This window comes from Mesorhizobium sp. M1322 (assembly GCF_040318085.1).
Classification (GTDB): Bacteria; Pseudomonadota; Alphaproteobacteria; order Rhizobiales; family Rhizobiaceae; genus Mesorhizobium.
In genome coordinates this window covers 1-44,270 of the sequence record NZ_JAMYLP010000044.1, presented here as the reverse complement: position 1 = coordinate 44,270, position 44,270 = coordinate 1, and the positions used below count along the sequence as shown (strand labels likewise).

Genomic DNA, 44,270 nt, shown 5'->3' with positions numbered 1-44,270 from the left:
GCCGAAGCCTGGGTCTTCATCGCCCACATCCGCCTGCTCACGCGTCGCCTCGCAAGACCTTGAAATTGCACCAGTCGTTTTGATTCAGACACTTATCATCAATAATTCCTTTCACTTCAACCGACGATGGGAAGTGAATGTCTCCAATTTGCAAAATCCGTAAGCGTGGAAGCATGGTGCCTTAGGTGGCTCTATTTTCTGTTTCGACCAAGCAATACCTGTACATGCTATCTTATTCCGATTTGCTTGAGCCTTTGATCAGAGCGTGGGCTTTCCCCACAGAAATCCTGTATCTTTCTGCTAGCTTCCTAACAGTCAACCCATCGAGGTTGTCCTGTCTCAGTCCTTGTTGGTCAATTTCCACCCGCGGTCTTCCAAGCGTCTTTCCTTTGGCTCTCGCTCGAGCCAGGCCTGCCAGGACGCGTTCTCTTATCATTGATCGTTCAAATTCCGCAAAGACGCCAGTCATCTGAAACATGGCTTTTCCGGCGGGGGTTGTCGTGTCGATGGCTTGCTGGTGAAGATATAGGTCTATATTTTGGCTATGCAGTTCCTCAAGTGCCGCAACAAGCCCTGTGAGGCTTCGCCCGAGGCGTGATACATCCCACGACATCAGCACATCGAACTTCGCCCTAACCGCATCCTTCAGCATTTGGTCGTAAGCCGGTCGTCTGTCCCTTCCCTTGGTGCCGCTTATCCCTTCATCCAGGTAGACGCTCACTATCTTCCAGTTTTTGGCCTGAGCCACTCTCACCAATTCAAGGCGCTGGTTCTCGGTCGTTTGTTCCTTAGTGCTTACCCTCAGATATAGAACCGCTCGCTTCACAGGTATCCCTCCTGTTCAATAAACACTCCTTTAATGAACAGCAATTTTGACTCTTTGAAGGCCATGCAAGTCAAGGGCTCCGGAAGCCTGCATCACGAAGGGTTTTTTGAACGCGGCGCCAATGCAGTCATACATCGTGCCGCCAGTCTGTGCTCTGCGACGGAAAAGTTTTCAGGAAGCTTCAACGCGAAAAGCATACATGGCACCGCCACGCGTCCCGTTCCTCCCGCGTTGTAAACTTCCTCCATAGACCTGGCAGGAGTGAGTGAGCGGACGGGGGGCGAGAGGTGACAGGCCCGGGGGTGCCTATATCGTATATGCTGCCTCCCCGAGCGCCGGTTTGGGAATTTTTGTAAACTTTCACTTTGAAGCTCGATTAAGGGTACGCTTTGAGAGCAACAAGTGGAGAGTTTACAAAGCGTCCGTTGGTTCGGCTTTGGATTGACTACCTTCGGCCCGTAGAGTGGTCCCACGGGTGTTTCGCTGGTTTGAGGGACCTTCTTCTGCCAGAATGTGCTGTTGCCGCTCTAGGACCGGTTTCTTGGAGTCTGTCACCCAATATGTTGCCTATCTGATCAACCGACCTGATTTCTGTGCCTTCTCCCTGAAATCCAGATTTGGCATGACCAAGCAGCTTCTCCCTTAAACGATAGCCTTCGTATTCAGGCATCTCCTTCTTTGCCAGAAAGAGCTTCATGCCAAGGCTATGTCGTTCGTTGACGCTCAACAATCCCTGATCGGTCAACAGGTCGTCAAAGAGGCTTGGCGAGCTTTTAAGGGATATGGTCCTGCCTCTCATTCTCTGCTGATAGGCGTCCAGCATAGTTGCGGACAGATCGTCGCCATTGCCCTCGGCCACGATGAAACTGTCATGGATCGGGAGGACAGGAATCCCTTTGTCCATCATCCTCATGATCACGTCTTCCGCAATGTCAGAATCCAGCCGTTGAAGCAGAATGCCTTCTCCAGAGCGGAAGAACTCTGCAATTGGCTTGTGCTTCGTCAGGATCGCCTCCTGAAGGTCCTTCCACGATACGCCTTCCGGTAGGGTTGACTTGAGAGGGGCCTGGATACGTCCTTGAGCGTTGATCATCGTCAGGGTGCTGGTTTTCACAAGTGGACGAAACTCCTGCCCGAAGCCATCGATATCGTACGCATCGCCTTCAAGCTGCTGTCCGATCTTTGCGTAGAGCATTGCCAACTGCATGTTGGAATAATCCATCTCCACGGTGGGCGCACCGTTGATCGTTATGAAGCGACGGTATTTCCTCGGGACGTTCTGCCACCATCCGCCATAGAAGCGTCCACCATGATCGAATCTCCCGTTGTTGAAGACACGATAGAGCCTGTTCGCGGAAACCAGATCGATAAGGGAGGACGCCGAGTTAGACTCACCGAACTCACTGTAATCTGGATCGTCTTGGTCAACTAAATCAGCCATCTCCTTATCGGAGACAAACAAATTCAAACAGGTATTTGATGATATGAATCAATTGTATCTGCCTAGGTGAGCTTCCATAGACTGAGTTTCAGCGGTATGTTCAAATTCTATGAATCCACTTTTGCTCTTTGATGAGCTTTCCCTAAGACAAATTATTGGAAGGTCTGACCTATCAAAAATCAACCTGTAATTCTCGATATATTTGTTAAGTTTAAATGCGTTCCTAGTAATGGAATGGTTATATAATATATGGTTATTATATGTATCTATTAGCTCATGTGTATGAAATAGAAGCAATTCTATGAGTAAGCCTGATGGAGAAATCTCTGTCGGATACCCAATACGTCTTCCTTTGTCAAAATTACCGCCCTGTTTATGGATCAGAGGTGGATTGGACCTACTCAGGTATCTCACAACTTTACCAACGGTTCGACTGCTTAATCGATTCGGATTGAACGTTCCCTTCGGATAGCCATCGTTGCTGAGATGAACCCGCACCCCATGGGAAGGATGCAAAACGTATGACCGAAGAAGGTTGGCCAAAATGACGCTAAGAGCCGTTTTGATGTTCTCCACGGCATCCCGCCTTCGTCGTTTCCCTCCCTTCTTGGCTATGTTCTCAGCGGTATGCGAAAGGAAAGGCGCACATAACGAAGATAGCTTCGGAGACAGCTTTAGAGAGCGATCAAGCCATGGGGAATTGTTGCTGTAGATCATGACTCAACCCAATCTGGTAGCTGAGCCAATTGGGCTTCGACCTCAGGGGAGATATTTCGAGCCTTCTCCCTGGTCGCACGAGACAGCCCTGTCCTTGACCTGCAAAAGCTCACCCCATTCCAGGCTGGCCTGCCGTCGAGACTGCCTTTTCGAACTTGAAGAATCCACTGAATCCCATCAGGGCAAACGATAACTCTCCACTTCTCATCGATGAGAAAAGCAATGTTGTAGTAGGTATCACTTCTTTCCCTGTTATCCGGGACAGATACCGGTCCTATGGCCTGATCAGGCGATTGGATGACTGATTGATAGTCGATAATTTTATTAAGCTCTATAACCTCTCTATTTCCTAAAAAAACTGCTTCTGAAATTTCGTTGCCGAACAGAGATTTTATGTTTGATAGTATATAATGAAACATTCCGGATAATTTTCCTTAAAAATTCTAAAAATAATCATTTGTTTAAATAGCCTTATTTGCCCAGCGCCTTAAGGCGACAGGTTTGATCCGACTCAATTGTCAGAAAATAAAACGCCCACCAAACGCAGGCGTACGGGTGTCGTGAAGGCAGATTCCACCTTCTACACTATAATTATATCAAAAGGATTTAACCTTGTCAATCAATAAGTTAGCTACGCGAGGGCCTGCTCCAGCTTGTTGGCTAACCGGGAAGCATCTGCATGTGCATATCGCATGAGCATCCGAACGTCTCTGTGGCCGCTGATCGATGCCACTTCGGGAACAGTCAGCCCGAGTTCAAAGAAACGACTGATCGCTTCGTGACGAAGATCGTGGAAATGCAGATCGTTTATCCCTGCTCGGCTCGTTAGCCGGTCCCACGACAGCCTCAGGGCATTTGCAGCTAGTGGGAATACAAAGGGTACGTTGTCGCGCTGTGGGACCACTCTGAGAAGCGATACGGCCTTGGGCGTCAAGGGAATGATCCGGGAACGACCATTCTTCGACTCAAGAATGATCACAAAGCGGTGACTAAGGTCCACATGCTCCCACCGCATGGCAAGAATCTCTCCTCGTCTCATTGCGGTCTCCAAAGCGAACAGGAACGGAAGGACCAGTGGGTTTCGGGTCTTCCTTGAGACTTTTATCAGCCGATCAAGTTCATGCTCTCTAAGCCGTCTGTCCCTTCTGTTATCCTGTACGGCCATCCGGAGATCAGAGAGTGGATTCTTGCCGAGAGGGATTCCCCATTCTCGTTTGGCGATGTTGAACATGTTGGAGAGAGGAGCCAGCTGGCGTGCCAAGGTCCTGGCCGAAATGCTCGTCAAGCGTCTATCCCGGTAAGTCGCAAAGTCTGCTGTTGAGAGAGCCGAGAGCTTTTTTTTACATAACGGGTCACGCAGGAATGCGTTGAGCACGACAGTTTCATCTTCCGCCCCTCGCTTCGTGACGACAACCTCATCTCGGTAGCGCTCGACCAGTTGCCCTAGCGAAATTGAATCCAGAACTTTTGCGTTGGCTGGGAGTTCGTTTCGATCTGCCTTGGCCTCCCAATGTCGAGCCCATTCGGCAGCGTCTCCCTTCTTCAGGAATGACCTTGAAATGGTGGGAAATCCCTGGCGTCGAATCTGGACCTGCCATTTGGTCCCGCGCTTTCGAATTGTAGCCATTGCGATCCGTCCGCTGTGACAGGAGTGTGACAGCAGCGAATTCGAACAGACATCGGGAAAGCGGACAGATCGATTTTCTTTTTGTTTTCAATCTGTTGGATGGTGGGCGTGACAGGGATTGAACCTGTGACCCCTGCAATGTCAATGCAGTGCTCTCCCGCTGAGCTACACGCCCATCCGAAGCCGCGCATACACCATTTTTGCCACGGCGCGTCAATAGCAGGAAAAGGGAAAGAAAGGTTCGCCTTGCCGCGCCGTTGAAGGCGCGCCGAAAGCCGGCGGCGGAAAGCGCGTCAGGCCGCCTGCAGCATCTTTTCGACCTCGTTGACGAGGTCGCGCAGATGGAACGGCTTCGACAGCACCTTGGCGTCTTTCGGCGCCTTGGAATCCGGATTGAGCGCAACGGCGGCGAAGCCGGTGATGAACATGACCTTGAGGTCGGGATCGATCTCGGTGGCGCGGCGGGCGAGTTCTATGCCGTCCATCTCCGGCATAACGATATCAGTCAAGAGCAGCGAGAAGGGCTCTTCGCGCAGCCGCTCATAGGCGCTGGCGCCATTGTCGAAATCGCTGACCTGGTAGCCGGCACGCTCCAGCGCCTTGACGAGGAACCGGCGCATGTCATCGTCGTCTTCCGCCAGTAGAATGCGTGCCATTTTATCCTGTCCGAATCACCCGCCCGAGACTGCCGTGGGCAGCCCGTTAACCATCCTGTATATGAGGAGGTGAGGGTAAACATCAAGTGAACGATAAAGGCCCGATCGGCCTTTAACAAAGCGGTCCGGACGCCGAAACGCTGGACATGGGGCCGGCGAGGTGGCACCTTTCCAATCATGATGCATTGGTGTTTCCGGATTCGTTCAAATTGAAAACGGCAGCCGAGGATTTTTCGGTCGTTCCCCCCTTCGAAATCCGGTCGGGCGCCGAACAGCGCGTCCCCTTCCTCTTCAACTCACCGCATAGCGGCCGTCACTATCCGGACCGGTTCCTGGCGATGGCAAGGCTGGATCGAAACGCCATCCGCCGCTCCGAAGATTGCTATGTCGACGAATTGTTCGGTGGCGCCGTTGCGATCGGCGCGCCGATGCTGGCGGCAAACTTCCCGCGCGCCTATCTCGACGTAAACCGGGAGCCGTGGGAACTCGATCCGCGCATGTTTGCCGAGCCCGTGCCGTCGTTCTGCAACATCCGCTCGGCGCGCGTGGCCGGCGGGCTTGGCACCGTGCCCAAGCTGGTGGGAGAAGGGCTCGACATCTATGCCGGCCGCTTGCCGCTGGCGGAAGCCGTTGCGCGTATCGAGGCTGTCTACAAGCCTTATCACGAGACGCTGAAACGGCTTTTGACCAGGACCCATGCGCGGTTCGGCTTTGCCGTGCTGATCGATTGCCACTCGATGCCGGCGAGCATCAGGGTCGGCGACAGCGGCGTCAGGCCCGACTTCATCGTCGGCGACCGTTTCGGCATGTCCGCCTCGGCAGCGTTGACCGAGACGGCGATCGGCCTGCTGATCGGCATGGGCTATACCGTCGCCCACAACAAGCCCTACGCCGGAGGCTTCATCACCGAGCACTATGGCCGCCCCGTGCGCCATCTCCATGCACTGCAGATCGAGGTGAATCGCGGGCTTTACATGAACGAGCGGACGTTCCAGAAATCCGCCGGCTTCGATGCCCTCGCCGACGATCTGGCACAATTCTCGGCCGACCTGATGGCGATGCCCGATCACGATTTTATCGATCTGCCGCTTGCAGCCGAATGATGCGCCAAAAATCGAAAATCGATTCTTACATGGGATTCTGCGTCAGATAAAGCGATATCGCGCCAGATAGGCCTCGGCCTGCGGGTCGGGGACGCGCGATCGGCTGGATGCTGGGCTGAAAAAAAGACCGCATCGTTTGCACGACACGGTCGAAGTCTAGGGAGGAAACGCCCAAGGAGGGCATGGACAGGAAAACCTGTCCAAGAACAAATCTATTGTGCGATGCACAAATGTCAAGCGGCCGACCAAGGTTTTTAATTCACGGAGATGTGGAAACTGAATTTCGAGGCCGCCAGCGTTGCATTCGAGCAACAGTTGTTGATGCGCGAGAGTTCCGCGAGCCCTTGTTTTGACGGAAAACCACAGGCAAACGATGATTCCAGCACGCTACACGCGGGAGAATCAGTTGGACATCAGCATCGATTTCATGCGGCGCATTTCGCATGCCGCCGCAGCCGAAACCTTGCCACGCTTCCGCAGCCAAGGCGCGGTCGCCAACAAGGAGCAAGGCAGCTTCGACCCGGTCACCGAGGCGGACCGCGAGGCCGAGCGGGTCATCCGGGCGCTTATATCAACGGAATATCCCGATCATGGCATCCTCGGGGAGGAGCATGGCAGCGAGAACATTTCCAGCAGGCATATCTGGGTGATCGATCCGATCGACGGCACGCGCGCCTTCATTTCAGGCCTGCCGGTGTGGGGAACGTTGGTCGGGCTGACGGTCGACGGCGATGCCGTCGCCGGCATGATGTCGCAGCCCTTCACCGGCGAGCTTTTCTACGCCAACGCTTCCGGTGCCCATTATGAAGGTCCGGGCGGGCCGCGAAGGCTGACGACACGCAAGACGACGAGCCTCGCCGAGGCGACGCTGTTCACCACCACGCCGGCACTGTTCAAGGGAGACGCACGCCTGCGCTACGACCTGTTCGAGCAGCAGGTCCAGCTCGCCCGCTACGGCACCGACTGCTATGCCTTCGCCATGGTCGCGGCGGGAAGCGTCGACATCGTCGCCGACCCCGGTTTGAAGCCCTACGATATCGTCGCGCTGATCCCGATCATCGAGAAGGCCGGCGGCGTCGTCACCACCTTCGAAGGCGGACCGGCGGAAAGGGGCGGCGACATCCTGGCTGCGGCAACGCCGGAGCTTCATGCCGCCGCGATGGCGGCGCTGCGTGGCTGAACCGGCTGGGCAGCTGGCGATTGCGGGACCAAGGTGCCCACCGGCGATGTAGCCCACGCTCCTGACAGGAAGATGTCAGCAGCTCTCTGCTATGGAGATCATGCCACGGGGAGGGATTCACATGTCGACGCAGTCAACAGCCAGCCGTTCCGAAAATGCTCCAGCAGACGGGCGGGCCGAATTCGATTTCTTCTTCGGACGCTGGAACGTCAGCCATCGAAGGTTGCGGAAGCGCCTGCAAGGCGACACGAACTGGGACGTGTTTGGCGGGACATGCGACGTGCGCTCGATCCTTGGCGGCCTCGGCAATGTCGACGACAATGTGATTGAATTGCCCGGCGGCGCCTATCGCGCCGCCACGCTTCGGACGTTCGATCCGGCGACGAGGCAATGGTCGATCTGGTGGATCGACGGCCGCAACCCGGCAACCATCGATGTTCCGATGCGCGGCACCTTCGAAGCAGGCGTCGGCACGTTCCTGTGCGAAGACGTCTTCGACGGACGCGATATCCAGGTTCGCTTCCTCTGGTCGCGGATCACTGAACAATCGGCGCGCTGGGAGCAGGCTTTTTCACCGGATTGCGGGAAGACCTGGGAGACCAACTGGACCATGGATTTCGCCCGGCAAGAATAGGCCGACGATCGAGTTGGCAGCATTTTTTCAAGCCAAGGCAGGGATTTCAATGATTTGGAGCGCTCTTTGCGCCTCCGGGAGTACGGCACTCAATCAGCCCGTGTCGTCGCTTCCCGGGATGAAGGCATCGAATGCGGCAAAGAACTGCTCGCGATAGAAGTCGGCTTCCTGCAATATTTCATGGCGTGCGCCATCGATCACCAGCAGCGAACCGAGGCGCAGACGTCTGGTGTAGGTTTCCACTGCCTTGGTCGAGACGACCTGGTCGGCGCCGGCGGCGACCACCAGCAGGGGAACCTGGATCCTGGCCATGAAGTCGGGATCGCTGATGGCCTCGGAAGCCTGCGCCGCCGCTTTCAGCCAGCGGATCGTCGGGCCGCCGAGCGCCAGTTGCGGGTAGGTTTCGTAGATCAGCGTGTTGCGCCGATACCGCTCCGGATCCGATGTCACCTTGTTGGCGGCAAAGGGTATGGTTTTCCTGGGCCGCGGACCCCAGGCGGCATAAAGCTTGCCAAGACCCAGCAGACAGAACAGCGAGCAGACGCGGCGAACGGTGGTCGTCGAGACCGGCAGGTCAGGCACGGCCAGGAATGGCGCGATCAGCACCATGCGCCGTACGCGGTTCACCATCGACGGCGCAGCAAGCAGCGCAATCACCGCCCCCGCCGAATGGGCCAATATATAATACGGTCCCCGACAGTCTGGCAGCACGATTTCCTCGAAGAACTGTTCCAGGTCGCCGGTGTAGTCGAAGAAGCTCCGGACATAGCCGCGCTCGCGGTCGCTGATCAGCCGGTCGGAACCGCCCTGGCCGCGCCAGTCGAGGGTGGCGACGCCGAAGCCGCGGTCGGCGAGGTTACGAATGGTCTCGAAATATTTTTCGATGCACTCGTTGCGGCCGGTCAGCACGACCACGGTGCCCCTCATCGGTCGGGCAACGGCCGGAAAGAGGCCGTAGCGGATCTTCTTGCCGTCGCGCGTGGTAAAGAAACCACCGGCCGCATTTTCCGGTAGCGGATTGCCCGGAATTTCGCGGAAGAGAGGAATTTCGTTGAGGAGGTCCGTCATTCGCGCTGCGTTTGTGTGTCGCTGCCTGCATGGCGCAAGCTTTGGTAGGCATAGACGCCCATGCAGCAAAAGCAAAGGAATTCCGGACGCGTTGGAAAGGCTGAACGAGGCGGCCGGCGAGTGAGGCCGAAAGCAGCTTGCGGCATGCTTCCGGCCCCCGTCGATCCGGGAGGAAGGGACGTTACACCCGGTCGGCCTCGTTGCGGCATCTCGCGCATAACCCCGAAAATCGCACCCGATTTTCGCTGTGAATCATGCGCAATCAAAGTGTTACAGCGTCCTTTGCGTGTCCGAGCGGACGCGCGACGCCGTAACCGCCGCCTGTTCCTTGATCCTGGAAGCAGTCTAGCTCTGCTTAGCTGAACGCCCGCCGAAGCCGCGGTTCATCTTCCGTTCATCGAGAAATCTTGAAATGCCGTCACGTGTTCCCCAAATGTCTGCTGCGGCCGCCAATGTCGGGGCCGCTGGCCTATCCGGAACGCCGTCACGGGTTTCGCACCGGCCATACGCAAACCTTGTTGCTCAACAGGAGAACACACTATGCGTCACGTTGATTTTTCCCCGCTCTACCGTTCGACCGTCGGTTTCGACCGGCTGTTCACCATGCTCGATTCGCTTGCGCAGCCGGAAGGTGCGCAGACCTACCCGCCCTATAACATCGAGCGCACCGGCGAGGATTCCTATCGCATCTCGATGGCGGTCGCCGGCTTCTCGGACGACGAGCTCTCGATCGAAGCTCACCGCAACGTTCTGACAGTCAAGGGTGAGCGCAAGGAAGACGGCAATGGCGAAGGCTCCGAACTGCTCTATCGCGGTATCGCCAGCAGGGCCTTTGAGCGCCGCTTCCAGCTTGCCGACCATGTTGAAGTCGTCGGCGCCTCGCTGAAGAACGGCCTGCTCTTTGTCGATCTCAAGCGCAATATTCCCGAGGAGCTGAAGCCCCGCAAAATCGCGATCACCGCGTCTTCGGCGAAGGCAAAGCAGATCGAGGCCAAGACCGCCGCGTAAGCTGCGTCACCAAGACGACCTCAGGGACGAAGGGCGGCGCCTGGCGCCGCCCTTTTTTATGGATAAGTGCCGCTATCCAGCAATTAGCTGGCCAAAGCGGTCGACCTCATCGGCCGTGGTCGCAAAGCTGGTGACGAAACGGTAGAGCGCCTCGTCCTCGCCGATACGGCCGTTGAAATGATGCGGCTTGTGCCAGTCGTAGAAGGCGGCACCCGCCAATTGCACCCGTTCAGCCTCGGCCTTTTTCATCACCGCAAACACTTCGTTCGCTTGCGGCAGCCAGGCCAGACGCGCCGACGGGGAATCCTCGATCAGCGCTGCAAGGCGTGCTGCCATGGCGTTGGCGTGCCGGGCCGTGTCGAGCCACAGCTTGTCCTTGAAATAGGCTTCGAACTGCGCAGCGACGAAGCGCGATTTCGAGAACAATTGCGCCGCGCGCTTGCGCAGGAAGGCCAGTTCCCTGGCGCGGTCGAGATCGAACAGCACGATAGCCTCGGCGCACCAGCAGCCGTTCTTGGTGCCGCCGAAAGAGAGGATGTCGACGCCGCGCTTCCAGGTCATTTCCGCCGGTGTTGTGTCGAGCGCGACCAGCGCATTGGCGAAGCGGGCGCCATCCATGTGCAGCGGCAGTTTGTGATGCTTGGCGATCGCTGAAATCCTGGCGATCTCGTTCAGCGTGTAGATGGTGCCGACCTCGGTCGACTGGGTGATCGACACCGCTATCGGGCGCCCGGAATGGACGATTTCAGGCGCGAACCGGCCCACCGCCGCTTCCAGGTTGTTCGGATCGATCTTGCCCAGCGCACCGTCGACGGCATAGAGCCGTGAGCCGCCGGTAAAGTATTCCGGCGCGCCGCATTCATCCTCAATGACATGCGATTCTCGATGGCAGAAGGAAATGCCGCCTGATTTGTTATAGGCGGTCAGCGACAGCGAATTGGCAGCGGTGCCGGTCGCCACGAAAAACACCGCGACCTCGCGCTCGAAAATTTCGTTGAAGCGCTGGTAGACGGACTGGTCGAGGGCGCCGTCGCCATAGGCGGTGGAAAAGCCGCCGGCATGGGCCGATAGCCCCGCGGCGATGCTGGGATGGGCGCCGGCCCAATTGTCGGAAGCGAAGTTCATGCGTTTGCCTGTGCTGGGAAAATCGACGCGATTTTGGCCGCTTTCGCCTGCCGCTCGCAAGTGCCAAGCGCCGGAAATGCGATAAAGTCAGCGGGAAGCTGGGATGCAGCGGACGACCGAAGGTTGCGTTTCGCCGCGGCCGCGCGTAATTTTCAGTCTCTAGATGCCAAGATTGTTGTGGATCGGTCTTGTGTGCATTCATAATTTCTGTCATAAAAATTTAGGACAGTAGTGCTGTCTTATTTTGTCGCACAAAACAGGCTGGATTGGCGTATCATTGAGCCTCTCCGGCCGTTGCCGCGAGCGACAGGTAGACAGCCTGGCTCTGGCCTGTACGATTGCCGGATGCGAACCAGGCCCGCCTGGTTCGGCAAGAATTTCGCAAGACGTGCCGCAAGGATGAGAGGGAAGCTCATGCGCTTCCCAACGGAAACCAGCGCCCTAAGGGCTGGGAATGGAGGATAGGACGATGACGGAAATGACGCCATCTGCGACGAACGGCCCGGCCGCGCAGACGAAAGCGCCAGCCGTCAAAAATCGGTCCATCGCCACTGGCCTGACCAATATCGGGCGAACCCATACCGGCTTCGCCGCCCAAGGCCTTTACGACCCCCGCAACGAGCACGATGCCTGCGGCGTCGGCTTCATCGTCAACATGAAGGGCGTGAAGTCGCATCAGATCGTCAAGGACGGCCTTGCGGTGCTCGAAAACCTGACGCATCGCGGCGCCGTCGGCGGCGACCCGCTGATGGGCGACGGCGCCGGCGTGCTGGTGCAGCTTCCCGATCGCTTCTTCCGCGAGGAGATGGCCAGCCAGGGCGTCGAACTGCCCAAGCCCGGCCACTACGCCGTCGGCCATATGTTCATGCCGCGCGATCCTGAGCTTCAGGCGCATATCGAAGGCATCATCGCCGAGGTGGCGCAGCTCGAAGGCCAGCCGCTGCTCGGCTTTCGCGATGTGCCGGTCGACAATTCGTTGCTGTCAAAGGCGCCTGATATCGCTGCTTCCGAACCGGTCCAGCGGCAGGTGTTTCTGGGTCGTGGCGCCGAAATCGAGAGCGACGACGATTACGAGCGGCGGCTCTACATCCTGCGCAAGGTCATTTCAGGTCGTATCCATGAAGAAACCAAGGGCGTCGACAATGGCTTCTACGTCGTGTCGATGTCATCGCGGACCATCGTCTACAAGGGCATGTTCCTGGCCTATCAGGTCGGCGCCTATTACAAGGACCTGACCGATCCGCGTTTCGAGACGGCGCTGATCCTCGTCCACCAGCGTTTTTCGACCAACACCTTCCCGTCGTGGAAGCTGGCGCATCCCTATCGCATGGTCGCCCACAATGGCGAAATCAACACGCTGCGCGGCAACGTCAACTGGATGGCGGCGCGGCAGGCCTCGGTCGATTCCGAACTGTTCGGCAACGACATCTCCAAGCTGTGGCCGATCTCCTATGAGGGGCAGTCGGACACCGCCTGCTTCGACAATGCGCTCGAATTCCTGACGCAAGGCGGCTACTCGCTCGCCCATGCGATGATGATGCTGATCCCGGAAGCCTGGGCCGGCAACAAGCTGATGGATCAAGATCGCAAGGCCTTTTACGAATATCACGCGGCCCTGATGGAGCCGTGGGACGGGCCGGCGGCAGTGGCCTTCACCGACGGCCGCCAGATCGGCGCTACACTCGACCGCAACGGCCTGCGGCCGGCGCGCTACATCGTCACCGACGACGATCGCGTCATCATGGCCTCGGAAGCCGGCGTGCTGCCGGTGCCGGAGGAAAGGATCGTCAAGAAGTGGCGGCTGCAGCCCGGCCGCATGCTGCTGATCGACCTGGACAAGGGCCGCATTGTTTCCGATGAGGAGATCAAGTCGGAGATCGCGACCAGGCATCCCTACAAGAGCTGGCTCGCCAACACCCAGCTCATCCTCGAAGACCTGAATCCGGTCGAGCCACGCGCATTGCGCAGGGACGTCAGCCTGCTCGATCGCCAGCAGGCGTTCGGCTACACCCAGGAAGACACCAAGCTGTTGATGTCGCCAATGGCAACCACCGGCCAGGAAGCGGTCGGCTCGATGGGCACCGACACGCCGATTTCGGCGATGTCGGACAGATCGAAGCTGCTCTACACCTATTTCAAGCAGAACTTCGCCCAAGTCACCAACCCGCCGATCGACCCGATCCGCGAGGAACTGGTGATGAGCCTGGTGTCCTTCATCGGGCCGAGGCCGAACATCTTCGACCTCGTCGGCAATTCGCGCCGCAAGCGGCTCGAAGTGCGCCAGCCGATCCTGACCAATGGCGATCTGGAGAAGATTCGCTCCATCGGCCATACCGAGGACCGTTTCGATACCAAGACGATTGACATCACCTATGCTTCGAACGAAAGCGCGGCCGGCATGCAGGGCGCCATCGACCGGCTGTGCGAGCGCGCCGAGGCGGCGGTCGCCGGCGGCTACAACATCATCATCCTATCCGACCGTCAGCTCGGGCCGGACCGCATCGCCATTCCGGCATTGCTGGCGACGGCGGCGGTCCACCATCATCTGATCCGCAAGGGCTTGCGCACGTCGGTGGGGCTCGTTGTCGAGTCCGGCGAACCGCGCGAGGTGCATCATTTCTGCTGCCTTGCCGGCTACGGCGCCGAGGCGATCAATCCCTATCTCGCCTTCGACACGCTGCTCGACATGCACAAGCGCGGCGAGCTGCCGGCCGAGGTCGACGCTTATGAGGTCGTCTCCCGCTATATCAAGTCGATCGGCAAGGGCATCCTCAAGGTGATGTCTAAGATGGGCATCTCGACCTATCAGTCCTATTGCGGCGCGCAGATCTTCGACGCGATCGGGCTGAAGACCGATTTCGTGCAGAAGTATTTCACCGGCACCGCGACGCTGATCGAAGGCGTCGGGCTGGAGGAGATCGCGGCCGAGACGGTCAGCCGCCACGCCGACGGCTTCGGCAACGACCCGGTGCTGCGCAACAGCCTCGAGGTCGGCGGCGAATACATGTTCCGCATGCGCGGTGAAGCGCATATCTGGTCGCCCGATGCGGTGGCCACACTGCAGCACGCCGTGCGCCAGGGGTCGTGGGAGACGTTCAAGGACTATTCCGCTCAGATCGACAGCGAGACGGCGCGGGCGCAGAGCATTCGCGGCCTGTTCAAGATCAGGCTCGCCGAAGAAACCGGGCGCAAGAAGGTCGCGCTCGACAAGGTTATGTCGGCGGCCGATATCGTCAAGCGGTTCTCAACCGGAGCGATGTCTTTCGGCTCGATTTCCAGGGAAGCGCATACCACGCTGGCGCGCGCCATGAACGCCATCGGCGGCAAGTCGAACACCGGCGAGGGCGGCGAAGAGGCCGACCGCTACCTGCCGCTGCCGGGCGGCGGCAAGAACCCCGAGCGTTCGGCGATCAAGCAGGTCGCTTCCGGGCGGTTCGGCGTGACGGCGGAATATCTGGTGAATTCCGATGTGATGCAGATCAAGGTCGCGCAAGGCGCAAAGCCGGGCGAGGGCGGTCAGCTGCCTGGCCACAAGGTCGATGCCACCATCGCCAAGGTCAGGCATTCGACGCCCGGCGTCGGCCTGATCTCGCCGCCGCCGCATCACGACATCTACTCGATCGAGGATCTGGCGCAGCTGATCTACGATCTCAAGAACGTCAATCCGGCGGCCGATGTCTCGGTCAAGCTGGTCTCCGAAGTCGGCGTCGGTACGGTTGCGGCCGGCGTTGCCAAGGCGCGTGCCGATCATATCACCATATCGGGCTATGACGGCGGCACCGGTGCATCGCCGCTGACCTCGCTCAAGCACGCCGGCAGCCCGTGGGAAATGGGCCTTGCCGAGACGCACCAGACGCTGGTGCTCAACGGCCTCAGGTCGCGCGTGGCGTTGCAGGTCGATGGCGGCCTGCGCACCGGCCGCGACGTCGTCATCGGTGCATTGCTTGGCGCCGACGAATTCGGCTTCTCGACCGCGCCGCTGATCGCGGCCGGCTGCATCATGATGCGCAAGTGCCATCTCAACACCTGCCCGGTCGGCGTCGCGACGCAGGATCCGGTGTTGCGCAAGCGCTTCAAAGGCACACCGGAACACGTCATCAACTTCTTCTTCTATGTGGCGGAAGAGGTGCGGGCGCTGCTCGCCGAGATGGGCTACACCCATCTCGACCAGATCATCGGCGACACCGACCTCTTGGAGAAGCGGGCGCTGATCCAGCACTGGAAGGCGCGCGGGCTCGATTTCAGCAAGATGTTCTTCAAGCCGGATGCCCCGCATGAGGCAGTGCACTGGACCGAGCGGCAGAAGCATCCCATCGACGATGTGCTCGACCGCAAGCTGATCGAGTTGGCCAAGCCGGCGCTGGAAGCCAGGCAGCCGGTCAGCATCGAGCTGCCTATCCGCAATGTCGACCGTTCGACCGGCGCCATGCTGTCTGGCGAAGTGGCAAAGCGCTTCAAGCACAAGGGCCTGCGCGAGGACACGATCTCGGTTAAGCTCACCGGCACCGCCGGCCAATCCTTCGGCGCCTTCCTGGCGCGTGGGGTTTCCTTCGAGCTGGTCGGAGCGGCCAATGACTATGTCGGCAAGGGCCTCTCGGGTGGACGCATCGTCATCCGCCCGCCGGAGAACACCAAGATCGTCGCCGCCGAGTCGATCATCGTTGGCAACACTGTGCTCTACGGCGCGACTGAGGGCGAGGCCTATTTCTGCGGCGTCGCCGGCGAGCGTTTTGCGGTTCGCAATTCGGGCGTGGCCGCCGTCGTCGAAGGCGTTGGTGACCACGGCTGCGAGTACATGACCGGCGGCATTGTCGCCGTCATCGGTCAGACCGGCCGCAACTTCGCCGCCGGCATGTCGGGCGGCGTCGCCTATGTTCTCGACGAGGAAGGTGATTTCGCCGAGCGCTGCAACATGGCGATGGTCGAACTGGAACCGGTTCCCGAAGAAGACGACCTGATGGAGAAACTACTCCATCATGGCGGCGACCTCGACCACAAAGGCCGCGTCGACGTGTCCGGCGACATGACCAGCCATGACGAGGAGCGGCTCTATCAGCTGATCTCGAACCACGTCCATTACACGGGTTCGGTGCGAGGCCGCGAGATCCTCGACAACTGGACGACTTTCCGGCCGAAGTTCCGCAAGATCATGCCGGTCGAATACCGCCGCGCGCTGATCGAAATGGAGCGCATGCGCATGGGCGTGGCGGCGGAATAGGCTTTGGGAGTTGCCGGGAGCCAGGCTTCCCGGTCGACGCCTTCATCAACAATCCTGGCCTCGGACTGAAGGTTGCCATGGCTGCCTTATGAGGTTAACGGGTGCGTCGTCGAGCGCGCCATCTGGACAGCAGGGACTGGACTATGGGCAAGGTAACAGGGTTTCTCGAGATCGACCGGCAGGTGCACAAGTACCAGCCGGCTTCCGACCGCATTAGGCATTTTCGCGAGTTCACGCTGCCGATGTCGGACAAGGAGGTCGAGAAACAGGCCGCGCGCTGTATGGATTGCGGCATTCCGTACTGCCACGGGCCGACCGGCTGCCCGGTCCACAACCAGATCCCGGACTGGAACGACCTCGTCTACAATGGAGACTGGGACAATGCGATCCGCAACCTGCATTCGACCAACAATTTCCCGGAATTCACCGGTCGCATCTGTCCGGCGCCTTGCGAGGAAGCCTGCACACTGAACCTCGAGGACATTCCGGTCGCCATCAAGACGATCGAGCAGGCGATCGCCGACAAGGCCTATGAAACCGGTCATATCCGGCCCTATCCGCCGGAAAGGAAGACCGGCAAGCGCGTGGCCGTCATTGGCTCGGGACCGGCCGGCATGGCCGCCGCCCAGCAGCTTGGCCGCGCCGGCCACGACGTTCACGTCTATGAGCGCGAGAGCCGGCCGGGTGGGCTGATGCGCTATGGCATCCCCGACTTCAAGATCGAGAAGCACTATATCGACCGGCGCATCGAGCAGATGCAGGGCGAGGGCGTCAGCTTCCATTGCGGCGTCAATGTCGGCGTCGACAAGCCAGTGGCGGAGCTGCTCGCCGAATTCGATGCGGTGCTCTATTGCGGCGGTTCGGAAACACCGCGCCCGGCCAACATTCCCGGCGACGATCTCGACGGCGTGCATGACGCGATGCCCTATCTGGTGCAGCAGAACAAGCGCATCGGCGGCGAGCCGATCCAGTCGGTGGCGTGGCCCTCCCCGCCGATCGTCGCTGGCGGCCAGCATGTCGTCGTCGTCGGCGGCGGGGACACCGCATCCGACTGCGTCGGTACCGCCTTCCGCCAGGGCGCCGTGCGCGTCACCCAACTCGACATCCGGCCGCAGCCGCCTGAAAAGGAAGACAAGCTTTCGGTCTGGCCCTACTGGGCGACGAAGATGCGCACCTCGTCCTCGCAGGCCGAAGGCGCCGAGCGCGAATTCCAGGTGGCGACGCTCGAATTCATCGGCGAGGACGGCGCGCTGACCGGCGTCAAATGCTGCGAGGTCGATGAAAAGCGCAAGCCGATCGCCGGCACGGAATTCGTCATCCGAGCGGATCTCGCCTTCATCGCCATCGGCTTTGCCGGGCCGGCCGCCGTCGGACCGGTATCGGAGCTGGTTGGCCAGATGAAGATCGCCATCGACAGCCGCCGTTCGAACAACGTCGAGGCCAATGACCGCGACTACAAGACCAGCGTCGAAAAGCTCTATGCGGCGGGCGATGTGCGCCGCGGTCAATCGCTGGTCGTCTGGGCGATCCGTGAAGGCCGGCAGGCAGCCCGCTCGATCGACGAGGCGCTGATGGGATCGAGCGTGCTGCCGCGCTGAGGCTGTCTCGAGACCCTACTGCGCGGCCCTCTGAAGACGTTTTCTGCTCTTCCCCCGGGGCAGGTTTACGGAGTGATCGCCGTGGTCGTTTCGGTTGTGGCCGCCGCAGGCTGTCCCCTGGGCGGCCAGGAAAAATCGTCGGCGCGGCCGGGTGAAGCAGCTGATGCCTTGCTCTCGACGACGAGTTTTTCGCCGGGGCCGTCCGCCTTTGCCGGCGCTGCGGCGCCGAGAAGTTCCGAACCGCCGTCGAGTGCCGGATCGTTGAGCAGCATCGGCACGGTGCGATCGACGGCCATGGGTGCCGGTGCCGGCGCCTCGACCGGGGCGCCCGCTGGCGCATAAGTTGCCGGTGTGCCCGTCGGCGCGGTCATTCCAAGGATCTTCAGCAAGGGTTTTTCGGCATAGAAGGCGAGCTTGCGTTTGCCGGCTTTCGCCACATAGATGCCGTCGTCGGTGCGCAGGCGCACCGGCTGGCCGTTGACATCAGGCCCGCTGGTGACAAAGGCGCCGTCCTCGTCGACGAACCCGTCCCAGATGTCGACGAATTCGCCGCCATGGCTTTCGGCCGTCGAGCGGTAAATGTCGTTGAAAGCCAGCATGTCGGAGGTCATCTTCGGCGCCTTGAATGCCGGCATGCCGACCCACAGATACGGCACCTTGGCCGATGCGATGGCCTTGCCGAACGCTTCGGTCCGGCGTTCGTATTCCTTGGTCCAGGCCTCGGATCGCGGCTGTTCGCGTTCACCGTTCACGCGCATTTGCTGCCGATCGTTGGAGCCCAGCATGACGATTACGGCCGCGGGCTTTTCGGTCTCGATCAGCGACTTGATCTGTTCGGGCCAGTTGTAGAAATCGTCACGCACGAAACCGGACGAACCGTTGCTGCGAACGACGATTCTGATCTTGGTGTTTTCGGCAAAGGCGGTATCCAGACCTTCGGCGAGGCCGCTCGCCATGAAATCGCCGACCACCAGAACGGTGCGGGCGTCCGGCGCCTTCTCGACAATTAGGGTTGCCGGCTCAGCCGGCCGGCGCGGCGCGGCGCGGGGCTTCCTTGCTTTTGACTTGCGTGGCCCGGCTCTCTGGATCTGTCGCGGTGGTTCCATCCACTCGGTTCGGCCCACCCGCTCGCTTCGGCGCAAAAACAACAAGTCGCGCAGCGACCAGCCACGCCTTTGTTCTTCCTGCGCCACGGCCGGCGTGTGAAAGACGGCGGCAGTGCTGACGGCCAGAACGGCAATAGCCAGAATCAGGATCGGCACGCGACGAAGGGTCACACGGATACGCGCAGCCGAAACCAATTACCCTCTCCATCCCTTAAGAGCGCCGGACCCTCAACCGTGCCGCCGCTCTGTCTTTTTTTGAGCATCGGAAACCGGTTTGGGTCCGATGCTCCAGGTCTAGTTCTGCCTGAGCCATTTGAGCACTTCCATGCTCGGATGTCCGTCCTGGGTCAAGCCAGCCTTTGCCTGGAGGGCCATGATGGCGGCTTTCGATCCCTCGCCGATCTTGCCGTCGAACTTGCCGTCATAGTAGCCGTACTGGGAAAGCCGCTGCTGAAGCTCTTGCCTCTCCTCGAAGGAGAGCTTCGTGAAAGGCCGTTTCCAGTCCTGCACAAGCCCACCATAGCCGGCGATTCCGTCGGCAAGAAGGCCAACGGCAACCGCGTATTTGTCGGCATTGTTGTAGCGCTTGATGACCGAAAAATTCTTGATCATCAGGAAAGCCGGGCCGCCGCGGCCGCCTGGCACCTTCAGCGTGGCCTTATCCGCACTGTTCTTGAACGGCTTGCCGTTGACACGCGTGACACCCAGCGCTTGCCATTGCGACAGCGATTTCGAACCGGCTGGGAACTTCTTGCCGTCGGGAAGGCTGACTTCATAGCCCCAGGTCTTGCCGGCCTGCCAGCCGTTCTTCCTGAGCAGATTGGCGGCCGTTGCCAATGCATCGGGAATAGAATTCCAGATGTCGCGCTTGCCATCGCCGTCCATATCGACCGCATAGGCCTGATAGCTGGTGGGAATGAATTGGGTATGTCCCATGGCGCCGGCCCATGAGCCGCTGAGGTGGCTTTTGTCGATGTCGCCCCTTTGCAGGATCTTCAGCGCCGCGATCAACTGGGTGCGGGCAAATTTCGACCGTCTCGGGTCGGCATAGCCCAGCGTTGCCAGCGAACGCACGACATTGCGCATGACCTCGTCGCGCTTGAGAATTTCGCCATAGTTCGATTCCATCGACCAGATGGCCAGCAGGATATGACGGTCGACGCCGTATTTTGCCTCGATCCTGTCCAGCCACGGCTTCCACTTCCTGGCCATCTGCCGGCCAACAGCAACCGACTGGTCATGGACGCGGTTGTCGAAATAGTCCCAGGCGGGCGCGGTGAATTCGGGTTGATAACGCGCTTTTTCCAGCACGACCGGGTCGGCATCGCTTATGCCCTCGAACGCTCGGTCGTAGACGGCGCCGGAAACGCCGCTCCGCACCGCGGTGGCGCGGAAACTCGCCACCCATTGCCGGAAACCGGCGTCGGCAAAAGCCGATCCGGTGGGCATCAGCAAGGCAAGCGACAGGCTGGCGGCCGCAACGATGCTTATGAAGCGCTTTGCGGCGTTGCGAACGGACATCTTTTCCTCCTTCTTCATCACAGGAAGATCATTCATCGCCGAACCCGGTTAGCATTTAGTTTACCATAGGTGCCGTTGGGAACGAAAAGGCGGGTTGATGCTTTAGGGACTACAAATTTTTTCTGACCAGCCGTTCCATAATCCTCGATTCCGGCACGAAAATGTCTTGAAGCGGGATTGCCGAACAGGCTTAGAAGCGGATAATTGACAGCATGAAGAGAGTTCGCAAGGCAGTTTTCCCGGTCGCCGGTCTCGGCACGCGTTTTCTCCCGGCCACCAAAGCCATACCCAAGGAAATGCTGACGGTCGTCGACAGGCCGGTCATCCAGTATGTGGTCGACGAGGCCCGCGAAGCCGGCATCGAGCATTTCATCTTCGTGACCGGCCGCAACAAGGCGGTCATTGAGGACCATTTCGACGTCCAGTTCGAACTCTATGACACGCTCGCCCAGCGCGGTAAGGACGACGAGCTCGCCCGTCTGCAGCGGCTGCAACCCTCGCCTGGGCAGACCAGCTTCACGCGCCAGCAGGTGCCGCTCGGCCTTGGCCATGCCGTCTGGTGCGCCCGCGAGCTCGTCGGCGACGAGCCCTTCGCGCTGCTTTTGCCTGACATGATCATGCAGTCGGAAAAAAGCTGCATGAAGGAGATGGTCGAGCTTTATGCCGAGACCGGCAACAACATCGTCGCGGTTCAGGAATGCGACCCCGCCGAGGCCCATAAGTACGGCATCGTCGGCCGTGGCGAGGATACACATCACGGTTTCCGCATCACCGGCATGGTGGAAAAGCCGAAGACCGGCACGGCACCCTCCAATCTCTACATCAACGGGCGCTACATCCTGCAGCCGGAGATATTTGCGATTCTCGAGGGCCAGGAGAAGGGCGCCGGCAACGAGATCCAACTCACCGATGCGATGCTGAAGCTGGAGAAGCAACAGCCCTTCTATGGCTGCCACTACCAGGGGCGCACCTTCGATTGCGGATCGCCGGAAGGCTTTGTCGAGGCCAATGTCGCCTTCGCGCTGTGGCGCAGCGACATAAACGGACGCATGGCGGGCGTTATCCGCCAGCTTCTCGACGAGATGAAACCGTCAGAGCAGCGGGGCGCGGCGTTCTAGGTATGTCGCCCAAAAGCATGCCCCCGGGCTTGAACCGAGGGTGCGCAGCGGTTTTGGGATAACAACATGCATAAGAACAAGGTTCTCGAAACCACCGTTCCCGCCACGGTCTGGCTTGAATCTCGACATGCCCAAACCTTCAACGGTTTGCTTTATGGCTGCAGCGTCATCCCGACGAAGATGCTGTGGGCGGTGTAGTCGCGGCCCTCCAGGTTGCTGGTCTGTTTTTCAGTTCTGGCGCGGGTGGTCAGTCCGGCATACCGGTTCAGCCACCATGTCAGTCCGGCCTCGGCGCTCAGCGTCAGATCATGGCCGTCGGACCCGATGTAGTCGCGCCAGTCCACGCCGAGAGCTGCGTTCCCGATCAGGTTGGCACGGATTTTCCGCTCGCCCGTAAGGCGGCCGGAGTAAAGGATGTCGCCGCTTTCGTTGGGGGTTGTCGTGCCCTCGACGATCGTCTGCCCGGTGAGGCCGATTGTGGTGCCGCGTTCCGGCGACCATCTGAGGTCGGCGTTCACCGTAGCGCCCGAAATAGCCGGCAGACGGTCGTCGTCGATCGCCTCCCGCAGCCAGCCGGCCGAGAATTCGCCGGCAAGCTTCTCGCCGAGGTCGAGTTCGGCGCCGGCCCGGACGCCGAGCCGCGTCGAAGATCGTTCGAAACCATTGGTGTCGACGCGCAAATCATAGACCCGGCGGCCGATTTCGACCTCGGTGAAAGGGGTGATGGCGGGGGAAATCTCGTAGCCGGTGCGCAAGGTGGCGGTATAGAGCGTCGAGTCGCGGTCTTTCTGCGACAGCGTTCCGCCCGTCGAAAGCTTGGCGTCGCCATAGATGTCGTGTTCGACTGCGCCGGTCAGGGCGAAGCGCATCTTGCCGGCATCCTTCTCGACCGCAAGGCTGCCGTCAATGGTCTGGCGCACCGGCTGCTCGACGGTGCCTTCGATGACGACCGGCGACGAAGCCGATTCCGGCGCCGCCTCGTAACCGAGCTTGGCGATAGCGCGCAGATCGTTGTCGAGGTCGACATTGAGCGTGCCATCGACACGGCCCCGCGCCTCCTGAACCTCGTCGCCCGATATCGTCCTGAGAAAGGTGCCATAGCCGTCGATGACAGCCGAATTCTCCCGCCAGTCGGAGATGGCATTGAAACGCAGCGTCGTTTCGGACAGCAGGGCCGGCTTGCCTTCGCTGCTTGAATCGGCATTTGATGACGCTGTCACGCCTTGCTCGAGCGTCGGCCTGATCACGAAGGAGCCGAGTTTGATGCCGGTGGCGGCGAACGGGTCGTCCTCGGCCCTCTTGTCCCGGCCTTCGATGGCTTCGGTGCGCTCGGCGCCCGGATCGAGCTGCTGCCTGTCGGCGGAATCAATGGTCACGGCACGGCGATTGGTGGCGTCCTGGTCAGTTTCGCCGGTGTCCGTGTCATCCGTCGTGGCTGCAGTCGCGGCGGTGGCTTGTGTCTCGGCGGCTTCGTCTTGATCGGCCGCGCCTTGCGTTGCGCTCGATGGCCGGCGCGGCGGTACGGGAGCGGGGGTGTCCGCAAACGCATCGTCGGTGGCCTCCGGCGGATCAAAAATGCGGCCAGTCGCGGGTGCCGTGTCGTCCTGTACGGCGCCCGGGCTGGCCGGCTGATAGGTGGGCGCCGGCGCAGTGCTCTGGGTGGCTGCGCCGGCCTGCGCCGTCTGATCCTGGGCGCTGGCCGGGGTCAATTGCCTGGTCTTGCGCTGCTGGTCGTCCAGAATTGCCGATTCCGAAACCTCGCCGCGCAGCTCGGTTACCTGGGCATAGGGCTGCGCAGGCCGCAGCAAGGCGAAGACGCTGGTCGCCAGCAGCAAGGCGCAGACCGCCTTGCCGTTTCGTCTTCTTTTCTTTTCAGGCTGGGCCCCGGACATCGCCACCACTGCTTGCGCGGCGCACGCGCGCCATACTTACCGAACCGTAAATGGGGATGGTTAACGGAGGGTTGAGGCAGCGGTGGATCAGGCCTCACTGGATGGCAATTCCGTTGGACAGGCGCGCGGCAAAGCGCTAATCGCATCAGCCATGCATGCGAGATCTCCAGACAAGAAGCGGCTCGACGGGCAAGCTTCGATCGCCTCGGCGCTTAGAACGGTAGCGACCGAACAGGCCGGTGTCGCGGCGCTGGCGGCCGCGCTCGAAAACGGGTTGACCGAACCGTTCGCGCGCGCCGTCGACATGGTGTCGCAAATCGAGGGCCGCGTCATCGTCACCGGCGTCGGCAAGAGCGGCCACATCGGCTCAAAGATCGCCGCAACGCTCGCCTCGACCGGCACGCCGGCTTTCTTCGTCCATCCTGCCGAAGCCAATCATGGCGACCTCGGCATGATCGCCAAGGACGATGCCATCATCGCCATGTCGTGGTCGGGCGAGAGCCGCGAGCTCAAGGGCATCATCGCCTATTCGAGGCGCTTCTCGATTCCGCTGATCGCGGTCACCGCCGGAGAGCGATCGGCGCTGGCGCGTGCGGCCGATGTGGTGCTCCTGCTGCCGCGTGCGCCGGAAGCCTGCCCGCACGGCCTGGCACCGACGACATCGACGCTGCTGCAGCTGGTGATCGGCGATGCGCTGGCCATCGCGTTGCTCGAAGCGCGCGGCTTCACGCCGGATCATTTCCGCACCTTCCATCCCGGCGGGCAACTTGGCGCCAATCTGACGCAGATCCGCGACATCATGCATGTCGGCGATAGGCTGCCGCTGGTGCCTTCGGGCACCGGAATGCGTGAAGCGATCCTCGAATTGTCGCGCAAGGGGTTTGGCTGCGTGGCGATAACCGCCGCGGATGGTGCGCTGATCGGCATCGTCACCGACGGCGATATCAGGCGCCACATCGGCAGCAATCTTCTGGCGATGAGTGTCGATGAGGTCATGACCAAGGAGCCGAAGACGGCCGGACCGGATACGCTGGTTGCGACGGCGCTGCAGACGATCAACAATTCGGCCATCTCCAGCCTGATGGTTGTCGAGGGCGGACGGCCGGTCGGACTTGTCCATCTGCACGATCTGCTGCGCATCGGCGCGGCCTGACAGACCTCAGGCCTGTTTGAAAAGTCGCCCGCCGAGATGGGTGGGATCGGTCCTAAACCGCCTCGACCGTCAGCTCCAGATCGGTGTCGGCCGCGCCCGTCACGCGCACCTGCGTGCCGACCGGCAGATCGGGACCTGAGACGCGCCATAGCGTGTCGCCCAGCTTTATGCGGCCCCGCCCGTCCTGGATCGGCTCTGCAAGTGTCGCCATCCTGCCGATCATTTGTTCGCCGCGGCGATTGAGCAGCGGCTGGTCGGTCGGGTCATGGCGTCCGCCCATCAGGCTCTTGCCGACATAGGCCGAGATCAGCGACAAAGCGAGGAAGGCGAGAACCTGGATCTGCCAGGTCCAGAATCCTGCGTCCCAGATGAGCAGGGAGACTGCACCGATCAGCAGCGCGGCAATGCCGATCCATAGCATGAAGATGCCCGGTGCGATGACCTCCATTACGAGGAGAACAAAGCCGAGAACCATCCAATTCCAGGGACCGAGTTCCGAAATGATGCGATCGAACATCGGATCGGCCTCAGCTCTCACTCGGACGAACTACCGGCGGGCGGGCGGCTTGCCACTGCGTGCCGGCAGTGCCCTCGCTCCCGAAGACTTCCTTGGCGATCGCGCCGATGCCGCCGAGCGTGCCGATCAGTGATGAAGCTTCCATCGGCATCAGCACGACCTTGCTGTTTGTGGCGGAGCCGATCCTGGTCAGCGCTTCGGTGTATTTCAGCGCAACGAAGTAGTTGAGCGCCTGCACGTCGCCTTTGGCGATCGCTTCCGACACCACCTGCGTGGCGCGGGCCTCGGCCTCGGCCGAGCGTTCGCGCGCCTCGGCATCGCGGAAGGCGGCTTCCTTGCGGCCCTCGGCTTCCAGGATCTGCGACTGCTTGAGGCCTTCGGCGTCGAGGATCTGCGCGCGCTTGTTACGTTCGGCCATCATCTGGCGACCCATCGATTCGACGAGATTGGCCGGTGGGTTGATGTCCTTGATCTCGACGCGGGTGATCTTGATGCCCCAGGGATGCGCCGCCTCGTCGACGACGCGCAGCAGGCGTTCGTTGATGGCGTCGCGGTTCGACAAAAGCTCGTCTAGGTCCATCGAGCCCATCACGGTACGGATGTTGGTCATCGTCAGGTTGAGGATGGCGTTCTCCAGCCCAGCGACCTGATAGGCGGCCTGCGCGGCGTTGAGCACCTGGTAAAAGGCGACGCCATCGACGGCGACGGTGGCATTGTCGCGGGTGATGATCTCCTGGGTCGGGACATCGAGCACCTGCTCCATCATGTTCAACTTGGCGCCGATGCGATCGACGAACGGCACGATGATGTTGAGGCCAGGGCTCAATGTCTTGGTATAGCGGCCAAAGCGTTCGACGGTATAGTTGTAGCCTTGCGGAATTGTACGGATGCCTTTGAAAAGCACGAGCACGACAAGAGCGACAAGAACAAGAAGCGCGATATCGAAACCACTGAAATCCATTTGGCTCTCCCTCAGATGCCGGTCACGGAAGTGTTTCACGCGGCCGACTTCACCAAACACTTAAGTGTGTTTCAGGAACGTTACAATCAGGTGATAGTGGATTACCGGTGCATAGAAAGCAGGCTAGCGGCGCTCGATTGTATCCGCTTCAGATCCAGCCCGACAGTTCGCGCCGCACCATCGCCTCGATCACCGCCATGCCCTCGGCACTGTCATTGAGGCAAGGGATGTGCGCGAACTTCTCGCCGCCTGCATGATGGAAAGTCTCTGCCGCTTCCCTGCCGATCTCGTCCAGCGTCTCGATGCAGTCGACGGAAAAGCCCGGATTGACGATGGCGATCGATCTCACGCCTTCTCCGGGCAATTTCTCGACCGTCTTGTCGGTGTAAGGCTGCAGCCATTCCTGAGCACCGAAGCGCGACTGGAACGTGGTGATCAGCTTCTTCTCATCCCAGCCGAGCTTTTCCCGCAGCAGCCGGGTCGTCTCAAGGCAATGGGCTTGATAGGGGTCTCCCTTGTCGGAATAGGGTTTCGGAATGCCGTGATAAGAGGCGATGACCACTTCCGGCTCGAAATCAAGCGTCGCCAGATGGCGCTCGATCGAACGGGCAAGCGCCTCGATATAAACCGGTTCGGCATAATAGGGCGGCACGCTGCGGATCGCCGGGGCGCGGCGCATCTTCATCAGCGCGCGAAACAGTTGGTCGTTGGCGGTCGCGGTCGTGGTCGCGGAATATTGCGGATAGAGCGGAAAAGCGAGAATCCGGTCGCAGCCTTGCGCGACCAGGCCTTTGGCGACGCTCTCGGTCGAAGGATTGCCGTAACGCATCGCCCAGTCGACGGTGACGTCGGGCAGGTCGCGCAGCGCTTCGGTCAGCTTTTCGCTCTGAGCGCGGGTGTAGGTGCGCAGCGGCGACTCGTTACGCTGCCGGTTCCAGATCCTGGCATAGTTGGCGCCCGACTTCTTCGGCCGCGTGGTGAGAACCAGCCCGTAGAGGATCGGGTACCAGATCGCCTTGTTGAGCTCGATGACGCGTGGATCGGACAGGAATTCCCTGAGATAGCGCCACATCGGCTTGAATTCGGTGCCGTCGGGCGTGCCGAGATTGACCAGCATGACGCCGATCCTGCCCGCCCCGACCGGCGGCTGTTCCGCCGGCCGCGGGCCGAGGGCCTTCGCAGCCTTGGGATCGACAGGGTTGGAAAGCGTCATTAGAGATCTCCGGACACCGCGCGAAACTAGCGATGCCGCGCCGGTTTTCAATGCAGCGTCTGGCCGCACCTTATCTTACCTCAGGCGGAAAGCAGAAAACCCGCCCGATTACCCCGGACGGGTTTTCCAACAATGACGGAAGAAGTTAGTTTGCGGCCGGGATGGTCAAGGTCGCGCCGACGGGAAGGCGGCGCGGCTCGTGGTCCTTGTTGGCGTCGGAGATCGTTTTCCACTTGGCGCCATCGCCATAGGCTTTTTCCGCCAGATCCCAATAGGTATCGCCGGCAACGATCACATGGCTGCTTTCGGCCGGCTTTGCCGGCTCGGCAGGCACAGCCTCGGCTGGCTTTGCCGGTTCCTGGGCCGGTTCCGCCGCAGGAGCCGGTGCTGCGGGCGCCGTCTCGGCGGGTTTTGCCGGCTCGGCAGGTGCCGGCGCTGCCGGGGCGGGTTCCGCCGGCACGGCTGGCGGCGTCGTGGCGATATCGTTCGAACCAGCCGGCGGTTCGGGCATCGCCGGCTCCGCGGTCGCGGCTGGAGCCGCTGCGGTCGGCTTTGCGGGCTCGGCCGGAGCGGGCGCAGCCTCGGCCGGCTTGGCTGGTTCCTGGGCCGGTTGCTGGGCCGGTTCCGCCGCGGCGGCGGCCGTGATTTCGGTGATGCGGCCATCGAGCTTCGGCGTATAGGGCCGGTGCGCGCCGAGATAATCGGCGACCACCTGTTCGAGACCCGGGCCGTAATCGTAGGCGTTCTTGGCCTTGTCGGCGAAGACCTTGTAGCCGTCGCCGCCCTGGCGCACATAGTTGTTGGTGGCGACCAGGTAGTCCTTGTCCGGATTGATCGGGGTCCACGCGTCGCCTTGCATGACTTCGACCGACTTGACGCGCCCGGCATTCGGGGCAGCAGATTTGTCGAATGAATACTTCAGGCCGGCAACCTGCGGGAAGCGTCCGGCGCCGTCCTCGATCTGGCTGAGACCGTTCTCGAGTCCGGCAATCAGATCCTTGCCGGAAATCTGGAAGGTCGCCACTGTGTTCTGAAACGGCAGCACGTTCAGCACTTCGCCCATGGTGACGGTGCCCTGGTCGATCGAAGCGCGCAGACCGCCGCCATTCGTGATGACGATCTCCACACCCTGGTCCTTGACGCGGTCGAGGACGGCATCGGAGACGAGATTGCCCATCTCGCACTCGCGGGTGCGGCAGTTCTCACGGCTGCCGTCGATCGCTTTGGTGGTTTCGGCGACCTCCTGGTTCTTCAACGCCTCGATCGGCTCGTCGAGCTCCTTGATGCGGGCAAGCACGGCGGGATCTGGCGTGATCGACTTGTCGAGGTAGATCGGGTCGCCGCTGGCTTGCTTGACGACACCGTTGTCGTCGAACACGACCTTGAACTCGCCGAGATATTTCGAATAGGACGCCGCCTGGACGACCGGCACCTTGTAGCCGTCCGGATTGTCGACCATCGTCGGGTAGGGGCCTTCAGCCTTGGGGTCGGTGTTGGACAGCAGCGAATGGCTGTGGCCGCCGACCACCACATCGACACCCGGGATCTTGGCGATGACGTCGCGCTCGCGCTTGTAACCGATATGGGTGACCGCGATGATCTTGTTGACGCCTTCTCCCTTCAGCCTCTTAACCTCGGCCGTGATCGACATGACGTCGTGCTCGATCGGGACGTTAGGGCCTGGCGAAGCGAGCTCGGGCGTGTCGTTGGTGACCGCACCGACGATGCCGATCTTCTGGCCGCCGACCTCGATCACGACAGACGGTTTCACGCGGTCACCGAGCTTGGATTGCGCGTTGGCCTTCACATTGGCGCCGAGCACCGGAAACTTGATCATATCCAGGAACGGTGCCAGCGCCGCCTCGCCATCGTCGAACTCGTGATTACCGACCGCCATGGCGTCGAATTTCATCTGGTTGAGGAATTCGCCTTCGGTCTTGCCCTTGTAGGTCGTGTAGAAGAGCGAACCCTGGAAATTGTCGCCGGCGCTGAGCAGCAGCATGTTCTGGCCCTCCAGCTTCTTGCGCTCCTGGGCGATCGCGGTGATCAGCCGCGCCGCGCCGCCGGTGCACTCGCCCTTGGTCTCCTCTTCGGCCGAGCAGGTCGATTCATATTTGTTGTTGCTTTCGATGCGGCTGTGCCAGTCGTTGATGTGCAGGATGTTCAGCGTGTAGTCGGCAAAGGACACGCCGGCCGACAGGCCAAGCGTGGACGCCGACAGGGCGGCGATGGCGGCGATCTTCTTCATCTTCGTCTCCCGGATGACCTGTTTAATGCCCTTGCTTGACTGGAACATAACAGCCAGCTTTTCGTCCATGTTCACATCGCGTTTTAGGTGATGCAAGCGGAATCGGGGGCAGCTTTGCCGGCGCAAAAAGGACGGCGGCCTCAAGCCGCCGTCCTTTGCAAAAGCAATTCGGTATGGCGCCTCAGGTGCGTCGCGTCAGCACAAAGTTCTGTCCGCTCGCGCTGGTGCAATTAAGCTGGGAGGTGGAGATCAACAAGCAGTTGAAGCTGATCGGCGTCTGGCGGATCAGCGAAGTGCCATGGATTTCGACCGAGGTGCCGCCGGTCATGGTGTAGCTGCCGTCGGCAAGTTTCTGGCCGGTGTCGGTCGCGACGGTGTTGAAGCTGCCGCCGGCGAAGGTCGACAGGCCCGTGCCTTGCGCGTCGATCCAAGACCCTTCGACCGCGCTCCGCCTGGCCAATGGCGGCCCGCTGGGGCCGGCGGTGGTGCACGCCGCCGAGGCGGCAGCGGCCGCGACAATGCCGGCCGAAAGCAATTTGCGCGCAAGCGTCATCATCAAAATTCTCTCCTCTCGCATCGGGCGAAAATCGATCCGATCTTCGAAAGCACCACGCGTTTCAAAGCGCTATACTTCGTTCGTCCAAAATGGACGCACGTCGCTCTAGGCCCCACCTTCCTTCAATCGCCCGATTTCCAGGCGATTGCAAGGCAGTGAAACATTGCTATCGAACGAGGATGTTGCACTATCGAACGAGGATGTTGCGGAATTGCCATGGGTCGTTTTTGTCGAGGTCTTCCGGGAACAGACCAGGGCGGTTATCGAGCGGCGTCCAATCGGTGTAGTAGCCCTTGATCGGCCCCAGATAGGGGGACTGCACTTCCAGGCAGCGCCTGTAGTCCATCTCGTCGGCCTCGACGATGCCGGCCTCGGGATTTTCCAGCGCCCAGACCATGCCCGCCAGCACTGCCGACGTGACCTGCATGCCCGTGGCGTTCTGATACGGCGCCAGCTTGCGCGCTTCCGCCAGCGACAGTTGCGAACCATACCAGTAGGCGTTCTTGTCGTGGCCGTAGAGCAGCACGCCGAGCTCGTCGACACCGTCGACCAGTTCGTTTTCATCGAGCACGTGATGCACGGGTTGTGCCTTGCCGGCGGCACCGAACATCTCGTGCAGCGACACCACGGCGTCGTTGCAGGGATGGTAGGCATAGTGACAGGTCGGGCGATATTGAACCTTGCCCTTCTTGCCGCGCAGGGTGAAGAAGTCGGCGATCGAAATCGACTCGTTGTGCGTCACCAGGAAGCCGTATTGCGGGCCGGGCGTCGGGCACCAGCTGCGCACACGCGTGTTGGCGCCCGGCTGCTCCAGATAGATTGCGGCCCTCGAGCCATGCTTGTGCTTCTTGCCGTTCTTCGGCATCCACGTCTCATGCGTGCCCCAGCCTAGCTCGGCCGGTTGAAGCCCTTCCGAGATGAAGCCTTCGACCGACCAGGTGTTCCAGAACACGTTCATCGGCTTCGGCTTCTTGGTGCGCTGTGTGTCGCGCTCGGCGATGTGGATACCCTTGACGCTGGCCTTCTTCATCAGCCTGGCCCAACTTTCGCGATCGTGCTGCGCGGGCTCCGAGAACTCGATGCCAAGATCGGTGGCGAGGTTGACCAGAGCCTGCTTGACGAACCACGAGACCATGCCTGGATTGGCGCCGCAGGTGGAGATTGCGGTCGCCCCGCCGGGATGCGCGTGCTTTTCTTCGATCATGGATTCACGCAGCGCGTAGTTGCTGCGGCTGGCATTGTCGGCCTTGGTATCGAAATAGAAGCCGAGCCACGGCTCTACGACGGTGTCGATGTAAAGCACACCTAGCTTGCGACACAGCCGCATCAAATCCACTGAGCCGGTGTCGACCGAGAGGTTGACGCAAAAGCCCTGGCCACCGCCTTTGGTCAGCAGCGGCGTCAGCAGCTTCTTGTAGTTCTTCGTGGTCACCGCAGCCTGCACGAAGGTGATGTCTCGCTCGTCGAGAAGCTTGCGATCGGTATCGCGTGGGTCGATGACCGTCATGCGCGACTTGTCGAACTTGAAATGGCGCTCGATCAGCGGCAGCGTTCCCCGTCCGATCGAGCCGAAGCCGATCATCACGACAGGGCCGGTGATCTCGCCGTAAACGGGCCAGTTTTCATTCGCCATTTTATCGATTACTCCCTCAGATAGGCTGAAAAGCCCGGCAAACAGACATAAAGCGGAGCATTTTTCTGCCCGACCGCCACGCGCTACAACCACAGATCATTGTCATAAACCAGCGAAAAGCCGCGAGCTACGCTGCATTCGTCATGTGGTTAAGGAAGGCAACCAGCCGGTCGCGGTCTGCTGTCATGCCCTTGTAGTCGAGCTGGACCTCGTCGAGCGCCAGCAACTGTGCGGCGAAAGACGCTGCCAACCTTGCCCGATCGGGATGACGCGCCAGCACACTGAGCGGGTCGAGATGAATGCGAATGGTGAACAGGACGTCACGCGAAGCGGGAAGTTTTCTGAGCGTCTGGCGCTCGACACGGATGACGGCACGGACATCGATATCGCCATCCGAGAATTTGGAGGGACGGTTGGTGGTGCGATCGATGCGCTCAAGGTTCGAGAGTGGATGGTAGAGCGCATCGCCGGCCTGGATCGACCAGTTGTAGCGCTCGACGGCCTGACCCTGCAGGCCGTCGAACATGCGGTTGATGAGGTCGGCCGGGCGCGTGCCTGGACCGAAGCCCGGCACCGGTGCATGGATCTCCTGCAAGGGCCTGCCGAATTTTTCGATCAGCGACCATGAGGAGGGAAAGCAGAGCGAGCCGGCGACCAGCCGCCAGCCACTCTCGTCGCGGCGCATCAGGATCAGGTCTTCCTGCACAAGCAACGAGGCTGCGACAAGCGGCGCATGGGAGCCAGCGGCAAGGCCGCCATCGTGCAAATTGCTCGGGGCGCCGATCACCTCGACCCCTGTCCCGAAGCGCTGGTAGACTTCGGGAAATTTCGCCACAAGATGCGCACCGAGCAGATCGAGCACTTCGCGCTGAGCCTCGCGCGTGCCTTCCTCCTCGACGAAGACCCTGCCGGGGATTTCCGCATAGAGCCGCCGCTTCTCGGCGAGATAGGTCAGCAGGTGCCCATCGATCGCGATCCATGCGCCGGGATCAAGCGGCCTCAACCCGATGGTGAAGAGTTTTGATGAGCCGTCATAGGGCGTGTGGGTCGGCGGGGTCTGGCGAAAACTCATGTTTCTTTGAGGATGTCCTATGCGGCGGCGGCCATTCTCGCCGTGAATTCCGGTTGCGTTTCAGCCCAGCCGCGCCGGGATCAATCCGCGCAGTGAATTGCCGACGAACAGCGCTTTGGCCGACTTCAGATCATCCAAGGTGTAGATTGCCTCGCGGGCGCGGCCTTCATCCAGCAATTCGCCGCGTAATACGCCAGGCAGCAGGCCGCAATCGAGCCGCGGCGTTGCCAGCGCGCCGTCGCCGAAATCGGCGAAGAGATTGGTGATCGTGCCCTCACAGATTTCGCCACGCTCGTTAGCCAGCAAAACCTCGTCGGCCCGGCTGATCAGATATTCGGCTCGCGCCCGCTGATAGGTGTCCCGGCGGCTCGTCTTGTGGCGCAGCAGCGTGTCGCTTGAATCGAGCCGCACCCGCGCCAGTTGCAGCCTCCACACCTTGTCGGCTGCATGCGGCTCATAAGGCAGCGCCGAGACCGTCACCTTGCCGCTGCGCGACAGGACGAGGCGTGTGCGCAAGGCTATGTCCGGCCGGTCGACGGCGTTCCTGAGCATCTCACCCACCTTCTGTGGATCGCAGGTAAAACCCAGTTCGGCTGCCGAGCCATAAAGGCGGGCCAAATGGCGGTCAAAACGGAGGAAGCCCTGGCCCGGCTGCCAGCGCATGGTTTCGATCAGCTCGAAATCGGCGGTGTTCCCGTCGCGTAGCGCGCTTTCAGCAGGCACTCCTGATACTCCTCCTCGGCCGTCGAATCGAAGACGACGCCACCACCGATATTGTAGACGGCTTCGCCATTGGAAAAGAGCGATATGGTGCGGATCGCCACCGAAAAGCGCATCCTGCCGCCGGGCGCGATCCAGCCGATGGCGCCGCAATAGACATCGCGCGGCGTGGCTTCCAGATCGTGCAGGATTTCCATGGCGCGGATTTTCGGGGCGCCGGTGATCGATCCGCATGGAAACAGCGCAGCGAAGATCTGGCGGATGGTGAGGTCGGGCAAGAGCTTGGCCCGCACGCGGCTCACCATTTGGTGCACGGTCGGGTAGCTCTCGATGCGGAAAAGCTCCGGCACCTCCAGCGTGCCGACCTCGCTGATCAGCGAGATGTCGTTGCGCAGGAGATCGACGATCATCCGGTTCTCAGCCTGGTTCTTTTCGTCATTGAGCAAGAACGCCTTCAGCCGCTTGTCCTCCGCCTTGGTCGCGCCGCGCGGGGCGGTGCCCTTCATCGGATGGGTCTCGATCATGCCTTCGGCGTCGACCTCGAAGAACAGTTCCGGCGAACGCGACAAAACGACCGGATCGCCGAGCGCGATCAGCGCGCCGTATTTCACCGGCTGGCGCTCGGTCAGCGCATCGAAGGCGGCCAGCGGATCGCCCGACCACTGCGCATGAACCGGAAAGGTCAGATTGCCCTGATAGCAATCGCCCTTGCGAATGTGATTGTGGAGCCGCGCAAAGCGTTTTGCGTAATCCTCTGAAGACCAGGCGGCCCTTGCGTTGAAGATTGGGGCGTCGAAGATCGGACCGTTGGTCGCCGGCGCGTTGCTGGGCACGACCGGCTGTTCGACAGGCGCATCGAAGATCCCCAGGCAGACAAGCGGGGCGCGGCGTCCGCCCGGCAGCAGCGGAACGAGCTTCGGCTCGAGCAGGTAGCCGGCCTCGTAGGAGAAATATCCGGCCAGCCATTTGCCGGCGTCATGCGCGGCCTGGGCAATTTCCAGCGCCGGCAGGAAATCCTCCGCCTCATGCGCCACGATGATGTCGGCCGGACGGTCGAAAACGAGCTGATGTGCGCGCTCGTCATTCCGGAAAATTGCAGAGGGCAGGGGCATGGGACTCGGATGCTGCGATCGATGACGCCAGCTATCGCTCTATATGGGGGCTCGATCGCGCGCAATCGAGAGAGCGGCGTCTCAAGACGGAAAGGCAGCCTTGATGCAAAAGCAAATTGGCGGCACCTCGAGGGCGCCGCCAATCTGTCATGTGCTCGATGCCGGCTGGCAATTCAGCTGTTGCTCGCGGTCCCCGCGGTCGGGAAGCGGCGCGCGAATTCCTTCTCGTCGCCGGCGGCAAGCAGTTTCGCCTGCTCGATCCAGCGCTCACGCTCGATGCGGCCGTCGAAGTTCAACGTCTCCTCGATCCGCTTGACGTCGGCGGCCGTCCAGGCGGCGATTTGCGCATAGGTTGTGACTCCGAGCCCGTTGAGCAGTCGCTCGTTTGCCGGGCCGATGCCGATCAGGCGGCGCAGATTGCTGGCTTTGCCAGCCGCCGCCTTTGTTGTCGCGGCCTTCTTTGCCGCTGGCGCAGCGCTCTTTGGTGCAGCACCCGTCTTCGATGCGGGAGGTTTCGGCGCACTTGCCGTCGACGCGCTCGCTTTCGACGCACTGGCCTTTGGCGCGGCTGCCGCCTTGGCGGTCGCCGGTTTCTTGGACGCGGTCTTTGCCGGCGCGGTCTTTGCTGGCCCGGACTTGGCCGGCGTCGACTTGGCCGGCGTCGACTTGGCCGGCGTCGTCTGGGCCGGTGCGGATGTCGCCATCAATGCCGAGGGTGCCGGGATTGCTGCCTTTGTCGCGCCGGTCTTGGTGCCTTGTGCCTCGGCCAACTGGCGCTCCAGATCGGCGCGGGCGCCGCGGCATACTTCCAGTTCACCGGCCAGGCGGTCGGCGTCGGCGCGCAGCCTGTCGCGCTCGATGCGCGTGCGGTCCACGTCACCGCGCAGGCTGTCGAACTCGCCACGCAGGCGGCCCCAGATGAACCAGCCAACCAACACACCTACCAGGAACGCCAGGAGCATGTAGAAAAAAGTGCCCATTGTCTCTCTCCAGTCCGATCCATCTGCCATGGCCTGGAGTGGTGACCTTGGCACAAGGACCATTCAATGGTGGCTCCGCTGTTCGCGGAACAGCCGGCTTAGATCGAGCTGTCGGCGACCGGCTTTTCCTGCCATGGCCAACGGCCGCTGTCGCATTCGCCGAAGCGCCGTGACCGGACCGAAGATTTTTCCTGGCCTGAGCCCCGCGCCTGACTGAGCTTGAGGCGGGACGCTATCATACAGCTTCCCGAAAGCTAACGGAAAAATTCCACGGAGAGTTATTTAAGAACAGATATTTAGGGCAAGAATAGAACGGCCTCAATATGCATTGCGGCTAAACTGTTCTGTCAGCCCCGTATGTTCAGCGCTGTGCGTCAATTGTCCAGAGCTTCGAGCTCGTCGATCAGCCCGCCGATCACGCCAAGTCCGATCTGCCAGAAGGCAGGGTCGGTGGCGTCAAGACCGAAGGGTGCCAGGAGCTCGGAATGATGCTTGGTGCCGCCGGCGCGGAGCATGGCAAAATATTTCTCCTGAAAGCCATGCTCTGCATTTTGATAGACCGCATAGAGCGAATTCACCAGGCAGTCGCCGAACGCATAGGCGTAGACGTAGAAGGGCGAATGGATGAAGTGTGGAATGTAGGTCCAGAAGACCTCGTAACCGTCGCGCAGCTTGATCGCCGGCCCGAGGCTTTCCGCCTGCACTTCCAGCCAGAACTGGCCGAGCCTGTCGGATGTCAGTTCGCCGTTCTTGCGCTCGGCATGCACCTTGCGCTCGAACTCGTACAAAGCGATCTGGCGCACGACCGTGTTGATCATGTCCTCGACCTTCTGGGCGAGCATGGCCTTGCGCTCGCGCTTGTCCGTGGTCTGGTCCAGCAGCGAGCGGAAGGTCAGCATCTCGCCGAAGACGGATGCCGTCTCGGCCAGCGTCAGCGGCGTCGAAGCCATCAGCGCGCCCTGGCCTGCCGCCAGCACCTGATGCACGCCATGGCCAAGCTCATGCGCCAGCGTCATCACGTCGCGCGGCTTGCCCATGTAGTTGAGCAGAACGTAGGGATGCGCCGACGGCACGGTCGGATGCGCGAAGGCGCCCGGCGACTTGCCAGGCCTGACCGGCGCGTCGATCCAATTGCGGTCGAAGAAAACCCGGGCGATCTCCGCCATGTCAGGTGAAAAGCGCTGATAGGCGGAAAGCACCGTGTTCTTGGCCTCGTCCCAGCCGATGATCGCCTGCGGGGTCTCCGGCAGCGGCGCGTTGCGGTCCCAGTGGTTCATCACCTCCATGCCGAGCCAGCGCGCCTTCATCGCATAGTAGCGGTGCGACAGGCGCGGATAGGCATCGCGAACGGCTGAGGCCAGCGCATCCACCACGCTGCGCTCGACGCGGTTGGCGAGATGGCGCGAATCGGCGATGTCCTCGAAGCCGCGCCAGCGGTCGGAAATCTCCTTGTCCTTGGCCAGCGTGTTGGTGACCAGCGTGAACGTGCGCAGATTCTTGCGGAAGGTTGCGGCCAGCGCTTCAGAGGCCCGGCGGCGCACCTCGCCATCGGCGTGCTGGAGGCGGTTCAGCGCCGGCTCCAGGGTTAGCTCCTCGCCATCGATGTCGAAGCGCAGATCGGTCATCGTCTCGTCGAACAGGCGGTTCCAGGCGCCGCGTCCGGTAATCGACTTCTCGTGGAAAAGCTGCTCGACCCGATCCTCGAGCTGATAGGGTTTGTCCATGCGCAGATCGAGCACCCATGGCCGGTAGTGAGCGAAGGCGGGATCCGCAGCGAGCGCGGTTTCGATCGCGCCATCGTCGATCAGATTCAGTTCGAGCGCGAAAAACAGAAGATGCGCGCTGGCGTCGGTCATCTTCTCCTGAATGTCACCATAGAGCTTGGCGCGCTGCGGATCCGCGGTGTTGCCGGCATAGACCAGCCCAGCATAGGAGACGATCCGGCCGATCAGTTCCTCCAGCGCCTCATAGGCGGCAAGCGCCTCGCCCAGCCTGCCGCTGTCGGCACGCTCCGCCTCGGCGGCGAGCGTGCCTTTCCAGCGGCTCTCGAAGCTGATGGCATCGGCCGCCGCCCTGGCGATGTCACGCTTCAGCTCGGGGGCGTCCATCCCCGAATAGAGGTCGGCGAGATCCCATTCCGGCAGATTGCCAAGCTCCGCCGCGCCCTGACCGGACGCCGCCGCAAGCTGCCGACCAAAAACCATGCGCATTGCCGATACTTTCCAGATTGCAAGACCTGAGCGGTCAGACCCAAAGATACAAAGGGCCAAGATTCAAAGGGAATGAGAAAGCCGGTCAAATCCTAAGGAATTCGTTCACCGGGTTTTTTGAAACCTTATTTAGAACCCTGTGCCAAGATGATCCATAGGGTGGATTGCCCATTTGGGTGGGCATAAGTGGGGTGGGCATATTGGGCGAGCATCGTTGAACCAGTCATGACAGGTTCCATACTCATAGTCGATGACGATCCCGTGCAGCGCAGGCTGCTCGAGGCGGCCGTGACGAAATTCGGCCACAGCGCGATCATCACGGATGGCGGCGAGGCCGGTCTCGACGCGCTCGACGGGCCCAATGCGCGCGACGTGTCGGTGGTCATCCTCGACCTCGTCATGCCGGGCCTCGACGGCATCGGCGTACTGAAGGCGATGCGTGAGCGCGGCATCCAAGTTCCGGTCATCGTACAAACCGCCCAGGGTGGCATCGAGACCGTCGTTTCGGCCATGCGTCACGGTGCTTTCGATTTCGTCGTCAAGCCGGCCTCTCCCGACAGGCTGCAGGCATCGATCGGCAATGCGCTCAAGGTCGAAGCGGTCGAGGGCGAAGTGAAGCGCACGTCGCGGCGGCGCGGCGGCCATCTGACCTTCAAGGACATGATCACGCACAGCCCGGCGATGGATCGGGTGATCCGTCTCGGCCAGAAGGCGGCCGCTTCCAACATCCCGATCCTTATCGAGGGCGAATCCGGTGTCGGCAAGGAGCTGGTGGCGCGCGCCATCCAGGGCAGCGGCGATCGCCGCTCAAAACCTTTCGTTACCGTCAATTGCGGCGCCATCCCTGACAATCTGGTCGAATCGATCCTGTTCGGCCACGAGAAGGGCTCGTTCACCGGCGCCACCGAAAAACACACCGGCAAGTTCGTCGAGGCGCATTCGGGCACGCTCTTTCTCGACGAGATCGGCGACCTGCCGCTCGACGTGCAGGTCAAGCTGCTGCGCGCCGTTCAGGACGGTGAGGTCGATCCGGTCGGCGGGCGTTCGACCGTCAGGGTCGACATCAGGCTGATCTCGGCGACACACCGCAATCTTCTGCAGCAGGTCAAGGACGGCAAGTTCCGCGAGGATCTGTTCTATCGCCTGAACGTCTATCCGATCTTCGTGCCACCGCTGCGCGATCGTCGCGACGACATCCCGTATCTGGTCGAGCACTTCTTGGAGAAGGTTGCGCCCACCGATCCACGTCATCGCCTGCACGGCATTTCGGCTGCGGCGCTCGCCATGCTGCGGGCCTACGACTGGCCGGGAAACATCCGGCAGCTGGAAAACGCCGTCTTCCGGGCCTCGGTGCTTTGCGAAGGCGATGTGCTGACCGAGGAGGAGTTTCCGCAGATCCGGGCGCAGGTCGAGGGCACCGTCAACCTCGATGCGGATGGCGCGTTGCCCGCGTTGCCTTTGGTCATCGAGCCGCCTGGCGAAGACGTGCCCGCCAATAACGGCATCGCTGCAACCGAGCTCGATCCGCCAGCGAGGCCGCAGCCCCGCTTCGGCACGCTGCGGGCGCTGGACGAACGCGGCAATGTGCGTGCGCTGGCCGATGTCGAACTCGAAATGATCAAGCTCGCCATCGACCATTATAACGGCCAGATGAGCGAAGTTGCCCGCCGCCTCGGCATCGGCCGCTCCACGCTCTACAGGAAGCTCAAGGAATACGGCATCGATCCGGAAACTGGCCGTATCGACCGGCTTGCTTCCTGACAAAGCAACTCCGGACCAGCTTGCCAGCTTGGCATCAGAACAGTTCTCAGTCATCGAGCGGGCGTGACGCGCGTCGGGGTGACGCGCTTGCCGGCAGTGTTCACGCATTGAGGCGGCCGGTAACAGATCGTGTTCAGGCAAAGGCCGAAACATGATCTAAACCAGCAGTTTACCAAGAAACCCTGCGCAATATTTTTGACGGGATATCGCCACGGTGTTACCGCATTTCGGCTTCAATAAGCGATGATTAACCATTAGGATCGATATTCGGATGCGAACACCACCGCATCCGTTGGTCAAATCCGGGGACAAACGGCAGCCTGCAAGGCCTTTTGATTTGAACAAAGTCGAACGACACACAAACGGGCGGCATTATCACATGAGCGTCTGGCCGAGATGGCTGGCAGCAGTGATTCTCGCCTTTGGCTTCCTTACAGCGGCTGCGACCGGCGCCAGCGCCCAGACACGTTCGCTGAAACTCTATAACCTCCACACCAAAGAGAAGGCGGAGATCGTCTTCAAGCGCGGCGGCCGCTACGACCAGGCGGGTCTGAAAAAGATCAACGTCATCCTGCGCGACTGGCGCCGCAACGAGCCGACCAAGATGGATCCGCGCCTGCTGGACCTGGTCTGGGAGGCTTACCGGCAGAGCGGCGCCACCGACTATATCCAGGTCGTGTGTGGTTATCGCTCGTCGTCCACGAACTCGATGCTGCGCAGCCGCAGCAGGGGCGTGGCCAAGAAAAGCCAGCATATGCTCGGCAAGGCGATGGACTTCTACATTCCCGGCGTGCCGCTGAAGAAACTGCGCGACATCGGCCTGCGGATGCAGGGCGGCGGCGTCGGCTATTATCCGAGGTCCGGCTCGCCCTTTGTCCACATGGATGTCGGCAATGTGCGCCACTGGCCGGGCATCAGCCGCCAGGAACTGGCGCGCGTGTTCCCCAATGGCAAGACGCTGCATGTGCCGAGCGACGGCAAGCCGCTGCCCGGCTATTCACAGGCGCTCGCCTCCTACAAGGCGCGCAAGGGCGCTGGCGCTCCCGCCATCGAACTGGCCAGCGCAGGTGGCGGTTCCAAAAGATCCGGTGGTCTGCTAGCGGCTTTCTTCGGCGGCGGTGAAGACGAGGCCGATGACAGCGCCGATGTGGCAGCCGCGCCAGCGCCGAAGTCTACGACCGTGAAGCCGGCGAGCGTGAAGCTGGCGAACGCGAAGCCGGCGCCGGCCGCCAAGAACAGCAAGCCTCCGGGCATTGCCATCGTGTCGCCTCAGGATGCGAAGCGCGCCGAGATTCCGCAAATCGCCGATCCGCCTGCTCCGGAACCGGAGGAGGACACGCCGGAAACGATCATCGCGGCGCTGCCGGCGCGCAGTGTGCCGCTGCCTGATTTCGCCCCGCGTCCGACGACCGATGTCGGCGCTCTGCCGCCCGAAAACGTTCCGTTCGGCGTGGCGGATGCTACTGCCACCACTGAACAGGCGGTGGCGACCGCGCAAGCGCCGGCAAGCGCTCCCTTCGGCATGGCCGAGCCGTCCGCTGTCGCCGATGCGGCGCAGATTGCGGCCAGCAGCATTCCGTTGCCGACCTGGCGTCCCGATCACTCGCTGCCGGCCGACCTTGCAGCGGCCGACCTTGCGCCGCAGGACAAGGATGTGCTTTTGGCGCTGGCGGATACGGCCGGGCACGGCAAGACCGCTACCGATGCGTTCTCGGTGCTGCCGTCGGCTCGGCCCGATCTGGCGCAGCCTGACTTGGCGCACCCTGACTTGGCCCAGCCTGATTTGGCCCAGCCCGACTTGGAGCGGCCCGATTTGGCCCAGACGGACCAGGTTCAATCCGATGCGGTCAAGGCCGTCCTCGAGCGGGTCAGCGCAACCGACGAATACCAGGTCGCTTCGCTCTCCCAGCCGAGCTCGATTCTCAGCGAACCGGCGAACGGCAATGCCGCATCGCCGCGCGAGGCTGTCTTTGCCCGTCCGGCCGGCTCGGATCCGGCCGCGGCGATCGGTGCGGGTGTGAAGACCACCCGCAAGGCAGCCAGGGCAACTGCCCGTGACCTGAAGCCTGGTCCCAAGTCCGTGGTGGTCGCCGCCGAGCCGAAGGCCGCGCGCTGGGCATTGAACAGCGGCGAGAATGTCGCCACCGTCTCCAGCGCAACGACGGCGCCGCGCTATGCCTACAATATCGTGCACACGCCGCCGACCGAGGTCTACACCGCGGGCTTCCAGCCGAACGATCAGCTGGCCGATGCCAACCGGTTCACCGGCAATGCCGTAAAGTTCATGTCGGTAGCCCGCTTCCAGACCAAGTAGCGGATCGACCAGCAATACAAAGCCGCGCCGGGTAACCCGCGCGGCTTTTTGCCGTTCGCAAACAAAAACGCCGCGATGCAGCCAGTCCACTTGGGGATAAGAGTTTCTCTACCGCCCGAGCTTGCTCGCCGCGCGCGCCAACGCCTCGATTTCGTCCCACCTGCCGGCCTTGACCAAATCGTCCGGCGCCACCCAGGAGCCGCCGACGCAGATGACGTTGGGCAAGCTCAGATAGTCGGCGGCGTTCTTGCCGGTGATGCCGCCGGTCGGGCAGAATTGCACATCCGCCAGCGGCGAGGCGAATGCCTTGAGCGAGGCAATGCCGCCCGACTGTTCGGCCGGGAAGAATTTCAGGAAACGCAAGCCTGCCTCACGGGCGGCCATGATCTCACCCGGCGTGATGGCGCCGGGCAGCAACGGAACGTCGCTGTCCTTCGCCGCCGCCAGAAGCTCGTGGGTGATGCCGGGGCTGACGATGAACTTGGAGCCGGCTGCTGCCGCCTCGCCGAACTGGCGGGCGTCCAGAATGGTGCCGGCGCCGACGATGGCGTGCTCGACTTCGCTTGCCACAAGCCGGATCGCCTCCAGCGCGTCAGCTGTCCGCAGCGTGATCTCGATCGCCGGCAGGCCGCCGCGCGCCAGGGCGCGCGCCAGCGGCACGGCATCGGCGACGTTGGCGATCTTCAGCACCGGAATGACCGGCTGGCCATTGAGGAGCGACAGGAGTTTCTCAGTCGTGGCTGACATTGGCTTGTCTCTCCGGTATCGATGATTTCAACCGATTAGCAGAAGGCGGATTCCGAGTCCACGAAAGCAGGCGTGTCGCGATGTCACGCACGCCAGCAACTGAGTCTCCAACGCCTGTGCTTCGCTCGCGCTGCCCTTGAATTGGCTTTCGGCAAAGTTTAGTGGCTTGGCGATGACAATTTCCACCCGGGATCAACCTGTCCGCGTCGCAGCGCTCTACCGCTTCGCCCGGCTCGATGCCTTCGAGGCGCTGCGCGCGCCGCTCGCCGCCTTCTGCTGCGGGCGCGGCATCAAGGGCACGCTGCTTCTGGCGCATGAGGGCATCAACGGCACAGTCGCCGGCAGCGAAGTTGATATCGCCGCGCTCATCGATCATCTCGAAGCCATCGAAGGTCTCGCCGGTCTCGAGGTCAAGTACAGCAGCGCCGCGCTGATGCCGTTCCACCGCATGAAGGTGCGGCTGAAGCGCGAGATCGTCACCATGGGCGTTAGGGATCTCGATCCGGCGGCAAGCGCCGGCACCTATGTCGCGCCGGCCGACTGGAACGCACTGATCTCGGATGCGGAGACGATCGTCATCGACACGCGCAACGCCTATGAGGTATCGATCGGCACCTTCAAGGGCGCGGTCGATCCCGCCACGACGAGCTTTCGCGAATTCCCGACCTGGGTCGAGCAGCGCCGGGCCGAGCTCGTCGGCCGGAAGGTGGCCATGTTCTGCACCGGCGGCATACGCTGCGAGAAGGCGACGGCCTATGTGAAGTCGCTCGGCTTCGAGGATGTCTTCCACCTCAAGGGCGGTATCCTGAAATATCTCGAAGAGGTGCCCGCCGAACAGAGCCTGTGGCAGGGCGAGTGCTTCGTCTTCGACGAGCGCGTCTCGGTGTCGCACGGGCTGGTCGAGGGTGAGGCGGAATTGTGCCGCGCCTGCCGGCATCCGCTGATCGGGCAGAACCTGTTATCGCCGAAATACGCCGCCGGCATCTCATGCCAGCATTGCTTCGATGCTCGTTCCGACGAAGATCGCGCGCGCTACGCCGAGCGTCAGCGCCAGGTCGAGCTTGCAGAAGCGCAAGGCAGGGCTCCGCACATCGGACGTTAGAGCGACGTGCGTCCGCTTGGACGCACAAATACGCTCTTAGTGTCTGAATCAAAACGACTGGTGCAATTTCAAGGTCTTGCGAGGCGACGCGTGAGCAGGCGGATGTGGGCGATGAAGACCCAGGCTTCGGCGG

33 protein-coding genes and 1 tRNA gene are annotated in these 44,270 nt (G+C 61.2%); 11 read left to right on the top strand and 23 right to left on the bottom strand.

The window, feature by feature from the left end; all coding sequences use genetic code 11:
- Positions 1 to 232 precede the first annotated feature (232 nt).
- The 6 genes from NKH12_RS17520 to cpdR form a co-directional block, all read right to left on the bottom strand.
- Positions 233 to 826 (bottom strand): recombinase family protein, encoded by a 594-nt coding sequence (locus NKH12_RS17520; RefSeq protein ID WP_352954281.1) that lies wholly within the window; start codon positions 824 to 826, stop codon positions 233 to 235.
- Positions 827 to 1,271: 445 nt separating this feature from the next.
- Positions 1,272 to 2,267: a hypothetical protein gene (locus tag NKH12_RS17515; RefSeq protein WP_352954280.1), complete on the bottom strand. Its 996-nt coding sequence runs from the start codon at positions 2,265 to 2,267 to the stop codon at positions 1,272 to 1,274.
- A 713-nt stretch (positions 2,268 to 2,980) separates the two neighbouring features.
- A complete protein-coding gene (locus tag NKH12_RS17510) occupies positions 2,981 to 3,403 on the bottom strand; it encodes a hypothetical protein (RefSeq protein WP_352954279.1) in 423 nt (140 codons plus the stop codon).
- Between the two features lie 212 nt (positions 3,404 to 3,615).
- Positions 3,616 to 4,611 carry a tyrosine-type recombinase/integrase gene (locus tag NKH12_RS17505; RefSeq protein ID WP_352954278.1) on the bottom strand — a complete coding sequence of 332 codons (996 nt, stop codon included), beginning with the start codon at positions 4,609 to 4,611 and terminating at the stop codon, positions 3,616 to 3,618.
- A 100-nt stretch (positions 4,612 to 4,711) separates the two neighbouring features.
- Positions 4,712 to 4,786 (bottom strand) — tRNA-Val (locus NKH12_RS17500).
- Positions 4,787 to 4,904: 118 nt separating this feature from the next.
- Positions 4,905 to 5,267 carry a cell cycle two-component system response regulator CpdR gene (gene cpdR, locus NKH12_RS17495; RefSeq protein WP_006199474.1) on the bottom strand — a complete coding sequence of 121 codons (363 nt, stop codon included), beginning with the start codon at positions 5,265 to 5,267 and terminating at the stop codon, positions 4,905 to 4,907.
- A 146-nt stretch (positions 5,268 to 5,413) separates the two neighbouring features.
- On the opposite strand from cpdR, the gene NKH12_RS17490 reads away from it, so the two are divergent.
- From NKH12_RS17490 to NKH12_RS17480, 3 genes are all read left to right on the top strand, one after another.
- On the top strand, positions 5,414 to 6,370 hold the full coding sequence (locus tag NKH12_RS17490; protein WP_352954277.1) for an N-formylglutamate amidohydrolase: 957 nt from the start codon (positions 5,414 to 5,416) through the stop codon (positions 6,368 to 6,370).
- 406 nt (positions 6,371 to 6,776) lie between these two features.
- Positions 6,777 to 7,550 carry a histidinol-phosphatase gene (gene hisN / locus NKH12_RS17485; RefSeq protein ID WP_352954276.1) on the top strand — a complete coding sequence of 258 codons (774 nt, stop codon included), beginning with the start codon at positions 6,777 to 6,779 and terminating at the stop codon, positions 7,548 to 7,550.
- A 121-nt stretch (positions 7,551 to 7,671) separates the two neighbouring features.
- A complete protein-coding gene (locus tag NKH12_RS17480) occupies positions 7,672 to 8,184 on the top strand; it encodes a DUF1579 family protein (protein WP_352954275.1) in 513 nt (170 codons plus the stop codon).
- A 93-nt stretch (positions 8,185 to 8,277) separates the two neighbouring features.
- Here the strand turns inward: NKH12_RS17480 and NKH12_RS17475 are convergent, their stop codons facing one another.
- Positions 8,278 to 9,252 (bottom strand): alpha/beta fold hydrolase, encoded by a 975-nt coding sequence (locus tag NKH12_RS17475; protein ID WP_352954274.1) that lies wholly within the window; start codon positions 9,250 to 9,252, stop codon positions 8,278 to 8,280.
- A 540-nt stretch (positions 9,253 to 9,792) separates the two neighbouring features.
- Between NKH12_RS17475 and NKH12_RS17470 the strand changes: the two genes are divergently transcribed.
- On the top strand, positions 9,793 to 10,260 hold the full coding sequence (locus NKH12_RS17470; RefSeq protein WP_352954273.1) for an Hsp20 family protein: 468 nt from the start codon (positions 9,793 to 9,795) through the stop codon (positions 10,258 to 10,260).
- 72 nt (positions 10,261 to 10,332) lie between these two features.
- Here NKH12_RS17470 and NKH12_RS17465 read toward each other — a convergent pair whose 3' ends face one another.
- Positions 10,333 to 11,385, bottom strand: coding sequence for a threonine aldolase family protein (locus NKH12_RS17465; RefSeq protein WP_352954272.1), 1,053 nt, complete (start codon positions 11,383 to 11,385; stop codon positions 10,333 to 10,335).
- A 469-nt stretch (positions 11,386 to 11,854) separates the two neighbouring features.
- Here NKH12_RS17465 and gltB point away from each other — a divergent pair, with 469 nt between their 5' ends.
- Positions 11,855 to 16,603 carry a glutamate synthase large subunit gene (gltB, locus tag NKH12_RS17460; RefSeq protein WP_352954271.1) on the top strand — a complete coding sequence of 1,583 codons (4,749 nt, stop codon included), beginning with the start codon at positions 11,855 to 11,857 and terminating at the stop codon, positions 16,601 to 16,603.
- 143 nt (positions 16,604 to 16,746) lie between these two features.
- The gene (locus NKH12_RS17455; protein ID WP_352954270.1) at positions 16,747 to 18,201 is read left to right on the top strand and encodes a glutamate synthase subunit beta; all 1,455 of its coding nucleotides are present in this window, start codon (positions 16,747 to 16,749) and stop codon (positions 18,199 to 18,201) included.
- Between the two features lie 65 nt (positions 18,202 to 18,266).
- On the opposite strand, the gene NKH12_RS17450 is transcribed toward NKH12_RS17455, so the two are convergent.
- On the bottom strand, positions 18,267 to 19,502 hold the full coding sequence (locus NKH12_RS17450; protein WP_352954269.1) for an SGNH/GDSL hydrolase family protein: 1,236 nt from the start codon (positions 19,500 to 19,502) through the stop codon (positions 18,267 to 18,269).
- A 99-nt stretch (positions 19,503 to 19,601) separates the two neighbouring features.
- Positions 19,602 to 20,828, bottom strand: coding sequence for a lytic murein transglycosylase (locus NKH12_RS17445; protein ID WP_352954268.1), 1,227 nt, complete (start codon positions 20,826 to 20,828; stop codon positions 19,602 to 19,604).
- Positions 20,829 to 21,040: 212 nt separating this feature from the next.
- On the opposite strand from NKH12_RS17445, the gene galU reads away from it, so the two are divergent.
- Positions 21,041 to 21,946 (top strand): UTP--glucose-1-phosphate uridylyltransferase GalU, encoded by a 906-nt coding sequence (gene galU / locus NKH12_RS17440; protein WP_502910808.1) that lies wholly within the window; start codon positions 21,041 to 21,043, stop codon positions 21,944 to 21,946.
- Positions 21,947 to 22,098: 152 nt separating this feature from the next.
- Here the strand turns inward: galU and NKH12_RS17435 are convergent, their stop codons facing one another.
- The gene (locus NKH12_RS17435) at positions 22,099 to 23,838 is read right to left on the bottom strand and encodes an outer membrane beta-barrel protein (RefSeq protein ID WP_352954267.1); all 1,740 of its coding nucleotides are present in this window, start codon (positions 23,836 to 23,838) and stop codon (positions 22,099 to 22,101) included.
- A gap of 151 nt (positions 23,839 to 23,989) precedes the next feature.
- Between NKH12_RS17435 and NKH12_RS17430 the strand changes: the two genes are divergently transcribed.
- Positions 23,990 to 24,991, top strand: a complete 1,002-nt coding sequence (locus tag NKH12_RS17430) for a KpsF/GutQ family sugar-phosphate isomerase (protein WP_352954283.1) — start codon at positions 23,990 to 23,992, stop codon at positions 24,989 to 24,991.
- 52 nt (positions 24,992 to 25,043) lie between these two features.
- Here NKH12_RS17430 and NKH12_RS17425 read toward each other — a convergent pair whose 3' ends face one another.
- From NKH12_RS17425 to NKH12_RS17375, 11 genes are all read right to left on the bottom strand, one after another.
- Positions 25,044 to 25,508: an NfeD family protein gene (locus NKH12_RS17425; RefSeq protein WP_352954266.1), complete on the bottom strand. Its 465-nt coding sequence runs from the start codon at positions 25,506 to 25,508 to the stop codon at positions 25,044 to 25,046.
- Positions 25,509 to 25,518: 10 nt separating this feature from the next.
- Positions 25,519 to 26,469 carry an SPFH domain-containing protein gene (locus NKH12_RS17420; protein ID WP_352954265.1) on the bottom strand — a complete coding sequence of 317 codons (951 nt, stop codon included), beginning with the start codon at positions 26,467 to 26,469 and terminating at the stop codon, positions 25,519 to 25,521.
- Between the two features lie 148 nt (positions 26,470 to 26,617).
- Complete coding sequence (gene hemH, locus NKH12_RS17415) at positions 26,618 to 27,682, bottom strand: ferrochelatase (protein ID WP_352954264.1); 1,065 nt, start codon at positions 27,680 to 27,682, stop codon at positions 26,618 to 26,620.
- Positions 27,683 to 27,827: 145 nt separating this feature from the next.
- The gene (locus NKH12_RS17410; protein WP_352954263.1) at positions 27,828 to 29,930 is read right to left on the bottom strand and encodes a 5'-nucleotidase C-terminal domain-containing protein; all 2,103 of its coding nucleotides are present in this window, start codon (positions 29,928 to 29,930) and stop codon (positions 27,828 to 27,830) included.
- 181 nt (positions 29,931 to 30,111) lie between these two features.
- The gene (gene omp10 / locus NKH12_RS17405; protein ID WP_352954282.1) at positions 30,112 to 30,483 is read right to left on the bottom strand and encodes an outer membrane lipoprotein Omp10; all 372 of its coding nucleotides are present in this window, start codon (positions 30,481 to 30,483) and stop codon (positions 30,112 to 30,114) included.
- A gap of 190 nt (positions 30,484 to 30,673) precedes the next feature.
- Positions 30,674 to 32,119: a homospermidine synthase gene (locus NKH12_RS17400; protein ID WP_352954262.1), complete on the bottom strand. Its 1,446-nt coding sequence runs from the start codon at positions 32,117 to 32,119 to the stop codon at positions 30,674 to 30,676.
- 127 nt (positions 32,120 to 32,246) lie between these two features.
- Positions 32,247 to 33,191 (bottom strand): heme-dependent oxidative N-demethylase family protein, encoded by a 945-nt coding sequence (locus NKH12_RS17395; protein ID WP_352954261.1) that lies wholly within the window; start codon positions 33,189 to 33,191, stop codon positions 32,247 to 32,249.
- A gap of 60 nt (positions 33,192 to 33,251) precedes the next feature.
- Entirely contained in the window at positions 33,252 to 33,914 is a 663-nt protein-coding gene (locus tag NKH12_RS17390; protein WP_352954260.1) for an aminotransferase class IV family protein, read from the bottom strand.
- Entirely contained in the window at positions 33,863 to 35,023 is a 1,161-nt protein-coding gene (locus tag NKH12_RS17385; protein WP_352954259.1) for an aminodeoxychorismate synthase component I, read from the bottom strand. Before NKH12_RS17385 ends, NKH12_RS17390 begins: the two co-directional genes overlap by 52 nt.
- A 173-nt stretch (positions 35,024 to 35,196) precedes the next feature.
- Positions 35,197 to 36,003, bottom strand: a complete 807-nt coding sequence (locus tag NKH12_RS17380) for a helix-hairpin-helix domain-containing protein (RefSeq protein ID WP_352954258.1) — start codon at positions 36,001 to 36,003, stop codon at positions 35,197 to 35,199.
- A gap of 374 nt (positions 36,004 to 36,377) precedes the next feature.
- Positions 36,378 to 38,213 (bottom strand): M3 family oligoendopeptidase, encoded by a 1,836-nt coding sequence (locus NKH12_RS17375; protein WP_352954257.1) that lies wholly within the window; start codon positions 38,211 to 38,213, stop codon positions 36,378 to 36,380.
- 225 nt (positions 38,214 to 38,438) lie between these two features.
- Here NKH12_RS17375 and NKH12_RS17370 point away from each other — a divergent pair, with 225 nt between their 5' ends.
- On the top strand, positions 38,439 to 39,974 hold the full coding sequence (locus NKH12_RS17370) for a sigma-54-dependent transcriptional regulator (protein ID WP_352954256.1): 1,536 nt from the start codon (positions 38,439 to 38,441) through the stop codon (positions 39,972 to 39,974).
- Positions 39,975 to 40,353: 379 nt separating this feature from the next.
- On the top strand, positions 40,354 to 42,288 hold the full coding sequence (gene mepK / locus NKH12_RS17365; RefSeq protein WP_352954255.1) for a peptidoglycan L,D-endopeptidase MepK: 1,935 nt from the start codon (positions 40,354 to 40,356) through the stop codon (positions 42,286 to 42,288).
- A 108-nt stretch (positions 42,289 to 42,396) separates the two neighbouring features.
- Here mepK and NKH12_RS17360 read toward each other — a convergent pair whose 3' ends face one another.
- A complete protein-coding gene (locus NKH12_RS17360) occupies positions 42,397 to 43,035 on the bottom strand; it encodes a 2-dehydro-3-deoxy-phosphogluconate aldolase (RefSeq protein ID WP_352954253.1) in 639 nt (212 codons plus the stop codon).
- 172 nt (positions 43,036 to 43,207) lie between these two features.
- Between NKH12_RS17360 and trhO the strand changes: the two genes are divergently transcribed.
- Entirely contained in the window at positions 43,208 to 44,137 is a 930-nt protein-coding gene (gene trhO, locus NKH12_RS17355) for an oxygen-dependent tRNA uridine(34) hydroxylase TrhO (protein ID WP_352954252.1), read from the top strand.
- Positions 44,138 to 44,270 lie beyond the last annotated feature (133 nt).

Bases quoted from the DNA above. Each gene is read 5' to 3' on its own strand.
- NKH12_RS17515 (WP_352954280.1), bottom strand. From the start codon at position 2,267: ATGGCTGATTTAGTTGACCAAGACGATCCAGATTACAGTGAGTTCGGT.
- NKH12_RS17510 (WP_352954279.1), bottom strand. From the start codon at position 3,403: ATGTTTCATTATATACTATCAAACATAAAATCTCTGTTCGGCAACGAA.
- NKH12_RS17505 (WP_352954278.1), bottom strand. From the start codon at position 4,611: ATGGCTACAATTCGAAAGCGCGGGACCAAATGGCAGGTCCAGATTCGA.
- cpdR (WP_006199474.1), bottom strand. From the start codon at position 5,267: ATGGCACGCATTCTACTGGCGGAAGACGACGATGACATGCGCCGGTTC.
- NKH12_RS17490 (WP_352954277.1), top strand. From the start codon at position 5,414: ATGGGGCCGGCGAGGTGGCACCTTTCCAATCATGATGCATTGGTGTTT.
- NKH12_RS17480 (WP_352954275.1), top strand. From the start codon at position 7,672: ATGTCGACGCAGTCAACAGCCAGCCGTTCCGAAAATGCTCCAGCAGAC.
- NKH12_RS17475 (WP_352954274.1), bottom strand. From the start codon at position 9,252: ATGACGGACCTCCTCAACGAAATTCCTCTCTTCCGCGAAATTCCGGGC.
- NKH12_RS17470 (WP_352954273.1), top strand. From the start codon at position 9,793: ATGCGTCACGTTGATTTTTCCCCGCTCTACCGTTCGACCGTCGGTTTC.
- NKH12_RS17465 (WP_352954272.1), bottom strand. From the start codon at position 11,385: ATGAACTTCGCTTCCGACAATTGGGCCGGCGCCCATCCCAGCATCGCC.
- gltB (WP_352954271.1), top strand. From the start codon at position 11,855: ATGACGGAAATGACGCCATCTGCGACGAACGGCCCGGCCGCGCAGACG.
- NKH12_RS17455 (WP_352954270.1), top strand. From the start codon at position 16,747: ATGGGCAAGGTAACAGGGTTTCTCGAGATCGACCGGCAGGTGCACAAG.
- NKH12_RS17445 (WP_352954268.1), bottom strand. From the start codon at position 20,828: ATGTCCGTTCGCAACGCCGCAAAGCGCTTCATAAGCATCGTTGCGGCC.
- galU (WP_502910808.1), top strand. From the start codon at position 21,041: ATGAAGAGAGTTCGCAAGGCAGTTTTCCCGGTCGCCGGTCTCGGCACG.
- NKH12_RS17435 (WP_352954267.1), bottom strand. From the start codon at position 23,838: ATGTCCGGGGCCCAGCCTGAAAAGAAAAGAAGACGAAACGGCAAGGCG.
- NKH12_RS17430 (WP_352954283.1), top strand. From the start codon at position 23,990: ATGCATGCGAGATCTCCAGACAAGAAGCGGCTCGACGGGCAAGCTTCG.
- NKH12_RS17425 (WP_352954266.1), bottom strand. From the start codon at position 25,508: ATGTTCGATCGCATCATTTCGGAACTCGGTCCCTGGAATTGGATGGTT.
- NKH12_RS17420 (WP_352954265.1), bottom strand. From the start codon at position 26,469: ATGGATTTCAGTGGTTTCGATATCGCGCTTCTTGTTCTTGTCGCTCTT.
- hemH (WP_352954264.1), bottom strand. From the start codon at position 27,682: ATGACGCTTTCCAACCCTGTCGATCCCAAGGCTGCGAAGGCCCTCGGC.
- NKH12_RS17410 (WP_352954263.1), bottom strand. From the start codon at position 29,930: ATGAAGAAGATCGCCGCCATCGCCGCCCTGTCGGCGTCCACGCTTGGC.
- omp10 (WP_352954282.1), bottom strand. From the start codon at position 30,483: ATGACGCTTGCGCGCAAATTGCTTTCGGCCGGCATTGTCGCGGCCGCT.
- NKH12_RS17400 (WP_352954262.1), bottom strand. From the start codon at position 32,119: ATGGCGAATGAAAACTGGCCCGTTTACGGCGAGATCACCGGCCCTGTC.
- NKH12_RS17395 (WP_352954261.1), bottom strand. From the start codon at position 33,191: ATGAGTTTTCGCCAGACCCCGCCGACCCACACGCCCTATGACGGCTCA.
- NKH12_RS17385 (WP_352954259.1), bottom strand. From the start codon at position 35,023: ATGCCCCTGCCCTCTGCAATTTTCCGGAATGACGAGCGCGCACATCAG.
- NKH12_RS17380 (WP_352954258.1), bottom strand. From the start codon at position 36,003: ATGGGCACTTTTTTCTACATGCTCCTGGCGTTCCTGGTAGGTGTGTTG.
- NKH12_RS17375 (WP_352954257.1), bottom strand. From the start codon at position 38,213: ATGCGCATGGTTTTTGGTCGGCAGCTTGCGGCGGCGTCCGGTCAGGGC.
- NKH12_RS17370 (WP_352954256.1), top strand. From the start codon at position 38,439: ATGACAGGTTCCATACTCATAGTCGATGACGATCCCGTGCAGCGCAGG.
- mepK (WP_352954255.1), top strand. From the start codon at position 40,354: ATGAGCGTCTGGCCGAGATGGCTGGCAGCAGTGATTCTCGCCTTTGGC.
- NKH12_RS17360 (WP_352954253.1), bottom strand. From the start codon at position 43,035: ATGTCAGCCACGACTGAGAAACTCCTGTCGCTCCTCAATGGCCAGCCG.
- trhO (WP_352954252.1), top strand. From the start codon at position 43,208: ATGACAATTTCCACCCGGGATCAACCTGTCCGCGTCGCAGCGCTCTAC.